Annotated in this window: 46 protein-coding genes, 1 tRNA gene, 1 other RNA gene and 1 riboswitch; of the genes, 26 read left to right on the top strand and 22 right to left on the bottom strand. The window is 48.9% G+C overall.

All coding sequences use genetic code 11. The features are described 5' to 3' along the window. Positions 1-141 precede the first annotated feature (141 nt). From QNJ26_06745 to tilS, 4 genes are all read right to left on the bottom strand, one after another. Positions 142-912, bottom strand: a complete 771-nt coding sequence (locus QNJ26_06745) for a type III pantothenate kinase (GenBank protein MDJ0985223.1) — start codon at positions 910-912, stop codon at positions 142-144. A 233-nt stretch (positions 913-1145) separates the two neighbouring features. Next, the gene (folP, locus tag QNJ26_06740; protein ID MDJ0985222.1) at positions 1146-2078 is read right to left on the bottom strand and encodes a dihydropteroate synthase; all 933 of its coding nucleotides are present in this window, start codon (positions 2076-2078) and stop codon (positions 1146-1148) included. Further along, positions 2035-3894, bottom strand: a complete 1860-nt coding sequence (gene ftsH / locus QNJ26_06735) for an ATP-dependent zinc metalloprotease FtsH (protein MDJ0985221.1) — start codon at positions 3892-3894, stop codon at positions 2035-2037. The genes folP and ftsH overlap by 44 nt, the downstream gene beginning before the upstream one ends. A gap of 160 nt (positions 3895-4054) precedes the next feature. Beyond that, positions 4055-5527, bottom strand: coding sequence for a tRNA lysidine(34) synthetase TilS (gene tilS, locus QNJ26_06730; protein MDJ0985220.1), 1473 nt, complete (start codon positions 5525-5527; stop codon positions 4055-4057). 488 nt (positions 5528-6015) lie between these two features. Between tilS and ffs the strand changes: the two genes are divergently transcribed. The 5 genes from ffs (at position 6016) to QNJ26_06705 (ending at position 10861) form a co-directional block, all read left to right on the top strand. Then, an RNA gene (ffs, locus tag QNJ26_06725) (signal recognition particle sRNA large type) lies at positions 6016-6264 on the top strand. Positions 6265-6528: 264 nt separating this feature from the next. Then, a complete protein-coding gene (gene grpE, locus QNJ26_06720; GenBank protein MDJ0985219.1) occupies positions 6529-7161 on the top strand; it encodes a nucleotide exchange factor GrpE in 633 nt (210 codons plus the stop codon). 70 nt (positions 7162-7231) lie between these two features. After that, a complete protein-coding gene (gene dnaK, locus QNJ26_06715; protein MDJ0985218.1) occupies positions 7232-9163 on the top strand; it encodes a molecular chaperone DnaK in 1932 nt (643 codons plus the stop codon). 515 nt (positions 9164-9678) lie between these two features. Next, entirely contained in the window at positions 9679-10275 is a 597-nt protein-coding gene (locus QNJ26_06710; GenBank protein ID MDJ0985217.1) for a DUF3786 domain-containing protein, read from the top strand. Positions 10276-10417: 142 nt separating this feature from the next. Then, on the top strand, positions 10418-10861 hold the full coding sequence (locus QNJ26_06705; protein MDJ0985216.1) for a universal stress protein: 444 nt from the start codon (positions 10418-10420) through the stop codon (positions 10859-10861). Positions 10862-10998: 137 nt separating this feature from the next. On the opposite strand, the gene QNJ26_06700 is transcribed toward QNJ26_06705, so the two are convergent. Further along, complete coding sequence (locus QNJ26_06700) at positions 10999-11463, bottom strand: ferritin family protein (GenBank protein ID MDJ0985215.1); 465 nt, start codon at positions 11461-11463, stop codon at positions 10999-11001. Between the two features lie 423 nt (positions 11464-11886). On the opposite strand from QNJ26_06700, the gene QNJ26_06695 reads away from it, so the two are divergent. From QNJ26_06695 to QNJ26_06640, 12 genes are all read left to right on the top strand, one after another. Beyond that, positions 11887-13734 (top strand): PAS domain S-box protein, encoded by a 1848-nt coding sequence (locus QNJ26_06695; GenBank protein ID MDJ0985214.1) that lies wholly within the window; start codon positions 11887-11889, stop codon positions 13732-13734. A 353-nt stretch (positions 13735-14087) separates the two neighbouring features. Continuing rightward, positions 14088-14660, top strand: coding sequence for a response regulator (locus tag QNJ26_06690; GenBank protein MDJ0985213.1), 573 nt, complete (start codon positions 14088-14090; stop codon positions 14658-14660). Between the two features lie 49 nt (positions 14661-14709). Next, entirely contained in the window at positions 14710-15585 is an 876-nt protein-coding gene (locus tag QNJ26_06685) for a methylenetetrahydrofolate reductase (GenBank protein ID MDJ0985212.1), read from the top strand. 126 nt (positions 15586-15711) lie between these two features. Next, positions 15712-18375, top strand: coding sequence for a molybdopterin-dependent oxidoreductase (locus tag QNJ26_06680; protein MDJ0985211.1), 2664 nt, complete (start codon positions 15712-15714; stop codon positions 18373-18375). Between the two features lie 144 nt (positions 18376-18519). Further along, the gene (gene nuoE, locus QNJ26_06675) at positions 18520-18993 is read left to right on the top strand and encodes an NADH-quinone oxidoreductase subunit NuoE (GenBank protein MDJ0985210.1); all 474 of its coding nucleotides are present in this window, start codon (positions 18520-18522) and stop codon (positions 18991-18993) included. Between the two features lie 68 nt (positions 18994-19061). Beyond that, positions 19062-22193, top strand: a complete 3132-nt coding sequence (locus QNJ26_06670) for an FAD-dependent oxidoreductase (GenBank protein ID MDJ0985209.1) — start codon at positions 19062-19064, stop codon at positions 22191-22193. Continuing rightward, positions 22190-22843 (top strand): methylenetetrahydrofolate reductase C-terminal domain-containing protein, encoded by a 654-nt coding sequence (locus QNJ26_06665; protein MDJ0985208.1) that lies wholly within the window; start codon positions 22190-22192, stop codon positions 22841-22843. The genes QNJ26_06670 and QNJ26_06665 overlap by 4 nt, the downstream gene beginning before the upstream one ends. A gap of 90 nt (positions 22844-22933) precedes the next feature. Further along, entirely contained in the window at positions 22934-23821 is an 888-nt protein-coding gene (locus QNJ26_06660) for a methylenetetrahydrofolate reductase (protein ID MDJ0985207.1), read from the top strand. A 287-nt stretch (positions 23822-24108) separates the two neighbouring features. After that, positions 24109-25086, top strand: a complete 978-nt coding sequence (locus QNJ26_06655; GenBank protein ID MDJ0985206.1) for an ABC transporter substrate-binding protein — start codon at positions 24109-24111, stop codon at positions 25084-25086. 293 nt (positions 25087-25379) lie between these two features. Then, the gene (locus QNJ26_06650; GenBank protein MDJ0985205.1) at positions 25380-26159 is read left to right on the top strand and encodes an ABC transporter ATP-binding protein; all 780 of its coding nucleotides are present in this window, start codon (positions 25380-25382) and stop codon (positions 26157-26159) included. Beyond that, a complete protein-coding gene (locus QNJ26_06645) occupies positions 26156-26911 on the top strand; it encodes an ABC transporter permease (protein ID MDJ0985204.1) in 756 nt (251 codons plus the stop codon). Before QNJ26_06650 ends, QNJ26_06645 begins: the two co-directional genes overlap by 4 nt. A 17-nt stretch (positions 26912-26928) precedes the next feature. Continuing rightward, entirely contained in the window at positions 26929-27831 is a 903-nt protein-coding gene (locus QNJ26_06640; protein ID MDJ0985203.1) for a 1,4-dihydroxy-2-naphthoate polyprenyltransferase, read from the top strand. Between the two features lie 355 nt (positions 27832-28186). On the opposite strand, the gene QNJ26_06635 is transcribed toward QNJ26_06640, so the two are convergent. The 8 genes from QNJ26_06635 to ugpB form a co-directional block, all read right to left on the bottom strand. Further along, positions 28187-29425 (bottom strand): hypothetical protein, encoded by a 1239-nt coding sequence (locus QNJ26_06635; protein ID MDJ0985202.1) that lies wholly within the window; start codon positions 29423-29425, stop codon positions 28187-28189. A 234-nt stretch (positions 29426-29659) separates the two neighbouring features. Continuing rightward, a complete protein-coding gene (gene glpB, locus QNJ26_06630) occupies positions 29660-30943 on the bottom strand; it encodes a glycerol-3-phosphate dehydrogenase subunit GlpB (protein MDJ0985201.1) in 1284 nt (427 codons plus the stop codon). 271 nt (positions 30944-31214) lie between these two features. Beyond that, positions 31215-32765, bottom strand: a complete 1551-nt coding sequence (gene glpA / locus QNJ26_06625) for an anaerobic glycerol-3-phosphate dehydrogenase subunit GlpA (GenBank protein ID MDJ0985200.1) — start codon at positions 32763-32765, stop codon at positions 31215-31217. Between the two features lie 7 nt (positions 32766-32772). Further along, positions 32773-33996 carry a hypothetical protein gene (locus QNJ26_06620; GenBank protein MDJ0985199.1) on the bottom strand — a complete coding sequence of 408 codons (1224 nt, stop codon included), beginning with the start codon at positions 33994-33996 and terminating at the stop codon, positions 32773-32775. Between the two features lie 19 nt (positions 33997-34015). Continuing rightward, positions 34016-35098: a sn-glycerol-3-phosphate import ATP-binding protein UgpC gene (locus QNJ26_06615; GenBank protein ID MDJ0985198.1), complete on the bottom strand. Its 1083-nt coding sequence runs from the start codon at positions 35096-35098 to the stop codon at positions 34016-34018. A gap of 10 nt (positions 35099-35108) precedes the next feature. After that, the gene (gene ugpE / locus QNJ26_06610; GenBank protein ID MDJ0985197.1) at positions 35109-35951 is read right to left on the bottom strand and encodes a sn-glycerol-3-phosphate ABC transporter permease UgpE; all 843 of its coding nucleotides are present in this window, start codon (positions 35949-35951) and stop codon (positions 35109-35111) included. Between the two features lie 11 nt (positions 35952-35962). After that, a complete protein-coding gene (gene ugpA / locus QNJ26_06605) occupies positions 35963-36844 on the bottom strand; it encodes a sn-glycerol-3-phosphate ABC transporter permease UgpA (GenBank protein ID MDJ0985196.1) in 882 nt (293 codons plus the stop codon). 122 nt (positions 36845-36966) lie between these two features. Next, the gene (gene ugpB, locus QNJ26_06600; GenBank protein MDJ0985195.1) at positions 36967-38286 is read right to left on the bottom strand and encodes a sn-glycerol-3-phosphate ABC transporter substrate-binding protein UgpB; all 1320 of its coding nucleotides are present in this window, start codon (positions 38284-38286) and stop codon (positions 36967-36969) included. A gap of 592 nt (positions 38287-38878) precedes the next feature. Here ugpB and QNJ26_06595 point away from each other — a divergent pair. Beyond that, the gene (locus QNJ26_06595; protein MDJ0985194.1) at positions 38879-39913 is read left to right on the top strand and encodes a glycerophosphodiester phosphodiesterase; all 1035 of its coding nucleotides are present in this window, start codon (positions 38879-38881) and stop codon (positions 39911-39913) included. A gap of 102 nt (positions 39914-40015) precedes the next feature. Here the strand turns inward: QNJ26_06595 and QNJ26_06590 are convergent, their stop codons facing one another. From QNJ26_06590 to QNJ26_06580, 3 genes are all read right to left on the bottom strand, one after another. Beyond that, complete coding sequence (locus QNJ26_06590) at positions 40016-41098, bottom strand: ABC transporter ATP-binding protein (protein ID MDJ0985193.1); 1083 nt, start codon at positions 41096-41098, stop codon at positions 40016-40018. 80 nt (positions 41099-41178) lie between these two features. Next, a complete protein-coding gene (locus QNJ26_06585) occupies positions 41179-42855 on the bottom strand; it encodes an iron ABC transporter permease (protein MDJ0985192.1) in 1677 nt (558 codons plus the stop codon). Positions 42856-43002: 147 nt separating this feature from the next. Further along, entirely contained in the window at positions 43003-44448 is a 1446-nt protein-coding gene (locus tag QNJ26_06580) for an extracellular solute-binding protein (protein MDJ0985191.1), read from the bottom strand. Positions 44449-44977: 529 nt separating this feature from the next. Between QNJ26_06580 and QNJ26_06575 the strand changes: the two genes are divergently transcribed. The 3 genes from QNJ26_06575 to QNJ26_06565 all read left to right on the top strand — a co-directional run bounded on the left by QNJ26_06575 (position 44978) and on the right by QNJ26_06565 (position 47262). Beyond that, positions 44978-45565: a thioredoxin domain-containing protein gene (locus QNJ26_06575; GenBank protein MDJ0985190.1), complete on the top strand. Its 588-nt coding sequence runs from the start codon at positions 44978-44980 to the stop codon at positions 45563-45565. 70 nt (positions 45566-45635) lie between these two features. Continuing rightward, positions 45636-46547: a hypothetical protein gene (locus tag QNJ26_06570; GenBank protein MDJ0985189.1), complete on the top strand. Its 912-nt coding sequence runs from the start codon at positions 45636-45638 to the stop codon at positions 46545-46547. A gap of 10 nt (positions 46548-46557) precedes the next feature. Beyond that, positions 46558-47262, top strand: a complete 705-nt coding sequence (locus tag QNJ26_06565; protein MDJ0985188.1) for an outer membrane lipoprotein carrier protein LolA — start codon at positions 46558-46560, stop codon at positions 47260-47262. 162 nt (positions 47263-47424) lie between these two features. Here QNJ26_06565 and QNJ26_06560 read toward each other — a convergent pair whose 3' ends face one another. The 3 genes from QNJ26_06560 to radA all read right to left on the bottom strand — a co-directional run bounded on the left by QNJ26_06560 (position 47425) and on the right by radA (position 50462). After that, on the bottom strand, positions 47425-48168 hold the full coding sequence (locus QNJ26_06560) for a YebC/PmpR family DNA-binding transcriptional regulator (GenBank protein ID MDJ0985187.1): 744 nt from the start codon (positions 48166-48168) through the stop codon (positions 47425-47427). A 75-nt stretch (positions 48169-48243) separates the two neighbouring features. Continuing rightward, on the bottom strand, positions 48244-48888 hold the full coding sequence (locus QNJ26_06555) for an RlmE family RNA methyltransferase (GenBank protein ID MDJ0985186.1): 645 nt from the start codon (positions 48886-48888) through the stop codon (positions 48244-48246). A gap of 206 nt (positions 48889-49094) precedes the next feature. Then, positions 49095-50462, bottom strand: a complete 1368-nt coding sequence (gene radA / locus QNJ26_06550; GenBank protein MDJ0985185.1) for a DNA repair protein RadA — start codon at positions 50460-50462, stop codon at positions 49095-49097. A 229-nt stretch (positions 50463-50691) separates the two neighbouring features. On the opposite strand from radA, the gene QNJ26_06545 reads away from it, so the two are divergent. The 3 genes from QNJ26_06545 (at position 50692) to QNJ26_06535 (ending at position 51946) form a co-directional block, all read left to right on the top strand. Next, positions 50692-51564 carry a lytic murein transglycosylase gene (locus QNJ26_06545; protein MDJ0985184.1) on the top strand — a complete coding sequence of 291 codons (873 nt, stop codon included), beginning with the start codon at positions 50692-50694 and terminating at the stop codon, positions 51562-51564. Between the two features lie 27 nt (positions 51565-51591). Next, positions 51592-51804 carry a PLDc N-terminal domain-containing protein gene (locus tag QNJ26_06540; GenBank protein ID MDJ0985183.1) on the top strand — a complete coding sequence of 71 codons (213 nt, stop codon included), beginning with the start codon at positions 51592-51594 and terminating at the stop codon, positions 51802-51804. A gap of 67 nt (positions 51805-51871) precedes the next feature. After that, a tRNA-Glu gene (locus QNJ26_06535) sits at positions 51872-51946 on the top strand. A gap of 97 nt (positions 51947-52043) precedes the next feature. On the opposite strand, the gene QNJ26_06530 is transcribed toward QNJ26_06535, so the two are convergent. The 3 genes from QNJ26_06530 to QNJ26_06520 are packed head-to-tail and all read right to left on the bottom strand — an operon-like array spanning position 52044 to position 53641. Next, positions 52044-52967, bottom strand: a complete 924-nt coding sequence (locus QNJ26_06530; GenBank protein MDJ0985182.1) for a site-specific integrase — start codon at positions 52965-52967, stop codon at positions 52044-52046. 6 nt (positions 52968-52973) lie between these two features. Beyond that, positions 52974-53240: a hypothetical protein gene (locus QNJ26_06525; GenBank protein MDJ0985181.1), complete on the bottom strand. Its 267-nt coding sequence runs from the start codon at positions 53238-53240 to the stop codon at positions 52974-52976. A gap of 14 nt (positions 53241-53254) precedes the next feature. Next, complete coding sequence (locus tag QNJ26_06520; GenBank protein ID MDJ0985180.1) at positions 53255-53641, bottom strand: hypothetical protein; 387 nt, start codon at positions 53639-53641, stop codon at positions 53255-53257. 221 nt (positions 53642-53862) lie between these two features. Next, positions 53863-53960, bottom strand: a riboswitch (SAM riboswitch). 409 nt (positions 53961-54369) lie between these two features. Here QNJ26_06520 and QNJ26_06515 point away from each other — a divergent pair. Together QNJ26_06515 and QNJ26_06510 are read left to right on the top strand one after the other, a co-directional pair. Next, entirely contained in the window at positions 54370-56598 is a 2229-nt protein-coding gene (locus QNJ26_06515; protein ID MDJ0985179.1) for a cation:dicarboxylase symporter family transporter, read from the top strand. Positions 56599-56860: 262 nt separating this feature from the next. Further along, positions 56861-57469, top strand: a complete 609-nt coding sequence (locus tag QNJ26_06510; protein MDJ0985178.1) for a MarC family protein — start codon at positions 56861-56863, stop codon at positions 57467-57469. Positions 57470-57671: the final 202 nt, after the last annotated feature.

Below are 57671 nucleotides of genomic sequence, written 5' to 3'. Positions count from 1 at the left end.
GCCGTTGGCGGTTCAGGTGTCAGGCCTTCGGTGGCCAGTTTTGAGCCCCTGCAACTCCGGAGCCCCACAGATCAAATGTTTTAGTTGGTTTCCGGTTTCAGTCTTATGTTCCCTGACACCTGAACACTGACACCTGAAACCTTAACGTGATGCTTGATTTGCTATGACCTTCAAGCCTGCCAGGGTCAGTGCCGGTTCGACCACTTCAATGGTTTCGGAAACATTGAATAACAGCTCGGCCAGACCGCCGGTGGCAATAACCTTGGGTTCCGTGCCCATTTCCTGTTGCATGCGTTTTACGATTCCATCCACCAGACCCGCATAGCCGAATATAATGCCGGATTGAATACTGCCGATCGTGTCTTTGCCAATGACAGCTTCAGGCGGCGTAAAAAGTTCCACCCGTGGTAGCTTGGAAGCTTTTAAAAACAGGGCTTCTGAGGCAATACCAATCCCTGGACAGATGGCCCCGCCAAGATATTCACCCTTTTCAGAAATGGCGTCAAAGGTTGTGGCGGTACCAAAATCGACCACGATCAGACTTTGGCGGTATCGATGATAGGCGGCCACGGCATTAACAATACGGTCGGCGCCAACCTCCCCCGGATTTTTCAATAAAATGGGCATACCGGCGCAATTTTTGGCATCCACCCATGTAGGTGGATGGCCGATATACTTGCGACAGAAGGCATCCAAAATGGTGACCATCGGTGGGACCACACACGAGATAATGGTTTGTTCGATATCACTCACTTTGATGTTGTCAGACGTGAACAGGCTGTTAATCAACACATTGAACTCATCCTCGGTGGTGTTGCGTTCAGTATGGATGCGCCAATCGTTCCGCAGTTGGTCGTCTTGATAAACACCCAGAACCGTGTGGGTATTGCCGACATCTATTACCAGGAGCATTTCGTTAACCTCTTTTTGTGTGTTCAGGTGTCAGGTGTCAGATGCTCAAGTACATATCGAAAACCGAGAACTTTCTGGTTTGACTCAATAAAGTAGCCGTCACCGCAGTAAGGCAGCCTTTCGGGCCATTGACTGACACCCGACACCCGACACCTGAAACCTTAATATTTTTATTCGCTGGGGCGCAGCATGGTAAATAATAGGTCACTTAGGTGGTATATAGCACGTAAGGCCTAATCTTCCTGCGCGGCCCGCATCGCATCTATAATCTGAATGGTGGCTCGGGTGTTGGCGACATCGTGAACCCGCACGATATGTGCACCGCATAAGATCGCCGCTGCCACTGTAGCCTGGGTACCGGTTTCAACGATCGGCAAATCCGGAGAAAGATCATCGCTGTGCTCGTCTTTTAGCAATTTGCGAATAAAGGTTTTGCGAGAAGGCCCCACCATAATCGGCGCGTCCAGGGCGGTAAAGGATGACAACTGCCGGATGAGCAAAAGATTATGCGAAACGGTTTTGCCGAAACCAATTCCCGGATCGATGATGATGTTTGATTTTGAAATACCCTGCTGTTCAGCCCTCACGATCGCATCCTTTAAAAAATCTGATATTTCACCGATCAAATCTGTATAGGAGGGAGATAACTGCATGGTTTTGGGGCTGCCCAACATGTGCATGACCACCAATGGGGCACCAAACTCGGCGGCCACCGCCCCCAAATCCGGATCGAAGCGCAGTGCGGAGATGTCGTTGATAATCGATGCCCCGGCGTTGATTGCCTGCCGGGCGACTTCGGCCTTCATGGTATCAATGGATATCGGGATGGAAATTTTAGAGGCCAATTGTTCAATGACCGGGATCACCCTTTCGATTTCCTCATCGACTGGAACCGGATCAGCAAAGGGCCGGGTTGATTCCCCTCCGATATCCAATATGTCGGCGCCGTCAGCTGCCAGTTTCAGCCCCTGAGTGACGGCGGCTTCATGGGATAGGAATTTACCACCATCGGAAAATGAGTCTGGCGTCACATTCACCACACCCATAATTTGTGTTTGACGGCCAAATTCCATTTCGAAACCGGCCCATGTTAGCTGATATGTTTTGGGAAACGCCGGCATATCAGGGTGGATCGGCGGCGGATTCGGTGGTGGTTTCTTGATCATCCAGGGGTCTTGAAGGAAGCTCGATGCCAGGCCGCAACTCCTGAATTAGCTCATCCAACTCTTTTCCCATAACGGTTTCCTTTTCAAGCAGCACTTCTGCCAGCTTGTGAAGGATATCCAGGTTTTCGTTTAAAACCGTTTTGGCTCGTTCATAGGAGTTTTTGATCAAATTATTGATTTCATCATCAATTTTTTGAGCTGTCGCTTCGGAGTAATCTCTGTGCTGGGCAATCTCACGACCCAGAAATACCTGTTCTTCACCTTTGGCATACGATAGCGGACCGAGGTTGTCGCTCATGCCCCAGCTTCTGATCATCTGCTGGGCAAGATCAGTTGCCTTTTTGATATCATTGGCAGCACCAGTGCTGATGCGATTGAAAACAATTTCCTCCGCCACTCTTCCGCCGAAGGCAACTGCCAGCTCCATTTGGAGCTGATCCTTATACTTAAAATCCCGTTCATCGGGTAAAAACCAGGTAACGCCGGCAGCACGGCCGCGCGGTATGATGGTGATTTTGTTGACGGGATCGGTCTCAGGCAGAAAACGAGCCACCAGCGCATGGCCGCCCTCATGGTAAGCGGTCACCTTGCGGTCTTCTTCTTTAATCACTTTGGATTTGCGCTCAAGGCCCATGTAGACTTTGTCTTTGGCATCTTCAAAATCGACCATGCCAATTTTTTCCTTGTTGCGCTTGGCTGCCAGCAACGCGGCCTCATTGACCAGGTTTTCAAGATCGGCACCTGAGAATCCGGGGGTACCCTTGGCCAGAATGACCACATTCACATCCTTGTCTATGGGTGTTTTTTGCATGTGCACGCGCAATATTTTTTCACGGCCCCGAATATCGGGCATTGATACAACCACCTGCCGGTCAAAGCGACCGGGGCGCAGCAATGCCGGGTCCAGGACATCGGGCCGGTTGGTGGCCGAAATTAGAATCACGCCTTCATTGGATTCAAATCCATCCATTTCGACCAGCAGCTGATTCAGGGTTTGTTCTCTTTCGTCGTGGCCGCCGCCCAGTCCGGCACCGCGGTGACGACCGACCGCATCAATTTCATCAATAAAAATGATGCAGGGCGCATTCTTTTTGCCCTGTGTGAACAAATCCCTGACACGGGAGGCACCAACCCCGACAAACATTTCGACAAAATCAGAGCCGCTGATACTAAAAAACGGCACCCCGGCTTCACCCGCAATGGCTCTCGCCAGAAGGGTTTTGCCGCAGCCCGGAGGACCGACCAGAAGGACACCTTTGGGAATGCGCCCACCCAGTCGTGTGAATTTTTTAGGGTCTCTGAGAAATTCGACGATCTCAATCAATTCTTCCTTGGCTTCATCGATCCCGGCGACATCCTCAAAAGTTACTCTTTCGGACTGATCGGACATCAAACGCGCACGACTTTTTCCAAAGGACAGCGCCTTTCCGCCGCCGGCCTGCATCTGGCGCATGAAAAAAATCCAAACACCAATTAACACAATCATCGGAAACCAGGAAACCAATACCGACATGTACCAAGGATTTTCAGATGGGGGCTTAGCGCTGATAGTAACGCCTTTCTGACGCAGGATATTAATTAACTCGCCATCTTCTGGCGCAAACACTTTGATTCGTTCGCCGTCGACACTGGTCACAAACAGCTCTTGGCCCTGGATAACCACTTGTGCAATGCGCTCCTCATTTACCATTGCCAAGAATTCGGTATAACTGATATTGTTTTCAGCCAGATGTTGCTTGCTGAACAGGTTATACAGCATTACCATCATCAAAGTGATGACCAGCCATAGCGCCAAATTTTTATAAAATGGGTTCAAAGACGATTACCTCCTCAAAATCTTTAAATTGAGACCTGCAAGAAACCTTCCTAACAACAGTATCCTTTACCTGGATTCAAATTTCAAGTATCAAATGTCGTCCGGCACCAAAGATGCAAGCAGAGCTCCAAACTACAGTGAAATTAATCATCATCGCGCCTTAGGCAAGCAAAAGTTCGGCTTTGAGCACGTAACGAGTGCGCGTATCGATTTTAGCTGCATTATCCAGTCGATAACCCACCACCCAGATAATTTTATTGCGGCTCAGGACGATTGGGCATTTCATGCGTTCAGTTCTTGAAATTTTATGGTCAATAAAAAATTTTTTCAGCTTTTGGCGTCCACTGACGCCCAATGGTGAGAATCGATCGCCGGGACGGAAATTACGAATCACCAGCGGAAAGCTGAGTTTATCTCTGTCGAAAAAAGCGATTTGCGGATCAGTTTGACGCCAGTCTGCAATTTGCTTAATCGGCATTTCACTGAATTGGATCTGCAGACCCGCTTCTTTAATCGAAATTACACCGGGGTCCGGTAGCTCATACAGATAATCAGGCACTTCTGAAGCCAGACGCCCGCTGTGAGGGCGAGACCGCCGATGCTGAGATTCAGATATCAGCAGTCGGTCACCATCCCGCCAGACACAGATACCATCCGGAAGGTCTACAGCCCCCGCCGGTGGCCCCTGTTGAACCAGTTTCAATACCGCTTCAATATGGTTGAATGCAATTCGCCTGAGGTTGCCTTTGACTTGCAAGACGGCCTTGCGGATGAGGCGTCTTTGAACAGCGGTCGGTTTGGAGGTTAAACCGGTTCGGCTTAGCCCGAGCCTGCCCGGTTGCTCAAAGACAAGCGCATCTGTAAAAAACTTCTGGACGTGATTCTCAAGCCACTCTTCTTCGGCAGACAAAATGGTGGCAAGCCGGTTGAGCGATTCAACACATTTTGGATTATATTTATCCTGGAGTTCGGGGATCAAGCGGGTTCGGATTTTATTGCGCAAAAATCGCAAATCCCGATTCGACGAATCCACAACATAGTCTAAACCGCGGGCAGCCAGATAATCTAAAATGTCAATGCGCCGCAAGTTGATCAAGGGTCTGATGATGCGATCAGGTCTTACGGCCGGCATTCCTGCTAAACCCAGAGGGCCGCTGCCACGCAGCATAGCCATCAAAACCTGTTCGGCGTTATCATCCACATGATGCCCAAGCGCAATTTTGTCGCACCGCTGTTGCTCGGCGGTATGATGGTAAAATCGATAGCGCAGTCGTCGGGCTGCCTCCTCAATGGAGAGGTGGTGCTTTTTTCGGTAGCGCTGCACATCTTGTGTTTCTGCATAAAGCGGGATTTCTAAATTTTTGGCCAAAGAGACCACAAACGCTTGATCACGATCGGCTTCACTCGGCCGAAGGCCATGATTCAGGTGGGCGATCGCTAATCTTAGCGTATACTTCGGCGCCAGGGAATGCAAAATATGGATTAGAGCTACTGAATCCGGGCCACCTGACACACCGGCCAGAACAGTATCACCGGATTGAATCATGGAATGAATGCGGATGGTTTGATCAACCGATCGAATGAGCTTTTTTTCGATGGTGGAAAAGGATGATACAGGGTGTTTTGTTGCCATAAATGGTTAACCTGATTTTTGCAAGCAACGTCAACATTCAAATAGTCGACAAATGCCTGATACCTTTCATTTATCTATTGCAGGGACCCCGATAAGTCAATGCAAAACGCTGTTCGCCACGTTCGGGTTGCGAGTTTCGCGTTGCGGGAGGTGAGCCGCCAGCGGTTAGTGCCAGCAGCAAGCAGCCAGCGCCCAGAAGCCTGTTGCCAACGGCGAATGTTCAGCACCAAATCTGAACTTGTTTATTCAAAAAAAACGAGCGCTTGTCGAGGTTGCCGCAGCTACAAGGCAGATGGCGTTCCGCAATAGTATACGATGCGGGACGACATCTAACACAGTAGATGCGGTAAGATCGGCAAGCCCGAAGGGTTTTAGATTTTGAAAAAATAAAACGATAACATTCCTAAAAAAAACAGAAAACCATTTTAAAATATAAAACGCTCGTTTTTTTGTTGAAAAAACCTGTTTATACCGTATGCTAAAGTTGGTTGTGCTAGGCGGGGAGCTAGCGGTGCCCTTTTCCCGAAATCCGCTTATGCGGGGCTGAATTCCCTCTTGAGGGTCTTACAAATGGAAAGCCGTAGCGCATTTTGATCGGGCGCCACGCAACAAACGGTCACGAACCTCGTCAGGTCCGGAAGGAAGCAGCGATAAGTGATGCAGTTTGTGTCGTGGACCGATTCCGGTCATATCGATGCTTTACCATTTCCATAAAAGATTCGACAGCGGGTGCACAACCATTTTTTTAGGTCGCAAGGTGAACCGCACTGCGATCCAGCACGGTTTGCTTGCGACTGTAACCACCTGTATTAAATTAGTTATCAAACGGCACCCAGGTAAGCTGCAAAATTTAACCCAAAAGGCGTAGAAAACGCGCTAATCCTCACTTAAACAAGGTCGCATAAAACCTGACCAAGGCCTTCTTGACATCGTTTTAAAGTGTCTTATTTTCCAATCGACATATTTCAATTTGCTAAAAATTCAGGAGAAAACGCCGGCTTATGTCAGAAAAAAAGAAAATTAAAATCAATGTTGAACCGGACGAAACAGCAAAACAAAATGAGACGGAAAATTCAGATTCCATTGATAATGATCCAGAAGATATCCAATCCGAGACAGCCGAAAATGAGAGTGTCGAGCCGACCGATCCCCTGAAGGAATTAGAGGCCAAACTGGCCGACAAAGAAGAAGAGTCCAAAGAAATGCATGAACGGTTGCTAAGGGTTTCGGCTGATTTTGAGAATTACAAGAAACGATCCGACCGCGAGATGGCGGATTTTCGCAAATATGCCAATCAATCCCTGCTCAAGGAAATGCTTACCGTCGTCGACAACTTAGAGCTGGCCATCAACTCAGCAAAAGAAGAAAAAAATGCGGATAAAAAACTAATCGAGGGGTTGAACCTTACGCGGAATGAAATGCTGCGGGTATTTGAGAAATTCAATGTCAAACCCATAAAGGCGCGCGGTGAAACATTTGATCCTGCGTTTCACGAGGCAGTAATGCGGGAAGAAACCGATGATTATCCAGAAAACACCGTGTTGAGTGAATTTCAAAAGGGGTATCTGATTCACGATCGGCTTCTCAGACCTGCTATGGTGGTGGTTGCCGCACCGAAAAGCAACGATAGTTAGCGTAATTATCATTTACGCTTAAATATAATTCAAACAATAAAGATTTGGAAAGTTAGGGAGGTAATGGAAAATGTCTAAGGTTATTGGAATTGATCTCGGCACCACAAATTCATGTGTTGCGGTGATGGAAGGCAGTGATGCCAAAGTCATCACCAACCCGGAAGGCGGTCGAACAACGCCTTCGATCGTCGCCATTTCAGAAAGCGACGAGCGCCTGGTGGGCCAGATCGCAAAGCGGCAGGCAATCACGAATCCGGAAAATACGGTTTTCGGGGTTAAACGTCTAATCGGTCGTAAGTATGCTTCACCGGAAGTACAAAGCGATGTAAAAATTCTGCCTTACAAGATTGAACAAGCTTCCAACGGCGATATCCGCATCAACATCAAGGGAAAACAGTATAGTCCAGCAGAGATCTCCTCTTTTGTTTTGGCTGATATCAAACACTCGGCCGAAGAATATCTGGGAGAAAAAGTGACCGACGCGGTCATCACGGTACCGGCATATTTTGATGATAGCCAGCGACAGTCTACCAAAGATGCGGGCAAGATTGCAGGACTGAATGTACTGAGGATCATCAACGAGCCTACTGCCGCATCGCTGGCCTACGGGCTGGATAAAAAGGGCGAAGAAAAAATCGCCGTATTCGACCTGGGCGGTGGTACATTTGACATCTCCATCCTTGAAATTGGGGAAGGTGTTTTCGAAGTAAAAGCGACCAATGGCGACACCCATTTGGGTGGTGAAGACTTCGATTTACGCTTGATTGATTATCTGGCTGACGAATTTAAAAAGGATCAGGGCATTGATCTTCGCAGCGACAAAATGGCCCTGCAGCGCCTCAAAGAAGCTGCTGAAAAGGCAAAAATGGAGCTGTCAACCTCCATGGAAACGGATGTGAATCTGCCTTTTATTACTGCTGATGCCAGCGGTCCCAAGCATTTAAACATTAAACTCACTCGCGCCAAGCTCGAAGCACTGGTCAACGACTTATTAGACAAGCTGGAGCAGCCCTGCCGAACGGCTCTGAAAGATTCCGGCCTGAGCCCCAAGGATATCAACGAAGTGATCCTGGTCGGCGGTATGACCCGTATGCCCGCAGTGCAGGAGCGTGTAAAAAAGATATTCGAAAAAGAGCCCCACAAAGGTGTGAATCCCGATGAAGTCGTGGCATTGGGTGCTGCCATCCAGGGCGGTGTGCTCAAAGGCGATGTCAAAGACGTGCTTCTGTTAGATGTTACACCGCTTTCGCTGGGAATTGAAACCTTGGGCGGTGTCCTGACCCGTTTGATTGATAAGAATACCACTATCCCGACCAAAAAAAGTCAGATATTCTCGACCGCAGCCGACAATCAGCCGGCAGTTTCCATTCACGTGCTGCAGGGTGAACGCGAAATGGCCGCCAATAACAAGACCCTGGGCCGCTTCGAACTGGTCGGCATTCCACCGGCTCCCAGGGGCATCCCTCAAATCGAGGTTACCTTTGACATTGATGCCAACGGTATTGTGAATGTCTCGGCAAAAGACCAGGCTACCGGCAAAGAACAATCCATCCAGATAACGGCATCTTCCGGTCTGTCGCAGGAAGAGATAGACAAATTGGTTAAAGATGCCGAAATGCATGCCGAAGAAGATAAGGCCAAAAGAGATTTGGTTGAAGCGCGCAACTCGGCTGACGCGTTGATTTATTCGACTGAAAAATCAATCAGCGAACTGGGCGATAAAGTTGACAGTGAAACCAAAACCAATGTTGAAGCATCCATTACGGAGCTGCGCAAGGTCATGGAAGGAGAGGATGCTGCTGAAATAAAACGGGTCAGCGACGAACTTACCAAGGCGTCCCACAAACTGGCCGAGGCCATGTATCAGCAAGCGTCGCAAAGCGAACAGCAAGCCGGTGCCGGCGCTGAAGCTGGCGATCAGGCTGCCGGAGACACTGGTGCGACGGATGAAGATGTCGTCGATGCTGATTTTGAAGAGGTCAAAGAAGAAGACAAAAAGTAAACCATTTTCATTTGGCACTTTTAAACCCGCGGAAGCTGACTTCCGCGGGTTTTTTCTAGCTTGGTTGCTATAGTTAAGAAAGGTGGCCAGCAATTCCTGCAAGGATTATATTTTTTAAATTTAAGTTCACCGCCCGCTACGCTCGAGTCGCAGAGGACGCAAAGTTGGTGTATTTTTTCCTTTGCCGCTGAGAGGACGGCAAAGGAAAAGCCTTCAGCAGCTGCGCTGCAGACACCCACATTATATTAGAATTTGTTTAAGTAATTAAGGAAGTGGCAATATTCGAAGCTGGGATAGGTTAAAGATTTTAGCTTTTCGGCCTCTCACCGAAAAGCTAAAAAAATATAAACTCTGCGATCTCTGCGCCTTTGCGGTGAAATGAAAATCGAGTATACCTTTTCAGCTGCTGTGAGCTTGACAGGCGATTCATTTGGCGGTAGGGGCTATAGCCAGAAAAACGACTGAACCGCAAGCAACAAACGAAAACCGTCAAGGGGCTAAAGGCGGTCCCCAAGATGAGCAACTACGAACAGATCATTAAAAACAATCTCCAGCATCTTTACAGCAATTTACCACAGGATCTTGCCGACAGATTACCGGCCAGCCGGATTGACAATGATTATAAATTCCAGGCCTTTGGGGAAAACTGCCGCATATCGCCGCAAGATATCCAATTAGGAGATAAGGCGGAATTTGGTCCTGCGGGAATCGTGATATCCTTATATGCACTGCAGGCCTCTGAGGTTGCTTGTCAACTGGCCCCGTTTAGAGCATTTCGGGAAATGCCTGACAGCATGCCGTATGTGGGGGCTTTTGCGTCGAATACCGAACGGCTTCTCGTCGACCATATCGATAAAATCGAACAGGCAGCGAATCGGATCACTCAGCAATTCAATGGCTCACAGGGGACCCATGCAGATGCCGGTGATTTTTCATTTACCGTTTATCCGTTGCCTAAGATTGCTTTAAATTACATCTTTTATTGTGCTGATGATGATTTTCCGGCGGCAGTGACCTGTCTTTATTCTTATAATGCGTCCGATTTTTTACCAACAGATGCACTGGCCGATACCGGTGAATATACGTCAAGAAAAATCATCGAACTCATTTAGCGCATTATCGACGAGGCTGAACGGCCCCTGATAGATTATACTGATTATCATTTTTCAGTGTTTACAAGCTGAATAAAATTCGTATTATAGATTAGTCATTTGATTGTTAACTGTTCGGACCGCAACTAAAGGAGGGATGCACATGGAAGTAACCAAAGTTCTCTGGCCGACAGATTTTTCGAGCAGCTCAGAAAAGGCATTGCCCTATGTAACCTCGTTGACCCAAAAATATCAGGCCGAGATCCATGTCCTGTATGTAATTGAGGATATTGCCCACCATGAATCCTGGTACGGTGATTTTGATCGCACGCATGTGGACAAATTGATGGAATTTGCCGAAAAATCAGGCACCAAAAGGCTGGAACAGGTCTGTGAAAAATATCTGGATGGCTGCCCGCTGTATATCAAGCATATCGCTATCGGTGACCCGGCGCAGGAGATTCTAAAACTGATCGAGAAAGAAAAGGTTGATATGGTGGTGATGGCCAGTCATGGGGAGAAAGGCAACTATCGTTTCGGCAGTGTGACAGAAAAGGTTGTTAAAAATTCTCCGGTTCCGGTAACCACAATTCCCATAGACGCGTAATCAAGGTTCAGCGTTCAAAGGTTCAAAGGTTGGATGGTGACCTTTAGAAAATCAGATCTTGAAAGTTATAAAATTTTAGGCGGCAGTTAAATGCAGTAACCCTGAACCTTGAACCTCTGAACCCGGAACCGATTGAATTACCCGCCCGATGTTTGCGGAAACGCCGTATTGGAATACAAATATTCCGCCTTTTCTTTGTGCTTCAACTCCTCGTTGGCCATTTTAAGCAGCATTTGGCGGGGCTCGCCTTCGGCATGCAAGTTGGCCAATTCGGTATAAAACTGATGGGATCTGGCTTCCCGATGGGAGGCCACCAGATAGACATCCTCAGGCTTGGAATCTTCACTAATCTCCGGTTCCTCAAGATATTCTGCAATTTTATAATCAACAACATCACTCATGCGCAGACCTTTATCGCCGAAATGACCATCGCGATAGCTGATCAGAAAGGCCTTGTGCTTCTTTTCTTCACCCGCCATAAATTCCAATGTGCTTTTAACACTCGCATCGTCAACCTTGGAATGAATGTCCATATAAAATTCATAGGCCTCCTCTTCCCGCTTTATGGCAATGTCAAGAATATCGGCAATCCTTTTTCCCATAACGCTACCTCCTCATTTCATTATTACAATTCGTCAAATATTCGCTTCAATGACAGTTTATCCTGGAAAAAACCAGTCAGCCTTTGGTCGCTAAATGGTCAGTAAACAGATGACAGACGACAGATATCAGAGGGCAGAAGACATTTATGTTGCATCATCTTGCTATTGCATTCATCCGTCATTTGTCTTCTGACTTCTGTCCTCTGAAAACCTGACACCTACTAAAGGCCAGTAGCAAGAAGCCAGGAACCAGAAAAGTATTACTGTATAAAATAGATACAAATCTATTGACGTCAACCAGGCTGAATATTGAAATGCCGAATGTTTTTATGACGGACCATACAACAGATTTCATCTCGACAAGCCGAGCTGAAACGTTTATGGTAAATTGACAGGCAACAATCTTTATGAAGGTCAGGACATATGGACAAAAGCATTAAAATGTCAACGGCAATTTTGGAGGCATTTGAAGACGGCATATATGTGATGAACCAGGACCTGGTGGTCGAATATATGAACAGCGCTATGATTGCCCAATTTGGTGACGGTACCGGTAAAAAATGCCACGATGTCATCAATCAAACGGATGAAAAATGTCCGTGGTGCGTTTCTGATGAGGTCTTTAAAGGCAAAAATATTAGCCGCGAAGTCTATGTCCCGCTGGTTGACAAAACCTATTTTATGACTGAGATCCCTTTCGAGAATGAAGACGGCACGTTATTGAAACTCAGTATTTATCGTGACATCACTGAAAGGAAAAGGCGCGAAGAAAAGCTGCGGGCTTCTGAGGCCGATTTTGCAAATCTGTTTGAGCATGTAGCCTGCGGTGTTTTCATCAGCAGCAAAGAAGGCAAATTTTTGAACGCCAACCATGCCCTTTTGGATATGCTCGGTTATGATAACAAAGATGAATTTTTAAATATCGATATCGCCAACGATCTTTATGTAAAACCGGAAGAGCGTCAGAAATTCAAAAAAATGATCGAACACGATGGTCGCGTGATCGATTGGGAAGTCGAATTTAAACGCAAAGATGGCAGCACGATCCCGGTGCTGCTCACCGGCCATGTTCGCTATGATCAGCAAGGAAATGTAATTGGATACGAAGGGCTCAATATCGATATTACCCAAAGAAAATTGATGGAACGTCAGCTCAAGGAAGCCCATGATTTTATCAATAAGATCATTCAAAGCTCACCCAATGCCATCACGGCAACGGATATGAAGGGCAATATTCTGATTTGGAACCGCGCGGCCGAGGAAAGCATCGGCTATAAGGCAACCGATGTGATCGGCAAGATGAATATCCAAAAGATATATCCGGATGAGATGGCCCGCAAAGTCATGCAGATGCTCAGAAGCCCGGAAAATGGCGGTGTTGGGCGCCTGAATGCATTCCCGATGGTCTATATGCGCCAGGATGGGGAAGTTATCGAAGGCAATCTGTCAGCCGCCATTATATACGATGCCAGCGGCAAGGAGATTGCAACGGTGGGCTCATTTGTTGACTTGAAAGAGCGCCTCGAAATGGAGCGCGCTTTGCGTAGAACCCAGGAGCAACTCCTGCAGTCGGAAAAACTGGCGGCTATGGGGCGCCTAACCTCTCAAATCGCACATGAATTGAACAACCCGTTGTATGGCATCATGAACACCCTTGAGCTGCTGAAAACCGAAATCTCCACCCAGAGCAAACGCCGCAAAGTTCTGGAGATGGCGCTGTCTGAAACCGTGAGGCTGAGTGAATTATTGCGCAAGATGCTGTCGTTTTCCAAGCCGGACCAGGAGGAGAAACAAGCAGTCGATGTGAACACCGTGCTTGATGAAATTTTGCTGCTGCATGAAAAACAATTGCAGGAGAACGATATCAAAATCAAAACCGATTTCGCACAGCAGCTTCCGAAAATCAAGGCTTCCAAAAACCAGCTGCGTCAGGTGTTTCTCAACTTAGTGGCCAATGCCCGGGATGCCATGCCCAAAGGCGGTACCCTGAATGTGGCGACTTCAGCAGACGCTGAGAATATTGACATTAAAATAGCCGATACCGGTGTCGGTATCAAAGAAGAGCACATCAAAAAGATTTTTGACAGCTTTTTTACCACCAAAGACAGCGTCAAAGGCGTGGGTCTGGGGTTATCGGTTTGCTATGGTTTCATCAAAGATCATGGCGGCGATGTTCAGGTCCAGAGCCAGGAAGGCTCGGGAACCACCTTTACAATCACCTTTCCCATCCTGCAGGAAACAGCAGCCGAACAAGAAGCCTCAGCACCATAACGTTTTCCTCACCGATTCGTATGCCTTGAAGCGATTTCTCAATAACCCCAATAGACCAAAATGAGATTTTCTTCTTGGAAGAGGCTTAAATTAGGTCAGCCAGTGCTAAAGACGCTATCCGAATAATAAAGAAGATTCCCCGCATATTAGATCAAAGTCGTACTTACTCGCCAAAAATTCTATAATTTCTATAAAAACTGAAATTTATCTGAATCGCAAACCAAATTATCGTTAAAAAATTGACCATTTTTTAAAAATATTTTCTAAAATTCACCGAAAAAGCTTGACAAAGCATAAAAACTATATTTATAGAAAAAACTATAATAAATAAAATAAGTGAAAGGAGCGATCATATGGAAGACGTATTAACAGTGTTTAAAGCAAGCCAGCTCTGTAATGTGTCTGCAAAAACCATTATCAACTGGATTGAATCCGGGCATATTAAGGCCTATAAGACCGTCGGCGGACATCGGCGCATCAACCGGTCAGATCTGGAATTTTTCATGAAAAAGCAGGGAATTCCGATTCCGGATCAGGAAGCCGATGGCTTAAAAAGAAAAATTCTGGTGGTCGATGATGATCCGATCATCGTCGAAACCATCGTGCAGGCACTCGAAGAGGACGAATTTGATTATGAAGTGATATCAGCATCCGATGGATTTGAAGCCGGGCTGCAGATCAATCACTTTGCCCCCCATCTGCTGATCCTGGATATCATGATGCCCGATATCAAAGGCTATGAGGTCTGTAAAAAAATTAAGGAAAATCCCGATACGACCAACACTAAAATCATCGTACTGTCCGCTTATCTGGATGAGGATAAGTTTAAAAAGATGAAACAGTACGGCGCGGATGCCTGTTTTTCCAAACCGTTCCCGCTGCCCCAACTCAAAGAAGAGGTGGCCCGCTTGCTCGAGCTGCATTAACCGCACAATAACAAAGGGGACGATCCGCAAAGCCAGCCAAGGAGGCACCATGAAATTAAAGGAAGCTTTGAAAAAAAAGCAATTTGTCGTGACCTCGGAAATTCAGGCGCCCATCGACCAGGAACCGGAAGATCTGGTCCGCAGCCTATCCAAAGTGCGCGGGCGGGTAGATGGTGTTTCACTGTCTGAAGTCGAATTTGAAGGGGTGGTCGGGGACACCATTAATACCTGCCAGCTGTTGGATCAAAATCAATTTGAGCCGATTTATCAAACCACCACCCGAGATAAAAACCGCATTCAATTGCAAAAAGATCTGGTTGACGCCCACGAAGCCGGGATCGATAACCTCCTGGTATTTACCGAGGATTATCGCATTACCGGCGACAGTTTGCAGGAAATGATGTTTTTCCATGTCGACGCCGGTAAATTGCAATCGGTACTGGAACACATCAAAAAGGGACAAACCGTTGAAGGCGATACCCTCAAATCCAAAGCTGATTTTCTGGTGGGATCAGGCGTGGAGTCGTCCTGGGGCAAAAATGTGCCCGATCTGGAAATGAAGGAAATGGAGGAGCTGACCAAAATGGGCACCGGATATTTCCTGACCACGCCTGTTTTTGATGTCGATCAATTTGCCAAGTTTTTGCGCCGGGTCGATACCTTTAACGTGCCGGTCATTGCCGAGGTCATGATCCTGCGCACCGCCGGCATGGGACGCTTTCTCAACCGGCATTTAAAATCCGGCCTGGTGCCGGAATGGATGATCCAGAAATTGGCCCAGGCACCGGACAAGCTCAAAGCCAGCACTGAAATTTTTGCTGATATTGTCACCGGCCTCAAAGATTTGTGCCAGGGCGTTCATATCATTACCATCGGCGGTGAAGAAAAGCTAAAAAATTATCTGGATGCAGCAAAATTAAAATAGGTTTATCCGTTTCCCGGTTGCCCGTTGTGCCCGTTATCGGCAATTGCATTTTTGATTGCCGGTTAACCGGCAAACGGGTTAATCCGCCGCAGGCGGACCAACCCACTAACAAAAGGAGTCAGCCGCTTGGACAACATCGTCTTAACCATCGACAATAAAAAGATTAGCTGTCCCCCCGGGACTTCTATTTTACAAGCTGCGACCCAAAAAGGCATTAAGATACCCCACCTCTGTTTTCATCCGGATCTGAAACCCTTTGGCGCCTGTCGGCTCTGTCTGGTGGAGGATCAAGAAAGTGGTCGCCTGATGGCTTCGTGTGTTACCCCCGTTGCAGCGGATATGAAACTTTTGTCCGATACACCGCGCATCCTGAGCCATCGCCGCAATATCGTCCGCTTGATGATTGCCGAACATCCGGAATCCTGCATAGTTTGCAGCAAGGGCAACCGCTGTCAACTACGATGGGTCGCCTCGCAGATGGGTATTGGCGAAACGGATCTGTATGCCATGCCCAACTACAAGCCTCTGGAGCAGGCCAATCCGTTTATTACCCGTGATTTGAGCAAATGTATTTTGTGCGGAAAATGCATCCGGGCAGATCATGAACTGGTGGTGGTCGGTGCCATTGATTATAATTTGAGAGGTTTTACATCTCGACCGGCAACGGTTCATGAACAGGGGCTTGAGCGCTCAAATTGCACCTTTTGCGGCACCTGCGTTTCCATGTGCCCCACCGGTGCACTGTCGGCCAAAAACAACCAATACGTCGGTAGCCCGACGCAGGAGTCGTTTTCAATTTGCAGTTTTTGCGGCGTGGGTTGCAGCCTGGCCATGGGGCAAACCGCCAACAAAGTCATCGACGTTAATCCGGCGCATTTGCCCGATAGTGTCAACAAGGCCACCCTATGTGTGCGCGGCCATTTTGCCCATGATTTTTTAAATTCGCGACGGCGCCTCATCGCTCCGATGATGCCCAAAAAAGGAGAAGATGATACCACCCAATTGGCCCCGGTTTCATGGGATGAAGCCCTGGATCAGGTGGCCAAACGGTTGCACCAAATAAAGGATGAAAGCGGACCGCAAAGCATTGCTTTCATGGGCTCTTCAAAGTGCAGTAATGAAGAAAATTATCTGTTTCAAAAAATAGCTCGGGTGCTGGTCGGCACCAACAATGTCGACAACGGCGGGTATGTTTCCGGGCAATTTTTAGCAAACATCGTAGATCAAAAAACCGGCGGTGGATGTCGCCCGACACCTTTCAGCGATTTGGAAAAAGCAGATGCCATCGTGGTCCTTGGGGCCGACCCCAACCACTCTCTTCCAGTGGTCAGCTACCATCTGAAGCGCACGGCTAAAAACGGCGTTCCGCTGATTGTGGTCGACCCGCGCAAAACCGAACTGGTTAGCTTTTCATCCTTATGGCTTCCCATCACACCCGGCACCGATCTGGAATTGATCAATGCCCTGGCCGCTTTGCTGCATGAAACCAATGACTACGATTCTGAGTTTATTGACCGCTACGCTGAAGGATTCAGTCTTTTTACCTATGCGTTGTCTTCGCTGGATATGAATAAAGTTTGCCGCTTGACTGGACTTAAGATGCAACAATTAAATGCCATGGCCGAATTGATTAAAGAAAAACGCATCGCATTTGTCATCGGTCATGGCATTTTGCAGCAACGTTATGGCACGCACGCCCTGGGCGCGATTCTCAATCTGTCATTGATGACCGGGAGTCTGGGCACACAGGGTGCCGGACTGTATCTGTTGGCCAGAGAGAGCAATCAGAACGGCGCCATGGATATGGGCACAGTGCCGGACCTGCTGCCCGGAAGATTGCCGATCGTTGAAAATGGCAACCGAAAAGCATGGGAAAAGAATTGGGATGTCAAGATTTCCCCGGATCCGGGCCTGAATATGGCGCGGATTATCGAGGCGGCTGAAAACGGCCAGCTCAAAGCCCTGTATATCATGGGTGAAAATCCGCTGCGGTCTCTACCACAGCCGCAACGTGTGAAAGCAGCGCTGAAAAAGTTAGAGCTCCTCGTTGTGCAGGATATTCTGGACAGTGAAATCGTCAAACTGGCAGATGTAGTTTTGCCCGCTGCCGCTACCAGCGAAAAGAACGGTTCCTTTACCAATTTGGAAGGCCGCATCCAAAATTTTTCAGCCGTGGTGCCTCCGCCCGGCAAGGCCAAGGCCGACTGGGAAATCCTGGATATGCTGGCGTCCCGTTTGGGAGCCCCTGAGGCGTATGGCACCCTCGAAAAAATCCGTGATGAGATCCGCCGTCTGGTACCTGCTTATGCCGAATTAAATGCTGGCGACACCGCCTGGGTGAAACCCGCCAGCCCAATGGCAGTTTTTGGGAACGCCGACACTTCCGAGAAGGTATCTTTTTCACCAGTGGTCTCAACAGCGGATGAACCCGCTGATGGGACTTATCCATTTACGGCCATATTGGGCTCTTTGCGCTATCACCTGGGCAGCGGCACCCGAACGAGCACCTCTGAGCGCATTCAAGATTTTGACCATGTCGGAAATGTGGCCCTTAACAGTTCGGATGCAGATCAACTGAAACTAAAAGATGGGGATACCGTAAAAATTGAGACCCAATGGGGTGAAATCCAACGCAAAATTGATTGCAGCAATCGCATCGAAACCGGCCAGCTTTTTGTTCCGCTGGCGGTCAATGCCAACGATGCCATGAATCTGATTGACTTAAGCGATCTGGCCGAACCGAATGCGGGCGGATGGAAAACATGCGCCGCTAAAATCACAAAGGCATAAGGCGTAAGGCCCAAGGCGCAAGGCATACGGCGCACGTCATGCAGAAGTTCAACCTTGAACCTTGAACCTGACTGTTACGAGCAACTCAACAAATAAATTGCTTAAAAATCAATTTAACTTACAACAGACAGATGGGGCACCCGTATGAAACCACCTGAGATCAATTGGGACCGGATTAACGAAATTATCGAAAAGCATAAAGGCGATAAATGGGGGCTTATTCCTCTGCTTCAGGAAGTGCAGGAACATACCGGATATATACCGCCTGAATCGATAGAGCCGATTGCCGAAGCCATGAATATGTACCCGTCTGAAGTCCAGGGTGTTATTACGTTTTATGCCGGATTTGCTTTGGAGCCCAAAGGAAAATATGTCCTCAGAGTATGCCGCGGCACCGCCTGTCACGTCAAAGGCAGCCGCAGCGTTTTGCGCCTGATGCAAAAAGAGCTGGATCTGAAAGAGGGTGAAACCAGTTCCGATTATCAATTCACCCTCGAAACGGTGGCCTGCTTGGGCGCCTGTTTTCTGGCGCCGACCATGATGATCAACCGGGATTATTTCGGCAAGCTTTCCCCAATCAAGGTCAGCAGCCTTTTGGGAGAGTATCAAAAAAAATAAAACCAGCCGTTTGCCACGCAAGCATTTGCGGTAGACGGAATATCTGAGCGAAAGGGAGATTCTGCCAAATGGAGAAGCTTTCATCCATCGGAAAGCTGGAGTGGCTCCGCAATAAAATCCAGTCCCGCAAAAAAGAAGGAACCATCGAAGTGCATGTGTGCATGACCGGCTGTCGGGCTTACGGCGCCGCCGGTGTGCTGGGGTCCTTAAAAGATGAAGTCAAAAGCCAAAAGATTTCGGATCGGGTGGAAATCCGTGCCACCGGCTGTCACGGTTTTTGTGCCAAGGCACCGGTGATTGCCATTGAGCCCATGGGGGTTCAATACCAAGAAGTGGAGCCGAATGATGCCGCCGAAATCGTCGCTCAGACTTTGAAACGCAGCCAGCTCATCGACCGCCTGGCCTATCACGAACCCAAGACGCATCAACCGGTCTATTACCGCAACCAGATCCCTTTTTACGCCAAACAGGAACGACGGGTTTTGGCCAACTGCGGCCGCATCGATCCAACCCGAGTCGAAGATTATATTGCCGATGGCGGCTATCAGGCCCTGGTCAAGGCGTTGTCGAAAATGTCGCCCGAACAGGTCGTCGAAGAGGTTCTGACTGCTAAACTCAGAGGCCGAGGCGGAGCGGGGTTTCCCACCGGACTCAAATGGAAATTCGCTCGACAGTCTGAAGGCCGGCCCAAGTATACCGTCTGCAACGCTGATGAGGGCGATCCCGGTGCATTCATGGATCGCGCCATTTTGGAAGGCGACCCGCATGCGGTGGTGGAAGGGATGCTCATCGGTGCCTATGCCATGGGCAGTGAATACGGCTACATCTATGTGCGCGAAGAGTATCCGATCGCCATCGATCATCTTAACATCGCCATCGACCAGGCCAATGAATTGGGGCTTTTGGGCGAAAACATTTTGGGCACCGGATTTAATTTTGATCTCTCTCTGCGCTTGGGTGCCGGGGCGTTCGTCTGCGGTGAAGAAACGGCCCTGATGGCCTCGATCGAAGGCAAACGCGGCATGCCCCGGGCCAGACCGCCTTTTCCGGCGCAGGCAGGTATTGATGCCAAACCGACGAATATCAACAATGTTGAAACCTGGGCCAACGTCCCGTTAATCATTAAAAACGGAGCGGATTGGTACGGCCAGGTGGGCACCGAAGAGAGCAAAGGCACCAAAATCTTCTCTCTGGCGGGCAAGGTCAACAACACCGGACTGGTGGAGGTGCCAATCGGATCCACCGTCAAAGACGTCATTTATGACATTGGCGGCGGCATACCAAAAGGTCGCGCGTTTAAGGCCGTTCAAATGGGCGGGCCGGCCGGCGGCTGTGTGCCACCTCAATTTTTAAGCCTTGAAATTGATTACGATACGGTCCAGCGCATCGGGGCCATCATGGGGTCGGGCGGTATGGTGGTCATGGATGAAAATAACTGCATGGTTGAAATCGCCCGCTTTTTCCTCAGCTTCACCCAGTCAGAATCCTGTGGTAAATGTGCACCCTGCCGTCTGGGCACCACCCAGCTGCTGGAAATTCTGACACGCATCACCCAGGGCAAGGGCCGTATGGAAGACATTGATACGATCCGGCAACTGGGAGAGACCTTGACTGAGGCATCCTTGTGCGGTCTGGGACAGGCCTGCTCCAAACCGGCCCTTTCGACCCTCAAATATTTTCTCAAAGAATTTGAAGACCACATCAAAGAACATCGCTGTGCCGGAGCAGTATGCGATTCGATGGTGATTTCCGCCTGTCAGCATGCCTGCCCGGCAGGCATTGATGTGCCCAATTATGTGGCGGCGATTGCTGATGGCGAATATGATAAATCGGTTGAGATCATTCGCGAGCGCAACCCGTTTCCGGCGGTTTGCGGGCGTATCTGTATCCATCCCTGCGAGTTCAAATGCCGGCGCGGAGAACTGGATCAGCCCGTAGCGATTCGGGCCCTTAAACGCGTGGCCTCTGACTGGTATTTCAAAAACATCGGCCCCCAAAGAGAGCCTTTTCCGGTAACCCGCGAGGAAAAAGTGGCCGTCGTCGGAGCGGGGCCGGCCGGCTTAACCTGCGCCTATTTTCTGGCAAAAATGGGATACCAGACCACCGTTTTTGAAGCCCAATCGGTGGCGGGCGGCATGCTGGGCATTGCGGTACCGGAGTTCAGGCTACCGCGCCAAGTGATCGAAGAAGAAATCCAATATATTCAAAACTGCGGTGTTGAAATCCGCTATAACGCACCCATTGATGCCAAACACACCTTTAATGACCTGCTAAATGAGGGCTACAGCGCGGTATTTATTGCCGCCGGAGCCCAGGCCAGCAAGCAAATCGGTATCCCCGGAGAAGAAGAAGGCCTCGAAGGCATTTACTATGGCCTTGATTTTTTAACCCAGGTCCGCATGGGCGAAAAGGTGCCGTTAAGCGGCAAAACGGTGATCATCGGCGGCGGTAATGTGGCCGTCGACGTCGCCCGGACCGCTTTAAGGACCGGCGCACAGGAGGCACAAATATTCTGCCTGGAGCCCCGTGATGAGATGCCGGCCTGGGAGCAAGATGTGGATGAGGCCATCGATGAGGGTATTGTCATCAACCCCGACCTGTCGCCAAGTAAAATCACCCACGAAAAGGGCAAGGTGACGGGCGTTGAGTTCACGCGCTGCATCTGCGTCTTTGACGATGAGGGCTGTTTTAATCCCACCTGTGATCTCGACGACACGCGCTTTGTGGATGCCGACAATGTCATTATCTCCATCGGCCAGGCCGCCGACATGTCGTTTCTTTCTGCCGACAGCCAGCTGGAGCGTGAACTCTGGGGCGCCCTGGTGGTGGACACCAACACACTGGCCACCAATGTGCCAGGTGTTTTTGCTGGTGGGGATTTTACCACTGGTCCGACCTTTGTGATTCGTGCAATTGCATCCGGCCGGCGGGCGGCTATTGCCATCGATAAATATCTGGGCGGTGACAAAAGTCGCGTGTATATCCCGGATGAAAAATCACCGCGGCATACGGGCACCAAACTGGCGCTTGAAAAAGAAGATATGGAGGACAAGCCCCGGGTGGAGGTCGAAGTCGAAAATGCCCAGGAACGGATAAGGGATTTTAGAGAAGTTGAAAAAGGATTTAGCGAAGAGGAGGCTTATCGCGAAGCCATCCGCTGCCTTCGATGCGATCTTGAAAAAGAGGAGAATGCGATATGATTCGATCCATAACGCAAAAAAAACCGGACAAAGAAATTGAACGCCTCTTGAAAGGACTTAACCGGATTTTCATTATTGGGTGCGGAACCTGTGTGACCCTTACCCGCACCGGCGGAGACCCGGAAGTGCGCGCCATGACAGAAGAGTTGTCCACAAAGGGTAAAATGGTTACCGGTCAAACAGTGGTACCGGTTGCTTGTGACAATCTAACCCGTGAGTTTCTGAGTGATTTTGGCGAGCAGATCAATCAGGCCGATGCTCTGCTGATCATGACTTGTGCCTTTGGCGTTCAAAGCATTGCCCGCCAGTTGCACAAGATGGTCATTCCAGCCCTGGATACCCTGTTCATCGGCAAAGAATCGGCGGTGGGATTGTTCGATGAGATCTGCACCCAGTGCGGTACCTGCATCATCGGCGAAACCGGTGGTATTTGCCCGGTGACCAACTGTCACAAGGGTTTAGTCAATGGTCCCTGCGGCGGTACCAATCACGGCAAATGCGAAATCGACGTTAACAAAGACTGTGTCTGGACTTTGATTTACAATCGTCTCAATGAACTGGGACGGCTCGAATCCATGCGAAAATACCAAAAACCGCGTAATCATCTGGGTGAGCCCAAGCCTGGGAAATTTGAGCTTCCAGAAGGATAAATCTGGTTAATGGTTTTTCGTTATTGGTTAACAGAGACAGAAAAAATTTAGCTGTATTTAAATGGATCTTAAATAGAAGGGGAGTTTGAGATGCCAACAAAATTTAAAGAAGCTTTGGATTCCGGTAAATTTGTGGTGACCAGTGAGGTTGCCCCGCCAAAGGGAACCAACCTTGAAAAATTCAAGCACCATATCGAATTGTTAAAAGACAAGGTCGACGCCATGAATGTCACCGATCATCAGAGCTCGGTGATGCGTTATCCGTCTCTGGGTGGCGCGATGCTGGTTCAAGAAATGGGCGGGGAGGTCATATTGCAGATGACCTGCCGGGATCGCAACCGGCTGGCATTACAGGCCGATCTTTTGTTTGCTTCCTCGCGCGGGATTCAAAATGTTCTTTGCCTTACCGGAGATTCGATCATTTTAGGGGATCATAAAGAAGCCAAGAGCGTTTTTGACATGGACTCCAGCCAGTTGTTGAAAACGGTGCGCCTCTTGGAGGCAGGCAAAGACCTTGGCGGCAACGATCTGGATGGCGGGGTTTCATTTTGTGCCGGTGCCATCGTAACACCTGAAGCAAACCCGCTTGAACCGCAACTAATCAAATTTGAAAAAAAGCTGGAGGCCGGCGCTGAGTTTATTCAAACCCAGGCGGTTTATGACCTGGATAAATTCAAAGAATTCATGGATTACGCGCGGCAGTTCAATACCAAGATCCTGGCCGGTGTTATTTTACTGACCTCGGCGCCTATGGCCCGGTTTATGAATAAAAATATCGCCGGGGTTTTTGTGCCGCAGGATCTGATTGATGAAATGGCATCCGCACCCAAAGGCCAGGCGCTGGCCAAAGGGATTGAAATTACCGGCCGCATGATTAAACGCATTCATGATGAAAATATGTGCGACGGCGTGCACATCATGGCCATCGGCAAGGAAGAGAAGGTGCCGGAGATTATGCAGACAGCAGGATTGATATAGTAAATCGTTCTCTAAAATACACCTAATTCATCTAAGCGGGTAAAAAACAATGGGTTGAGCCCGTTGCCCGCTTGTCCGCCTCTGGTGGGTTAGCCCGTTTGCCGGTTAAAAAGCGATTAGGTATGCATCTCAAATAAACGGGCACAATCCGCCTGTGGCGGACACATCCGGCCAACTTAAAAAAGGGTTTTAAAAACTCACCAGGAAATTCCCTACCCCGATTTTCTTTGCACCTTATTTCCATATTTGATATTGAGAGCCAAAATACGGTGAGCGACGGTGCCTTTATGATGCGAAAAATACAGTTCAAACGGGTGTTTGCCAGCGGTCTGTTGATCGGGCTGATGTTAATAGCAGGTTTTTCGATGGGGCTATGCGCGCAGGGGGATTCATCGGAAAATTCGCTCAAAATTGCCCTTTTGCCCATTTTGGATACATTTCCCTTTTACGTGGCTGAGGCGCAAGGTTATTTTGATCGCTACGGTGTTACGGTTACGGCCGTACCGGTGGGCAGCGGGTTGGAAAGAGACCAACTGATGCAGTCCGGTGCCGTGGACGGCATGCTCAACGAAATGGCCTCCACCGCAAGCTTCAATCGTGATCGTATTCAGGTTAAGATTATTTCAGCCGCCCGCAAAGCCTATCCGCACTATCCTCTCTTTCGGATATTGGCAGCTCCCGGCAGCAACATTGCCACCGCGGCCGACCTGAAAGACATCCCCATTGGAATTTCTAAAAACACGATCATCGAGTACGTCACCGATCGTTTGATGGTCGCCGGCGGTCTAATACCGGCGCAAATATCCAAAAAATCTGTTCCGGTGATACCGGAACGCTATCAACTGCTGATACAGGGGCAGCTGAAGGCGGCCACTTTGCCGGATCCGCTGGCTAAAAGCGCTCTTGAAGCCGGTGCCGGTGCTGTCATCGACGATTCGACACACCCGCAGTATAGTGTCAGTGTGTTGACCTTCCATCTGAATGCCGTCGAAAACAAGGCCGGCGCTGTGCGTCAATTTTTAAAGGCCTGGAATCGCGCCGCACAGGATATCAATGCGAACCCGGATTCTTTCCGCAACCTTTTGCTTCAAAAAATCCGGGTTCCCAAAAATATTCAGCAAACCTATCGTATTCCGCCCTTCCCGTTGCGGGAGGTCCCCAGTGCCGCGCAATGGGCAGACGTGATGGACTGGATGGTGTCCAAGGGGCTTTTAAAAACACCTATCCCATATAAGGATTCTGTTACAAGCAAATTTTTGCCCTAAATTTTGCATAAAAACTTTTTACATGAAAATTAATGAGAGATTAAAAATCATAATTACAGATAGCTTGACAAAGAGTTATTTAAAAAAAGTTACAGATACACTACAAATGATAAATATCATTATATCTCATTAATTTTCACCCTGAAGACAACGCGGCGAGCAAGAGGTTCCCATAGGTCCGCCTCAGGCGGATTATTAAGGGCGAAGCATAGTACACTATAGCTTCGCCCTTAAGTGCCTTGCCTATGGAAGCCTCTAACTCGTGTAAAATTAGGCAATATTAATAAAGCCCGATGATTAATATTAAAAATCTAACCTTTGCTTACAGCGGTCAGCCACCAATCTTTCAGGGATATGAACTCGAGATCGATCGCGGGGAAGCACTTTCCATTATCGGCCCTTCAGGTTGCGGCAAAACAACCCTTTTGTATTTACTGGCCGGCTTGCGCCACCCCCAAGCCGGCGATATTGTCATCGATCAAAAACCGATCAACCGCCCGCGACCGCGCAGTGGACTGGTGCTGCAGGATCACGGCTTATTGCCGTGGCAAACGGTCAGAGAAAATGCCCGTCTGGGGCTGACCATCTGGGGATTTTATGGATCTGACGGCCGGCACGCTCCGGTCGATGCAAAGATCAGCCCGCAGGAAGCTGATCGACGCGTAGACGATTGGCTCACAAAACTGGGGATCGAGAACCTGCGTGATCAATACCCGCTAAAGCTGTCCCGCGGCCAGCGTCAGCGAACAGCTATCGCCCGTACCCTGGCCATGCAGCCCGACCTACTGTTAATGGATGAACCCTTTTCAGCCTTAGATGCGCCCACCCGGGAAGACCTGCAACAGTTCATTATCGATCTGCACGCTGTTTCCGACCTAACCTATGTTATCGTAACCCATGATATCGAGGTCGCAGTGGTCATGGGAAAAAAAATCCTGGTGCTGGAAAAAGGCTGTAATCAAAAAGCCCAAATAATCGAGAATACCTGTGCCGGGCTCGCAGCCGGTCGCACACAGGATGAATTTCAGCAAACCTGCGAAGATGTCCGCCAATTACTGGGATCGCTGACATGAACAACCGCTTAAATAGTCGCGCCGTTCTCATCGGCCTGTTGATGTTTTTTGCCATCTGGCAGGTCTTGGCCTGGATAATCCATCGACCCATCCTGCCCTCTCCTTTGCAGGTCTTGCCGATTTTTGTGGGCTCGCTGTTTGGTGAGCTGGGGATTCACTTTTTGGCCAGTAGCGGCCGTGTTCTGGCAGCTATCGCGCTGGCTGTTGTCAGTGCAGTGCCCATCGGATTGGGCCTGGGGCAGATGCCCCAGATCGATCGCATCTTTGCGCCATTGATCGCGATTGTCTACCCCATTCCTAAAATCGTGTTTTTACCGGTCATCTATGTTTTGATGGGCATCACCGATATTTCTAAAATCTTTCTAATCGCTCTGATCATCTTTTTCCAGATACTGGTGGTGGTCAGAGATGAAGCCGCTAACCTGCATCCGGAATTGATCCTGTCAGTGCGCTCACTGGGTGCCGGCCGGCGGGCGCTCTTTCGCTATGTTTACTTTCCGGCCTCTTTGCCAGCGGTGCTGACCGCACTGCGTGTATCCGTTGGAACTGCCGTGGCGGTCCTGTTTATTGCCGAGCAGTCTTTAACCACTTATGGGTTGGGCTATTATATCGTCGTTGAAACCTATCAGGTGCTGCGCTATCCGGAAATGTACGCCGGCATCCTGGCCATGGGACTGCTGGGCCTGATCCTGTATCTGATCATTTATCATCTCGAGCTGAAAGTGAATCGATATCAGGCGGAAGCTCAATAATAAGCACCATATCCATAATGAACACGCCAAAAATCGAAAACCAAACAAAAACTCAGGCTTGGATACTGGCAGCCCGGCCCCGAACACTGCCAGCAGCAGTCGCGCCGGTATTGGTCGGCACTGCTTTGGCCATCGCTGATCAGCAATTTGCGTGGCTGCCAGCCGCAGCGGCCCTGGCGGTAGCTTTGCTGCTGCAAATCGGCGTTAATCTGGCAAACGATTACTTTGATTTTATCAAGGGCATCGATACCCAGGATCGCATCGGCCCGCCCCGGGTAACCCAAAGCGGCATGCTTCCAGCCAAACAGGTGAAAACCGGCATGCTGATGTGCATTATGGCGAGCATCCTCCCGGGTCTCTACCTGGCAAGTGTTGGTGGCTGGCCGGTTATTCTGATCGGATTGTTAAGTTTCGCGGCGGCCTTGGCTTACAGCGGTGGGCCCTATCCGCTGGCGTCCCACGGGCTTGGAGATCTTTTTGTCTTTGTTTTCTTTGGACTGGTGGCGGTATGCGGGACCTATTATGTCCAGGCGTTGCGCCTAACCCCGATGGTCTGGCTGATGGGCGCCATCCAGGGGCTGCTGATCACCGCCATCCTGGTCGTTAACAACCTCAGAGATATTCAAACCGACCGACACAGCGGAAAACGAACCCTGGCGGTCAGAATCGGTGAGCGTGGATCCAGGATTGAATACCTGCTGTTGCTGGCCGCTGCATACGCCATACCCATCATCCTGTGGCTGGGCGGTAGGAGTCCGGTCTGGGTGATCCTGCCGCTTTTTTCCTTGCCTCTGGCCATTTCTTTAACCCGCCGCATCTGGAACAGCACCGGGGGTCCTGAACTCAATCAAGCGCTGGCCAGCACGGCCAAACTGGCGCTGGTCTATAGCTTGCTGCTGTCCATTGGCATCATCCTCTAATTGGAAGCTATCTTAAAAATGCATCTAACCCGCCAGAGGCGGACAGGCGCCCAATGGTCCGCCAATCTTCGTGGCGGATTAAAAACCGATTCAAAATGTTCGAATACTAGTCCGCCGGAGGCGGACTCCACTTTTGAATCGGTTTTCGCCTTGCTTTGTTGAACACCTTAATGATTTAGAATCAGACGTGAAATCCCGCATTCATGCGGGAAGCGTGATCTACTATTTTTAAGATAGCCTCTACATATATTGAGCCTGCTGGCCGGTAAAAAATTAGAATCAAGCTTTTTTCGGATTTTAACATGCTTCATCCGTCGGTGGCGGGCTTAACCGGCAAACCTGAATGAAATGGATGCTAGTAATCCCAGGGGGGACCGTCAACCATCGACGGTTGTGGAGGACGAAGGGTATTGAGAATGTCTGGATCTTCATCAATTTGATTCAAAAAAAATGTATCTTCGCGCGAGATAAATTCTTCATCCAGATGTTGGCCCCAAAGAAGCAGCCCCCCTTTTAGGACGGTTCCGTTTTGATACTGCAGCGTTAACAGTTCCTGATCCTTTTGGGAAAAGATCAGGGTGGTGCCGCGGTGAGATGCGGCGCGGATAATCAGCGGTTTTGGGCCCAAATGACGCCATGACAATGCCAGATCCTTAAAAAATGATTTTCCGACACGGAAGACACCATGGCGCTCTGCCCAGGGTTTTGGCAATGAAAAGCGCAGGGGTATCTTGTCTCCGGCAGGTCCCACAATTTGCGGCCGGTTCTCCAGCGGATATCCTTCCGGCACCAGGATGATCAATCCGGACGGCGGACCAAAATATTTATCCGAAAGGGTTCTGAGCGGGATCCGTCTGCCTTTGATTTTACCCTCGTCAATCAAGCGATTGATCTGCATAATCGTTAGGTTGGCAAATACATAACTGCCCGGGTCGGTATGCGGATGCCAGCCATCCCAGGTCAGCTCATTTCTGGCGAAAAAAGTTTGCCGGCTGCCTTCATCGTAAAATACGCTGTGGGGAAATTTGACCAGGGCTGTAAACAGCCGATTGGCGGGAAATATATGAACATTGGGATATTTGGCCACCAGTTTTCGCAGGTGACGGTTGAGTTGCGCGTATTCCTCATAGCACAGTTTCTTGGGTCTGGGCTTGCTGTTTTCGAGGCGGTATTCTTTCGGTGGTTTGCCCCGGGTGCAGTCGATGAGATTTTCAAAAAATAGATCACCTAACAAAACGATGGGTCTGTAATTTTCTTTTTTGACATAAGCTTCATTGCCACCTGCGGAGCAATCATAAAGATCACTTTCACAGTCCAGTGCCAGACCGGCCACCAGATCATCGAGCACTTTTGTTTTGTCGTCGGTATATTCCAGAACTTTCATGTCGTGGTAAGTGACATCCATCGCCATTACCAACCGCGGGCGTCTGTGCCTATAATAATATTTAGCTGCTCTTTGGTAGGAAGCTGGAAAGTACCAGGGGAATACATGCCCGTCACTGCCCAGGCAAAGCTGATCGGCCACAACCTCAGAAGCTGAGCGCGCCATGAGTCCATGGGACACTGAGGCCCCAAGCCCCATAACAGGGCCCATTTCTGACAACTCCCGTGCCAAAGCAGGATCGGTCTCACAGTAGGTCGGCAATGGATCACCCCGGGCAACAGTTGCCGCAATCAAAAAAATCAGGCCAAAAACAGAATACAGATATTTTATGATGGCAAACCTCGTGTCGTTGAAATTGCCTTTTCGGGGCTGAAGGGTTGTCTTCTATCACAAATCCAGGCCGGTGGCCAAAGGAAAATGGTACGTCGCCTCTGTTCGATAGCGTTAGCGCAGCTTAAGCATCGAGTTCACCGCGCCGTATGCGGAGGCGATTGCCACTCCGGCACCACATTTCAAACGCTTCCAATCGTTGTGTGCCAGAATAGAACCGACCGCAAACAGATTATTAAAGGCCGGGCGCCCTGAATCATCCAGAGGACGAAAGTTGCGATCAACTTTCAGACCGGCCTGATTGATGAGGTGCCCCCGGGGATCGAGAAGGTCTCGACGATGCCAGTCGGCCCGGCTGGTTGGCTGGTAGACCGGTAAATTAAAAATGGATTCACGGATGTACGTTCGATTGGCGTGTAACCCCCCACCAATGAATCGGCCAGTGGCCAAAATGATACCGTTTGAGCGCACGGTACGCTCGACCGCATCGCGACCGATTTGGATTTGAAAATGACCATTGGTCGTGGGGTGCACATGCAGCGCCCGGGTCAACGAAAAATATTGGACCTCTTTCAAACGCAGCCCCTTTTCGAAAGCTTGGTTTAGGCGTATACCGGGGACCGAAGGCGGCATGGTCGGAATTTCAAAAATCGGAACACCAACTAAGGCCTCAAGATCGGACCTGATCTCAGCGGTACGATGCAGCCCCAAAATGGCTGGCAGCCCCAGAGCCTTTGATTTTTTGAGCAGCGGGCTTACCACGGCGGCCAGCTTTTCACGATTTTCAGGCAGCAGCAGGGCATTGGCCATACGTTCCGCATAGACCTCATTTAAATGCGCCATGCCCGGAAAGGAGATCCGCGCTGAGCGCAAATCAGGCCAGTCGGTCTTCAGGACGGTGGTAATCTGGCGGGCGCTGAAGCCCTTGAGGCCGCGAATATCGATGATTAAACAGGCCTGCTTTTTCTGCAGGGCCTTAACCCCGTTCCACATGGTGTGCGGCACTGCGTATGTCTGTTTCACAGTTCCCAGAGCCGTCAGAACACTGCTGTTATGTTTGAGGTGCCGTTGATAGACAAGACCGGCTGCTTTCAAATGGTCTAAAATTTCATCAAAGGCGGCTTTGATATCCTCTTTTTTTAAGCGCGCGTAAGGGTGGTCGGGCATATTCCTGATCAGTTTCTTTATAGCCGCCCAGGGATCGCGCCATAGTCGCTTCTCACCGGCCGGGTAAACCGCCAGCAGATCCAGCAAACCGCTCGCAAAAATGGTTTCCGCCGTATGCCCCATGTGGACCACCTGCAGGTCTCTGGCAGCCGCAAAATGGGCGGCCGCCATTCCGGCCAGCCCGCTGCCGATTACGCATAGGTCACATTCTATCGTTTTTGCATCAGTCATCCAAAGCTGTGCCTTTTAAGAAGGTCTAAAGTTACGATCAATGGCTACTGGTCGCTGGCTGCTGGCTGCTGGCTCTTTTTTTATGAAGCGGCGGTAGTGCCTATTATTTGATTAATTCCGCACCTATTAAAAAGCCGAGGACGAGGACGAGTAGGAGGACGAGTAGGATAAAGGGTATAAATTTTTGTCCTCGTCGTCGTCCTCGACCTCGTCCTCGATAAAACAAGCCATGCGCTACACGTAAAGCAGAATCTTCAACTTTGTAGCTTCGCTACAATTCGAGCCCAAACAACCCGCAATGCAAGGCTTCCATCAGTTCGGACTGCACCAGCTGTTTGTCCCAGAGCGTCGGATACTGCCCATGCCAGCGTTTGTTGAGAAATGCTCTAAGGTCGGCTAAATGCATACCCGACTTCAGCTGCCCCTGATCAGATAAATAAGCGGTCACGCGCACGCCGCAAAATGTGCCCTGACAGGCGCCTTTCCCGACTCGGCTGCGCAAAGCGATGGCCGTCAGGTCCGGTTCACCATTTTGCCTGCGAATGGATCCCACGATGGAATCCACCGCACTGGCGGGCACCATTTCACATTCACACAGCAAAAGATCTTGCGGGTCGTGCTTTTTCATCCATAATTTGGGGGCCAGCCCGGGTTGGGTCCACCTGGCGGGCAAGGTTTCCGGAAGGGGATCGGTTTTTGTCAGGCAGGGTCGGGTAACGCCCAGCCGGCTGCAGACCAGATCGGCTGTTTTTTCGGCCATCAGTCGATAAGTGGTCAATTTGCCTCCGGAAATCGTAACAAAATTATTCAGACCGTCTGCTCCATGATCGATGAGCGCAAATCCGCGACTGATGTCGCGATCATCGCCGGCCGACGCTGCCCCCACCAGTGGCCTGACGCCTGAGTAGGCGCGAATATATCGGACCGATTCCAGAGCCGGAATCATCTTAATCGCCTCACCCACCATTGCATCCACCTCTTCTATGGTAGGATAGACCTGATTCAGGTTGTCGATACGAATTGAAGTGGTCCCCAGAATAGACACCGTGCCGCCCGGCACCAGGATGTCTGCATTGGCAGACGCACGCAGACGATTGATCACCCGATCGGTTATTCTACTATGGGTAATCAGCAGGCTGCCTTTAGAACAGACCATGTCAATCTTCACACCGGCCAGGGCGGCAATTTCAGCGGCCCAGGCACCGGTGGCGTTGACTACCTGCTCTGCTATGACAACCAGCTTCTCACCGGTAACCGTGTCCTGCAAACGCGTCGCCTGAATGGTATTCTTCTTTTTCTGAAACCCGATAACTTTGGTAAATCGAAGCAAGGTGCAGCCCAGCTTCTGTGCATGGGCGATATTTTCCAACGAAAGTTTAAAGGGATCAATCGAGGCATCTTTAACCGCATAAGCTGCAATGAGTTTGTCGGTCAGAACCGGCTCCAGTTCGCGCACCTCCGTAACGTCCAATTCTTTTACAAAAATATCACTCTGGGCACACAGCTGCGGAAAATCCGCTACGTAATTCTCATCATCACCTTCCACGGCCACAAACAGTCCCCCAGTGTCTTCAATACAATGGGGCGCCATCTTTTTTAACAGCGCACCTTCTGCGCGGCATTCCCTGGCGCTGCCCTGATCAGATGAAACATAGCGCGCCCCACTGTGCAACAGGCCGTGATTGGCCCCGGAAGTTCCCGAATTGATATCATTTTGCTCGACCAGAATCGAATCAACACCACGCAGTGCCAGATCGCGGGCAAGTCCGGTGCCGGTCGCCCCCCCGCCGATTATTAAGACTTGCGTTTCAATTTTTCTCACTGTTGAATCACTCCGAATCTGCTTTACGCTCAAACAGAATCCTATTCATTTCCCGAATGAGATCTTCTTCCTTGCCAATCGCAATCATGGTGGCTGCCGCCAGCCGATGGCAGGCATCCGAAAATCCGCCCAGCCGATCGGTGGCTTCGGGCAGAAAAGTGTTCAGCGCCATGGCAGTGCCTTTTTTGATTTTTTCTTCCAGAGGCGCTGGTGCCCGCATGGAAATATTGACGGCCTGCAAGGGCAGATGACCATAGCGCGGAATCTCGTTGGGAATCAATTGAAATCCGGCGATGTATTTATCCGGGTCAAAAAAAGCGGCATTTTTATGGGTCTCACAAAACGCACCGATCATTTTACAGCCCATGGGCGCAAAACGATCCTGCACATGAAACCATTGGATATGCGATGTCTGCTGTAACGCACCCTGCTCTAACCGCAAAATTTCAGCCTCAAATGCCTTTTGATGTATCTGTTTGAATCGCGCCAGCATTTGATCCGCGATTGCGGTTTTTCCGTCAAGACAAACCCGAATGCCCATATCAGGTCCCTCATCAAGATAACCGGCTGCGCCCAGTATGTCCAGGTCGCGGGCCAGCGTCTCCAGCAAAGTGTCTTGATTTGAAGATTTCAGAAAATATTCCTCGCCGGCTTCATGTGTTTTTATTTTCAGCTTTTCCTGACGAACAGCTTCCAGAGCCGCTTTTCGATTCTCGCTTACCAGACGTCCATCAACATAAAAACCGTCACCCACTGCCCCGATGGCAGCAATATGCGCCAGGTCGACATTCGCCGGATCCAGTGTGCGGGCGAACAAATAACAGGTGGTTGACGCGCTGATATCACGATCGCCTTTTAAACCGAACAAATCCGGATCGAGATTATGAACTTGCGGATCGGTGGCAGGATGTGCCACATGATGATCGAGTATCAGGGTTAAATTGCGGCCTTTATTTAGATCGGAAATCAGGGGTGCGATACGACCGGCCAGATCGGTGAACACATATAACGCGCCTTTGCTTTCAAAGGCCTTTTCCAACAGCTGGGGATAGGGTTTTTCCAGGCATAGGCGCTGAATTTCAAATCCCTGGCGTTTAAAAGCCCGGGTCAGGATGGCGCCCGAACTGAGCCCATCGGCGTCATTATGGTGGAAAATATGAGCTTTTCTGGCAGGCCATTTCTGCACGGCATCGATGGCAACAGCCATGGCCTTGATGAGTGGTTGTGTCATAAAGTTAGGATGGCCTCTGTTAGTCCCCGATTCTTTTTCCGTTCTCCTTATCGAACAAATGTAATCTTTGCGGGGAAACACTCAAAAACAGGGAGCTGCCCTTTTTGTAATCATGTATATCCGGCAGGCGAAGGGTAAAAAGAGAGCTGCCTTTCCTCGATTTGCCATGCACCAGGGTATCGGCACCGAGGGTTTCCAGATGGTCCACCTGCATCTTGATGGTGCCGTCGCCCTCCTTTGCTATGCTGAAATGCTCGGGTCGGATACCCACGACGACCGCCTTGTCGCAATAATCAGGCTCTAAATGCGGAAAAATGGTTAAACAATCGGAGCCGGAAAGTTCAAGAGACTGCCCGTCGCGGCTGGTGCGCCCCTCAAAAAAATTCATGGCGGGTGAACCGATAAAGCCGCCCACAAAAAGGGTGGCCGGTCTTTCATATACCTCCAGCGGAGACCCAATTTGCTCTACATAGCCATTTTCCATGATAATTAAGCGATCCCCTAATGTCATGGCTTCGACCTGGTCATGGGTCACATATACACTGGTGATGCCCAGTGTTTCATGCAGGTTTCTCAGCTCCAGGCGCATCTGAACGCGCAGCTTGGCATCCAGGTTGCTCAACGGTTCATCAAACAAAAAGACCTTGGGCTCGCGCACGATGCAACGGCCCATTGCCACGCGCTGGCGCTGTCCCCCGGATAACTGGCGGGGTTTGCGATCCAGAAATTCTGTCAATTCTAGTATCTTGGCCGCCCGTTGAACCCGCTCTTCAATTTCCGCTTTGGGCATCCGCCGAATTTTGAGACCGTAGGCCATATTTTTGAAAACCGTCATGTGCGGATAAAGGGCATAATTTTGAAAAACCATGGCAATGTCGCGATCGGCGGGCTCGAGCTGGTTCACCACCTTACCGTTAATGGCAATATCACCCTTGGTAATCACTTCCAGCCCGGCAATCATGCGCAATACGGTGGACTTGCCACAGCCGGAAGGGCCTAAGATGACGATAAACTCACCATCATGAATATCACAGGAGATGCCGTGAATAACTTCATTCTGGCCAAAGGATTTATAAATATCTTTCAGACTGACATCCGCCATACACTTTCTCCTATTTTTCGGTTTCAGTCATACCGCGCACAAACTGTTTCTGCATAAAAATCACTACCAGCACCGGCGGGATCATGGCCAGCATGGTGGAAGCCATGATGATATGCCAATCGGCCTGGCCCTCACCGACATCGAGCATTCTTTTGATGCCAATCAGAAGCGTATAGTAACTCTCATCTCCGGTGACCAGTAGCGGCCACAGGTATTGATTCCAGCCGTAGATGAACAAAATAACAAACAACGCCGCAATAGATGTCCGCGACATGGGTAACAAAATATCAAAGAAAAACCGCATGGGTCCGCCGCCGTCAATACGGTGGGCCTCGCACAACTCATCGGGCACCGTCATGAAAAACTGGCGAAACAGGAAGGTGGCGGTGGCCGATGCGATGAGCGGAAAAATCAGACCGGAATACGAGTCCAGCATCTTCAAATCCGCCACCACCTTATGGGTGGGCAAAATGCGAACCTCCACCGGCAGCATTAAGGTGATAAAAATCATCCAGAAAAAAAACATGCGGAAGCGGAATCTGAAATAGACGATGGCAAAGGCGGACAGCAGGGATATAGATATTTTACCGATGGCAATCCCAAGTGCCATGATCAGGCTGTTGAGCATCATGGTGCCCACGGTAGCGCCGACTTCACCACTGCCGACGGTCAGGGCCTGGTGATAGTTTTCGATCAGGTGGCGACCGGGCAAAAATGGGAAGAATGAAGTGATCGTTTCCAGGCTGTGAGTGGAGGCCACAAAGGTCGTGTAGATCGGAAAGGCAATTATGAGACAGCCCAGGAGCAACAGTGCATGGGTCAAAAATGTAAGCCAGGGTCGATGCTCGACCATTGTTTACTCCTTTAATAATGAACTTTTCTTTCGATATAGCGAAACTGGATCACCGTCAGGGCAATCACAATGAACATCAAGATGACCGACTGAGCGGCTGAACCGCCCAAATCCAAACTTTCGAAGCTGTCGTGATAAATTTTAAAGACCATAATATTGGTGGCTTCATTGGGGCCGCCTTCGGTAATGGCGTGAATAACCCCAAAGGTATCGCAAAAGGCATATACCAAATTCATGACCAGCAAAAAGAAAAACGTCGGTGAAAGCAGCGGAAAGGCAATCGTCCAAAAGCGTTTGGCCGGAGACGCCCCGTCAATGGCGGCAGCCTCGATAAATGACTTGGGAATCGCCTGCAATCCGGCCAGAAAAAAAAGAAAATTGTAGGATATCTGACGCCAGGCGGCAGCGATGATCACCAGAACCATTGCCTGACCGCCGTTTAAGGTAAAATTCCAGTCAATCCCGATGGCCCTTAAAAAGAAGGAAATCATGCCGACGGTGGGATTAAACAGAAAGTACCACAAGACCGCCGCCGCCACCGGTGCGACCGCATAGGGCCAGATGATAAATGTTTTGTAAGCAGTGGCCGCACGAATGGCACGATCGGCCATGGCCGCTAAGAACAGGGCTGTCGACATGGCGATGACCGCCACCGAAAAACTAAAAACCATAGTGACCTTAATCGAGTTCAAATAAATAGGATCGGTGAAGATATACATAAAATTTTCTAAGCCCACAAAAACCGTTTTAAGCCCAAAAGGGTCTTCCCGTTGAACCGATTGATAAAGGGCCATGAACGCGGGCCAGATGAAAAAAACCAGCGTTATGATGATTTGCGGCGCAACCAGAATATACGGCAAGACTCTGTTTTTAAAGATGACGCGTTTTTCCATGAAAACCGATGTCCTCTGTAAAAATGGGGCAGGACCCATTTTGCGGTAAAATGGGCCCTGCTTGATGGTTTGGGTTTAGAACTGTGTCTTTGGATGCATGACGCTCACAGTTCTAAGTTCTGCTATTTGTAGGCTTTTTCGAATTGGCGTAATAGCTTATTACCTTTTCCCACCGCGTCGTTCAGGCCCTGCTCAGCGGTTTGCTTTTCGGCAAAAATAGCCTCGAGGGTGTCATACATAATGGCACGCATCTGCACAAAATTGCCGAAACGCAGCCCTTTCGAGTTTTCGGTTGGATTGTTCAGCGTCATCTGTATCAAAGCGGTTTCAGTGCCGGGATTCTTTTCGTAAAACCCCTGTTTCTTGGTCAGGTCATATGCCGCCAAAGTAATTGGCAGGTAGCCGGTGAATTGATGCCAATCCGCCTGAACTTCCGCTTTGGAAATATAATTAAAGAATGAGGCCACACCTTTGTATTCCTCGGCAGAGTGTCCCTGCATGACCCATAGGCTGGCGCCGCCGATGATGGTGTTCTGGGGTGCGCCGGCATCCGGCCAATAAGGCAGCATGCTGGTGCGGAAGGGGAATTTGCAGGTCTTTTTAAATCCGGCGTATCCGGCCGACGACTCCGTATACATGGCGACCTGTCCGGAAGAAAACAGGGCATTGCCTTTATTGCGCCTTCCGCCGTACACAAAGACTTTTTCTTTCTGCCAGTCGGCCAGCTTTTGAATATGTTTGGCATGCAGCGGGCTGTTGAAAACGAACTTTGTATCCATGCCACCAAAGCCGTTGGCTTTGGTCCCGATGGGCACATTATGCCAGGCGCTGAAGTTCTCGACATGGATCCAGGAGATCCAGGCGGTCGAGAACCCACCCGGATAGCCAGCGGCTACCAGTTTTCTTGAGTATTCGGCAACCTCGGGCCAGGTTTTGGGTGGTTTGTCCGGATTCAGACCGGCTTTTTTAAAGGCTTCCAGATTGTAATAAAGAACAGGCGTCGAGCTGTTAAAAGGCATAGACAGCATTTTGCCGTCCGGAGCGGTGTAATAACCGGTCACGGTCGACAGATAGACCTTGGGGTCAAATGGCAGCCCCGATTCCGCCATGACTTCATATACCGGTTTTATGGCACCTTTAGCAGCCATCATGCTCGCTGTACCAACTTCAAATACCTGTAAGATGTGCGGCGGGTTTTTGGAACGGAAGGCGGCAATTCCGGCATTCATAGTGTCGGTATAGTTCCCTTTATAAGTTGCCACCACCTTATACTGACTCTGGCTGGCATTATAATTGGCCACGATTTCCTGGACCTTTTCCCCCAGCCGGCCACCGTGTGCGAACCACCAGTTGATCGTGATCGGTTCTGCCAGAACAGTCGCCGGAAACACCACCAACGTTATCATGGCGCCGATAAAAATCAATTTGCGCAAATTAAGCATATAGTCCTCCTTTCCGAAATGAAAGTTAACGAAGTAGTTGACGATGATGACGGATTAAAATCCTTCCCCCACAGAAGGAAAACAAGTAACGCTTAAAAAACCAGAAAAAAGGAAAGCCCTAATAAACTTGACAATCTTGAATCTCATCCATTGGCTGCGCTAAAGTGACTTGCTTTTTGGCAAACATTCGAAATTCAATTGGATCGCTCGAAAGAAAGCGCGATCGTCATCTAAATCAACATTTATCGGGTTGTGCAGGAAAGTGAGAGTGAATGTCCTGTATGTCTTAGCGATATTACAGTAATTTATAATAAACAGATAATGCAACGCGTAGTCAAGAAAATCCTTTATAGTGGTTGTTAAAAACACGTTTCGATTTGCAAACGTTTTTTTCTACAACCACTTATACCGCAATTCCGTCATTTAGAAAATTATTATGGAAAGCGGTGTAAATAATCGTTTGCCGACCTGATTGAATCTATAGTATGGGTATGAGCGACATCCGAAGAGTGGCCGATCATGTAATCTGCTCAGATAACAGAGAAATGGGCTATTTGGGGCGACTGCTGGAAATGGTATAGGAAAGCAATCAATGAAAGATTTGAAATTCATCGTTTATCGTGCCTTGGCGATCGCAACAATAGGCGGTGGGCTGCTGATAATGGCAGCCTGCCAATCCACATCCAGCGACCTGGCGCCCGCAACCGTTGATACCACCAATAAACAAATTTTTGTGATTGGGCACCGAGGAGCTGCCGGACTCGCACCCGAAAATACATTGACGGCCTTTGCCCGGGCCTGTGAGCTTGGCGTTGATGCGGTCGAAATAGATGTGCTTGTGTCTGCTGATGATGAGGTGGTTGTATACCATGATTTCCGGCTAAAGCCGGAACTGACGCGCAAGCCTGATGGCCTGTGGCTGAATTCGGATTTACCTCCGGCCATTAGGGAGCTGCATCTCGCAGATCTTAAGGCCTATGATGTCGGTCGCTTGAAACCCGGCAGTCGCTATTCCCGGCGCTACCCCGAGCAGCAAGCCGCAGATGGTGAACGCATCCCGACCTTGCGCGAGGTCATCGGGCTGCACAAAAAACAATGTGCCCCGACAGCTCAGCTCTGGATAGAAATCAAAACATCTCCTGAAAAACCGGGTCTGACGCCCACACCCGAAGCCGTTAGCGAGAAGGTGGTCTCGATATTGCGTAGCGAAGGAGTTTCAGATCGGGCCCGCATCCTTTCATTTGACTGGCGTAATCTGGCACATGTGCAAAAAATCGCCCCCAACATCCCAACTGTTTATCTTTCCCTTGAAGGAGTGCGCTTAAACAATATCAAGCCCGGCCAACCCGGTGCCTCCCCTTGGATGGCCGGCCTGGATATCGATGACTTTTACGGATCAATTCCGCGCGCGATTCAGGCAGCCGGTGGACGCTATTGGGCCGCATATTACAAACATCTGACAACCGCGAATATTCAAACAGCCCATCAGCTGCGCCTCCAGGTTTTTGTGTGGACACCCGACAACCCGTCGGATATGAAGCGCCTGATTGAAATGGGCGTCGATGGTATTATTACCAATCGCCCCGATCGCTTGAGAGCCGTTCTGGACGCGTTTTCCTCCAATTGATGGTATACCCAAAGAGCCTTGATTGTTTGAGGGGCGGGGCGTTTTGCATTCAATCTATTGCAAGATGCTCAATCGATAAAATCTCTGATCGCTCAGTTTGAGTCACGTCAAGATCATACACTTCTGCGGGTTGAGATACAGAAAAATCTCCTGGCCTTCCTCCTGAGATAGATGATGGGGTGCCTGCACCCGGATCATGGTGTCATTAACGCTTACAAAAAAGAACAAAAAGTTGCCCAAATAGGCCTTGTGAACAATCTTGCCCTTAAACACATTATCTGCAGCCTGCGGCGGTTCCGTCAGCACGTCCACATCCTCTGGTCGTATCGATGCATACACGCTTGCGCCGGGTGCTGCCGTCGTGCTGTCCGGGGTGGTGCACACCATTTTGTCGCTGAATTTAGTTTTTACCGCAACTGCATTCTGGTTCTCCATAATGTCGATGACCTCACCGGACATAAAATTCATGGTGCCGATAAAATCGGCCACAAACCGATTGCTCGGTTTTTGATAGATTTCCTGGGGATTTCCGATCTGTACCACATTACCCGAATCCATGACGGCAATGCGATCCGAGATCACCATGGCTTCCGCCTGGTCATGGGTAACGTAAACGGCCGTGATGCCCATTCGTCGCACCAGACTTTTGATTTCAAATCTCAATTCTTCACGGAGCTTGGCATCCAGATTACTCAGCGGTTCGTCCAACAGCAATACCTTGGGATTGGTCACCAGTGCCCGCGCAAGGGCCACCCGCTGCTGCTGCCCGCCGCTCAGTTGAGCCGGATATCTGTCTTCCAGACCGGCCAACCCCACCAACTCCAACACCTGCTGGGCCTGTTTCCGCATCTCGGGCTTGGGTATCTTCTGAAGTTTTAAACCGTAAACAATATTGCTGAAAACTTTCATATGCGGCCAAACGGCGTAATTTTGGAACACCATGCCAATGCCCCTTTTTGATGACGGCACAAATCCCTGCGAAAGCATCGGTTGGCCATCGATGATGATATCACCTTCCTCCGGTTTTTCCAATCCGGCAATACAGCGCAGGGTGGTGGTTTTACCGCACCCGCTGGGACCCAACAGCGTCAGCATTTCGCCCTTGTCGATGTCAAGCTCAATCCGATTAACGGCCACCACATCCTTAAAACGCTTGAACAGATTCTGGATCTCGATGAATGCCATTCTATTTTTCTCCTAAAAAAGGTTCCGCGTTCTGGGTTCACCGTTCAGGGTTAGCTCTGAACCTCTGAACCTTTGAACCTTTATTGCTCCCCCGACCCCCAGGCCGCTTTGAGAACGCCACCGCCAATTTTTGATATAATCAACAACAGGATAAAGGTGATCACAATCATCAAAAAAGCCATAGCAGCGGCAATACCAAACTCCATGCCACGGTGCCAGTTTAAAAAGATCCCAATGGGCAGGGTTTCCCACCCGCCGCGATACAGGAATATGGCCGTCGAGATCTCCTGAAAGGCCATGATAAAAAACATCACCACGCCGACGAGGACGCCTTTGAGCAACAACGGTAATGATATATTAAAAAACGTTCTGAGCTTGCTGGCACCCGAAACTTCTGAGGCTTCCTCCAGTGAAGTATCCAGTTGCAGGTAAGACGAATGCGCCATTCGCAAAAAATACGGAAGCCGTCGTGCAAACAGGGCCAGGGGCATGATGATCCAATGGGTCGCCAGCGGGATTCCTTTCCAGAAGGCTAACAGATAGCTGACACCGATGGCGATCCCCGGAAACGCCAGCATCAGTGTAATCACAAAATCGAGCGCATCTCTGCCCGGCACACGGGTCCGCACAATCAAATAGGCGGCAGGAAGCCCGAAGGCAATTCCAAAAATCAGAGCGATGCCGCTAAAAACAAAGGAGTTTTTAATCAAACCCGGACTTTCCAGCAGGATGAGTCTGAAATTTTCAAGCGTCCAATAGGTGGGAAAGGCCTCAAACACCCATCTCCGGGAAAAGGCAGCCAGCCCCAAAACGATGGGAATCAGTAAAACGAGGATGGCAATCAAAACCATGTATACATAGGCGCCCGTTTTCATCAATGGACTCGGCTCTATGATTCGGCCTTCAGAGGTGGTCCCTTTGGACAGGCCGGTATACTTTCGGCGCTCAACCCACCAGCGCGCCAGCAAAAAGAGGCTGATGCAAATAACAGCTGAAACAACCACCGCCACAATGCCCATATATTTGCGGTGCACATCGGTAAAGTGATAGGCGATGTTGATATAAGAAACCGAGGGCAAATAGTCCACCTGCCCCAGAATCAGCGGTGTCAACCAGTCGGTAAAGGGCCACAGAAACACGAGCACCGCGCCGGCCATATAGCTGGGCGTGCACAGCGGCAAGGTGATGGTAAAAAAACGCCGCACACCGCTGGCACCTTCAACTTCCGCAGCTTCCTCAAAAGAGGGATCGATATTGGTAAAACCCGCAGAAAGGCCCAAAACGATAAAGGGCAGCATGTGCAAAGCCTGAATGAACACCAATCCGTGGCGCCCGTAAATGAAATTGATGGGCTCATCGATCAGCCCGAAATCCATAAGGAGCAGATTCAGGGTCCCATATTTACCAAAAAAGATAATAAAGGCAAACACCCCGGCAAAAGCCGGTAAGACAATCGGCAAAAGGATCAGGGCGGTGAAAATGGTTTTGCCCCGATGGCGGTAGCGCGCCAGGATATAAGCCAGGGGCACGCCGAACACAGTGGTGGTCACCAGCAGCAGCGTGCTCAGCAACAGGGTATTGCCAAAGGTTTTAAGGTAGTACGTGTCTTTGAAGAATTCGATATAGTTGTTGATGCCCCAACCGCCAGTGGCAGATATTTTAAAACTTTCCACCACCAGATACGACAGCGGGTAAAGCACGAAAAAGGCGATGATCATCCACAGGACTGCTGCCAGAGAGATGTTGCCGCGCGACATCTCACCTCCTTTCCCACCTGCTCAACGGCAAAAGGACAAGCGATGGCCCACCCTGTTCGATCTCCGCCAAGAACGGCAGAGCAACGAATGACAGGGCGGGCCTGTGCATCAAGCTTGGATCATTATGGGTTGCGTCACAAACGATCGCTACTTATGGCGTCTTTGCAGTGCAATAATAATGGCGACCACCGAAACCCCGAGGGCCAATGCCAGCAATAAGAGAATCTTAAATGGTATCTCCGGCTCAGCCGCAGCAGCGGGAGCTGGTGTGGCAGCAGGGGCCGCAGCGGCAACTACAGCTGCGGAGACCGCACGGGCTTCGGTTGCGGCCAGTCTGGCATCCGCGTATGCACCGTCTACCTCGAAGAGCTTGCGGGCTTCCTTAATTTTGGCCTCAGCTTGGGCCACATCTTTTTGCTTGGCCTTGGCCGCCTCAATTTCACCCTCAACTTCCTCGATCAAAAACAGACTGTTTTTGAGCTCGCTCCATTTGCGATAGATTTCCATCTCGTATTTCTTATTGACTTCGTCCCAGCGCTTGGTTGCCAGGTCCAGGTCATATTCGATGAAATCGACCTGCAAGTCCCAAAACGAGTCCACCCCCAGGGCCTTTTTGGCATGGGTGGCCATTTCGACACCTTCTTTTTCCCACTCAGAGAATTTAATATCGGTGCGGGCTGCAAAGTAACGGCCCTCCAGCACGTATTTCTGGCCTTCCATACTAAACAGCCAGTCCAGAAAAATTTTGCCGACCTCCTCGTTGGGCGCTCCCTTGAGCAACGCCACGGCCTCAGGAACCAGGATGGTTTTTTCAGGGAGTAAATCTTTTACCGGAAAACCGTCTTTGCGTGCCGCCATGGCGTTCATTTGCGGCTGCGCAATCCCCATGGGAACTTCACCACGAGCCGTCAATTGGGTAGTATCGGTGCTGCCGGTGGAAAAACGCGACAGCTGCGCGGCCAGCAATCTGAGATAACGCCAGGCCTCCTCTTCTCCAAACGCCTGCAGCAGAATCTCAATGGTTTCATGCATCGTACCGGATGCGTATGGCAGGGTGTGTACGACATTGCCCCGGTAGATGGGGTTGAGTAGATCGTGCCAGGTTTTGGGCGGCGGCAGCCTCAGCTTCTTCAAAACCTTTTCGTTGTATAGGTTGGTGACAATCCAGGGGGCAAAGCAGGTCCAATAATCTTCTGCATCCTTGACCTTCATACCGTGCCAGTCGGCGGGAACCTTATCCCAATCCTTGGGCCGGTACGGGACGATCAGGCCCTCTTGCTTTAACACCTCATGCGCCGGGGCACCGGCACCCAGGAAAATATCGGCATCCGGCTTGCCGGCCCACGCTCTGACCTTGTCCACGCAGACCGGCCATCCGCCCGGTCGAACAAATGTGATCTCCACGTCTTTGCCATAGGTCTTTTTATAGTATTCTTTGAAACCCTTGTTCAGACTGGCGGATAATTCCTTGTAAACCGGGCCGACCCATCCGATTTTGTCCGCCGCCTGTGCCTGCCTTGCAAGCGTCGGTACAAGCAGCACCCCCACAACAAAAACGGTTAAGATGGCTGCAGCCAGAATCTTTTTTCTCATCTTGTCCTCCTTTCTGCGGTTTTGTTGATATGTGTAGAATTCAAAATAGCGCAAGATTCCAATAATCGGAAATTGTTAATTGTGTATGAGCATTGAAAAATCGTTTTGCCTAAACATGTGTTGCTTGGTTGCACGCACTCTTTTATGTGGTTGGAAGCTGAAATTAAAATGGAGGAAATGCTGGGATCAGTAGGTAAATAATGAAAATGCAGGGTCGAGTCAAGAGCCAAATATGAGACCAGCGCCATAAAGAGTGCAAGCAGCAGATGGCGCTTATTTGGCCAGAATTTATATTGATCGGGCAAGAAAATGAGTCGCGGGTGTTGCCGGAGGGAATGCTGACTGTAACATCATGAATTTATTTCAATTTCAAACGGGAAATATCGGTTTTGCCCCTTCTGAATGATTAATTAGGACTTGCGCAATAATTCCAATGAGTTAAATTAGAAATTTATTGCGATGTCGTCCTTTACATAAATGACGGCGTCCTTATTTTAAAAAAATCCAAAAGCAAGTTGAGAGGAACGAGATGGATCAGGCCAATTTTCATATTGTTCATTGTGCGAATTGCGGGGCGGCCAACCGCATCCCGGCCGACAAAACCGGAGCAGCGGCCAAATGCGGTAAATGCCATACGGCCCTGCCGACTGAACAAAAAAAGACCGCGGCGGGCGAATCCACTAAGATGCGCTGCACGGAATGCGGAACCAAAAATAAAGTCCCGGCCGATAAATTGGATGCCGGCGCCAAATGCGGCAAGTGCGGCGCTGCGCTAAAAACTGAAGCGCTGAATGAGCCCCAGCCGGTGATGATTACCGACAGCAATTTTGAGGACAAAGTGATAAAATCGCCACTGCCGGTGCTGCTGTTTGCCTGGGCGCCCTGGTGCCCGACATGCGGGGCCGTCACACCCATCATCGATGAATTTGCAGCCCAGTCCAAAGGAAAGGTTCGGGTGGGTAAAGTCAACATTGACGCCAACCCCGGGCTGGCAAATAATTACAGCATTATGAGTGTGCCTTTTTTGTTTATATTTGATAATGGTCAGATGAAAGAAAGCATGCCCGGCGGGTTGCAGAAGCATGAGCTGATGATGAAACTAGCTCCGTATATCTAAAGAGAAATTACTTTTAACATAAATTTCGTGCTTTAAATTTTTCGTGTTTTCGTGAGTAATAGAAATTTAAATGAAATCGGCAAATAAACATAAGCAGATCGCAGATAAGATCATTGATCTTTTGCAGGATGGGTTGAGGATTAACGCGGATACGCAGCATTATATCGATTCAACCTTCTCACATCCGACCGTCAAAGAACTTGACGTGCTGCTGCAGGATGAGTCCAGCTGCGAAAGCGATTCTTTGATGGCGCTGCTCTTTTACCCGGATGAATCCGTGCAGCTGGAATTGGAAAACCTATTGGAGTACGTTCAGCTTCAAAAAGAGGATGAACGCGCAATCCGGGCGCAGGTCTGCAGCCAACCGTTTCAAGCCCGTTTTCGCTTTGGTGACGAGCGGGGTGCCCTGACATTGGCCGTTACCCCAGCCAATGTCGACGCATTTTTAGAACGCCTCAATCTCACACGGTTGCTGGATCCAAAAATCAGTGCAGCGATTGGGCAGCATGTACAGCCCACTCTTCAAGCCCGCTGCAAAGTCAAACTTCGCAACGCCAAACCGATTAAGTTGGCTGATAAAATCTCGTTTTTGGAATCGTTTTTTGAAAAAATGATACTGGAGGATGATGCATTTTTTGAGTATCTTGATTTTATTCTAAGCTTTCTGGGTGACCTTAATAATGAATCAGATATTTTTAAAACACTGATGACCTATAAGAAAATTTATTTTCATGGCTTGCAAAAAGCGGCTAAACTCGACAAGCAGCTGACAAAACACAATGTGGAAACGCTTTTGCTCAGCGGGACCCGGCTGGCCTTCATGGATAAAGCCGATGCTCGCAAAAAGATCCAGATGATTGATCGAATCAGCCTGGCGGTTTTTGGTAAAACCGACTTTTTTGATTTGATGCCCGCTGACAGCCAGTCGATTCATCTTGAGGGCCCAGGGGATATCGACCGGTTAATCAAGGAATTCAATTAGAGGAAGTGTTATGAAATTGACGATTAAAATTTTCTTGCCCTTTACAATGATCATGCTGGCATTCCTGTTGCTATTACTTTCAGGTGGGCAAATGCATCTTAAAGCCGAAGCCGTCGACAGCAACCTTACGGTAGACCAGATTCTGCAACAGGTCGAAAACAAATACGCCAATTCAAAATTCAGTGCCGATTTCATTCAAAAATCCACCATTAAGGCCATGGACATTACAGATCTGGCCAACGGCAGGGTGTATATCAAATACCCGGGGATGATGCGCTGGGAATACGAAATACCGGATAAACAAATCATTATCACCGATGCGGATAAGTTGTGGATCTATCGACCCGCCGACAATCAGGTCATGACCGGCAAAGCCCCCACCTTTTTTAGCGATGGCAAAGGCGCCAGTTTTCTGTCGGACATTCGTCTGATCCGGCAAAAATTCGATATCTCCCTGGAACAGGCTCCCCCGGAGGAACGAGACCTGTTTTACCATCTAAAACTGATACCGCGTGAGAAAACCCTCGATATCTCTGAAATTCGACTGTTGGTTTCCAGAAAAACCTTTAACGTGCTGCAGGTGATGACACTCAATTTTTATGGTGACGAGACCCGTATCGACCTGCTGAATTTTATTTTCGAAGGCCATCTGGATGATTCGCTGTTCAGCTTTGAAATTCCTAAGGGGGTGGATGTACTCCAGATCGATGAATAAGGTCGGTTAGCCGGTTGGCCAGTTGTGCCGGTTTAGCCCGTCAAAATACATAGAGATCTGATATAATTTCTTCCGGCTAACGGGCTCAACGGGCTCAACTTCTTTTAGGGGTGAGCATTATGAATTGAATCGCAACACAGCCCTCGGACAAAACATGGCGTTTTACAAAGAATTGACGATTTCTTCAGGGATATCTGCGTTGGTATACACCTTCTGGACATCGTCACAGTCATCTAAGGCTTCCATAAGCTTGACCATCTGCTCGGCCTCCTTGCCTTTTAAGTCGGTGGTGGATTGCGGCAGCATGGTTACTTCAGCAACCAGATAAGGAATAGATGCACTGTCAATAGCGGATTTAACGGTCTCAAAATCTTCTGGTGCTGTGATGACCTCAAAGTTACTATCGTCTTCACGAATGTCCTCGGCCCCAGCGTCCAAGGCGGCTTCCATCAAAGCTTCTTCATCCACGGCTTTATTTTCAACTGCGATATAACCCTTTTTATCGAACATCCAGGCCACACATCCGCTCTCACCCATATTGCCGCCGGCTTTGCTGAAGATATGACGGATATCGGCCACAGTTCGATTCTTATTGTCAGTCAGAGATTCAATCAGAACAGCCGCTCCTCCCGGGCCGTAACCTTCATAAATACTTTCTTCATAATTGACACCCTCTAATTCGCCGGTGCCCTTTTTGATGGCGCGCTCGATATTGTCCTTGGGCATGTTTTCGCTTTTAGCGGCCTGAATGGCCGTTCTAAGACGGGGATTGGCGTCCAGATCTCCGCCACCCATACGGGCGGCTACCGTAATTTCTTTGATCAACTTGGTAAAAATTTTTCCCCGTTTGGCATCCGTAGCAGCCTTTTTATGTTTGATGCTTGACCATTTGCTATGACCCGACATAGTTCCTCCTATAATTGACAAGCCAAAGCGCATCGGCACATAATTCAGTGGTGCCTGTGCTTATCCCCAATACCATCAATGCGAGGCGCGCCTGATTTTATCTTCATCTTCATTTTCAATCTTAGTATAGTATCCCCTGTAACCGATACCCAAGACGTAAATTTCCCTGCTTTCCTTGCGACTGCTATGAGGTTTGAAAATCCGATGATTGCGAAATCGTTCCTTAACGGATTCCAAAAATTCATTAAAATCTTCACCTTGGAAAATCTTGCAGACAAATGATCCGCCCGGTTTCAAGGCGAATTCGGTGATGTTCAGAGCAGCCTGACATAACTGAAACGACCGGGTGGCATCCAGCATTTTAGTGCCGGTGGTCGACGGTGCCATATCGCTTAGGATGACATCAAATTCGTTTATCAAATCCTGCTCATCCAGCCATTCCCAATCAATTTCCAAAACATCCATCACAAGGGTTTCGACATGCAAAGGCATTTTATGGGTAACCTCTTGGAGATCGAGTCCCAGCACCTTGCCCTGTTTGCCAATCAATTTGGCCGCATACAGTGACCATGAGCCCGGCGCGCATCCCAAATCGAGAATCCGGTCGCCTTTTTTGATAAGTCTATATTTTTTTTGGATTTCCTTTAATTTGTATACTGATCTGGCAGGATAATCTTCTTCTTTGGCCCGCTGCGAGTAGTCATCACTCCAATTCTGCATGTGTTTTGTTCCTCACTTCCTTGTTTCGATTTGCGGGTTAATTATCGGGAAAACATATTTTTTCAATCAGCCCTTTTTAAAAATTGAGTTGTTCGCCTTTTAAACGTTCATAAATTCTACCACGACGTTCACAAAGAACACGAAGTGAGAAAAATATTACGCTTATCTTCGGGTTCCTTCGTGCTCTTCGTAGAAAAAATCGCATATCAAAAAAGCATTTCCGCTGCTTCAGAAACCGTCTTTATCCCGCTCACTGTGATCCCGTCCATATGCCGTATTCGCTTCATGTTACCGTCCGGCACCAGACAGCGCTTAAATCCCATTTTTTTGGCCTCGGCCACCCGGGTATCGATCTGACCAACGGCTCGGACTTCACCGGTAAGACCCACCTCACCCAGCACCACCGTTGCACCTGAAATCGGTTTGTCCAAAAAGCTGGAAGCAATTGCTGATACAATCGCCATATCCACCGCTGGCTCGACCACCTTGACCCCGCCGGCTACATTCATAAAAATATCATATCCCATCAGATGCATGCCAAGCTGTTTTTCCATGACCGCAGCCAATAAGGCCACTCGATTGGGATCCAGCCCCAAGATGGTACGCCGCGGCGTGCCAAAGCTGGTGCTGCTGGCCAACGCCTGCAGTTCTACCAGTATCGGTCGCGTGCCTTCCAGGCTGGCGGTGACGGCAGATCCCGGCGCATTTGCCGGTCGTTCCGATAAAAAAACCGCCGATGGATTGGCTACCTCGTCCAGGCCCTGATCTCTCATTTCAAAGACACCGATTTCGTTGGTAGAACCAAATCGGTTTTTAACAGCCCGCAGGATGCGAAAAATATGATTGCGGTCCCCTTCAAAATACAAAACCGTATCCACCATATGTTCAAGAAGTTTGGGGCCGGCAATGGCGCCGTCTTTGGTCACATGGCCTACCAAAAAAACGGGAATACCGGTTTTTTTGGCCATTAGCATCAATCGTACCGCTGACTCCCGCACCTGGCTGACACTTCCTGGCGCTGACGTAAGTTCAGCATTGTACATGGTTTGAATCGAATCAATAACCACAACCTGCGGCGGCTCGGACGTTATGTTGGCCAGAATCAAATCCATATCGACCTCGGAAACGACCAGGAGCCCGGGTGACACCGTTCCTAAACGCTGGCTGCGCAAGCGTATCTGCTGCTGAGATTCCTCACCGGATACATACAGCACCTTAAGGCCCTGGTTGGCCAGCCCGTATAGCGCCTGCAGCATCAGGGTTGATTTGCCGATGCCGGGATCGCCACCGACCAAAATCAACGTTCCCGGCACCAAACCGCCGCCCAGGGTACGGTCGAGTTCCTGCATACGGGTCAACAGGCGGTTTTCCTTTTCCAGTTCAATCGAATCGATGGCCACAGGTTCCAGCTGAAGATTTGACCGCGAGCGTTTGACATCGTGCAGGGTCGCGGCTGTAGGGCGTTCCTCTATGATGGAGTCCCAGGTGCCGCAATCCGGACATTTGCCCATCCACTTAGGGGTCTGGTAACCGCAAGTCTGGCAGCAGTAGATGATTTTGGCGCTTTTTTTCACAATAGAAAAATACCACTAATTGTGATATATTTGATGAATCTATTGAACCCGTCTCAAAAATAGGTGATAAGGTCCAAGAGTCCGCCTCCAGCGGATTAGATGCATTTTTGAGATGGGATATAAATAACATGGGATCCCTTTGCAATCAAGCGGTGATATCCGTTGGAAGGGATATAAATTTCATTCTTTGGAGGTTTCAGCGGTGTTTTATAGGATACGAAATGGTTTTATGAGGAACCCAAAATGGATCGTTCTGACAGCCGGTCTGCTGGTCGCCGGCGCTATTTTTCTCACTACTAGCGGGGCGGCCGTCGAAACCCAAACGCAGCCGTTTATGTCCGTTCAAAAGCGATTGATCGCTGATGGCTTTGAGCCGCTGAAAATCAAGCAGCTTTACAGCAGAACACAGGTGTCCTTCGAAGCCGATGGTGTCATCCTGCTGTTTACCTATAAAGAAGCGCAGGTCAATTATGGCCAATTTACCAATAAGTGGTCCATTCGCAAAGCCAATCAATACCTTCAGGAAAATAATGCTGATCTGACGCGTATCGAAAAAGAATACGGAGTGGATAAAAAGGTGATTACCGCGATTTTGCTGGTTGAGACTGGGCTGGGCGCTTCGGTGGGCACCCGCTCAGCCTTAAATACACTTTCCACCATGGCGGCGTTGAAGGACCCGATAGTGCGAAACAAGTTGTGGGATTTGATCCCGGAGTCAAAAAAAATATCACGAAAAAAGTATGAACAAAAAGCCTCCTCAAGATCCAATTGGGCTTATAAAGAGCTCAAAGCCTTTTTAGAATATACCAGTCGGGAGGGATTTGATCCGGTCTCCATTCCGGGCTCGTTTGCCGGTGCAGTGGGCATTGCCCAGTTTATGCCCACCAGCATTTTAGCTTACGGTAAAGACGGTAACGAGGACGGTATGGTCGATATGCTCAACCACGCTGACTCGATGGCCAGCATCGCCAACTTTCTCAAAAGCCACGGCTGGCGTCCCAAGCAAAGCCGCAAAAAAGCCGAAAAAATTATCTATCATTACAACCACAGCAAATACTACGTAAATACCATATTAAAAATTTCCGGCAAATTAAAAGCTTAATAAATTGATGTTGCATGAGAAAATAGCATGAGTCTGAAACTGCTCGGCATATTTTTGGCTCTCTGTATCCCCTTTTTTATTGCCACCGTATGGGCCATCGTCGATGTTGCCCAAAAAGATTTTGGCACCACCGGCAAAAAGGCACAGTGGTGGATCATCGCTTCGGTACCGTTTATCGGATTCATTATTTATTTGATATTCGGATTTCGCAAGGGCAAAAAACAGGCGTCCGGCGTTTGATGGGCCGGCGTCCGTAAATAACGTTTGACAAAATAATACTTATTTTAATATTTTAAGCTAAACTAAGGGTCCCATCGTCTAGTGGTTAGGACGCCGGCCTCTCACGCCGGTAACGGGGGTTCGAATCCCCCTGGGATCACCAAAAATATCAAGAGGTTGCTATTTATTTGCGGCCTCTTTTTTTATTTTTTGGCATCCAGGGTGCGTATAGGGTGCAAGCAGGTGCAAAAAAAATGGCCCTATATTGCCAGTTTATTCTTATCCGAAGTCTTTTTTGGGTCCTTAAAATATGAATCATCCAGTTCGTCAACCTCTGACTTTTTCTTGCCTGGCATCCAATGATAATATATCTTCATTGTAAAGGTTTCTGAAAAGTGCCCAAGCTGGTTTGATACGTCTGCAATGTTGTCATTCTTTGAAATCCTTATAGTGGCATATGTATGACGAAGATCGTGAATTCTTATTTTTCTGAGTTTAGCCATTTTCAGTGCTTTCCAAAACACCCGCTTCCGCCAGTTGTTTAATGCGATAAAGCCGCCTTTTGTATCTGTAAACACATATTTTGGATTATCCCCAAGGCCCAACTTCATACCCTTTGCTTTGGATCTTGTAAGATGTTTCATGAGGGCCTCAGTAAGCTGTAGACTCATGTCAACACGGCGGCTCCTCTTTCCTTTAAGGGTCGTTATTTTTCCCCGTGAAAGCGATCTTTGCAGATTGATAAATCGGCTGTTAAAATCAATGTCCCCCCATTGCAGTCCCAAAGCTTCGCCGATTCGTACACCAGTTCTCGCCAGCAAAAGAAACAATGGGTAGTGCTCTGGGAAGTGCTCATTAACAGCATTTAATAACACTCTTAACTCTTCCCTTGTTAAAGGATCGGGATCACCTTTTTTCTCATTACCTTCTGCTACTTTGCGAGCTTCCACGGCATCGGTTATCTTTTTCATAAACTGCCTACCCAGATTCAGGGCTGCGTTTTCAGAAATCGCCTTATCATCTATCGCGATTCCTAACACACCAGAAATGACATTTTTCATATGGGTTACTGTGCTTGCTGCATAACCAGCATTGACTTTGGTGAAAAGAAAATCCTTTATTTTGCCTTCTGTCACATCATTGGCCTTTATAGTCCCAAATACCGGTAATACGTGTTTATCCAAAATAGCTTAATAATCGCTTGCGGTAGATTCCTTGCATGTGGCTGGTACCGTGTTGTTAATCCAGGAGTCAGCGTAACACTTGAATGAGCGCACTTGCTTATCATCTTTAAATCCAAACTTGCCGAGCTGCAACTTAGCTCGAATCTCACTGGCTACTTTTTCAGCAGCTTGCTTATCACCCACCTTTCTCGAAGTCCTTTTTCCGTTATGTGATATGAATACCCACCAAGGCTTTCCCCTGCCTTTGGTCTTTTGTCTAACTGTTACGCCCATGATCCCCCCCTTTTTTATCCTGTAATTATTACAATATCATCAATAATTATTAATCTTGATTTGTAAGTATCTAACCATGTATCGATGGTTATCGATTCATCATACTCATTTTTCCACTCTGCTGGTGGTACTAAATCCTCTGATTCAAAGTGATCAATCCATTCTGGCTCGACAAATATCTGATCGTTGGTTTTTATTTCATAAAAAAATCTGTTTAAGTCGTATCTTACTTTTCTTAACCAAACCGTTTTCCCAAGATATGGAAGAACAAGCTCGTTCGGTGATGGTATCCATAGTCGATCTTTCGGCGGATTACCCCAATATTTTGCATCAGGACACACCTTTTCCATCTGTTTCTGAGTTTTGATTTTTGCCTTGATATATTTATAGTTTTTGCTCATAGACTTTGTCTCCATATCTGCCTAAATAAAAAACCCAGCCGCTAAATGCAGCAGGGTTTCTTGGCATTTTAGCAACGTTGTTTTTATGGTGGGCGTGCAAGCAGCCTCAAATCTACCCACTTGATCTAATCTTCAATTTTTATACGCTCAGATGGCGGAGATCTTGTTTTAAAACAAAAAAACCTCCCGAAGGGAGGCTTAAACTTTACGTTTCTCATGTCGCCTCATGGATCCCATACGGGCTGGCATTGGCACCTTATCGTAGACAGGTTGCCGGGCGATCAATGGGCCAGATCCCTCACGCCGCTCATCATGATTTTATAATAAAAATTATATCAAAGAATCATGTATTTGTCAATTGACTCATCTATATAAATAGTTGTATATATTTGACATATTGATTGGTTATATGGTTTTCAACCCGCTTTTATTACCTTTAAGTCTGCAAGTTAAAGCTTTCATATAGAAATCTTCAATTTCTCTAATTTTCGGATAGAGGCACGAAATCTAAAATTTTGTCCTTTGCAAAATAGTGAAGATTTGCTTATGCAATATACAGAAGAATGTTTCGCAAACTATGGCAATTACTTTACGTATCGGATTCAAGTCCTGATTTTAGTAACAACATTTGCATTAATAAATTCAACTCTTAATTTATCGGAACAGTACATAAATTTTGGGTAAATAGGCAAAATCAAAAAGCTAATCATCGAACTGGATTAAAAAGAGTGACTGAAGAAAAAAGTGAACCAGCAAAAAACCCGTCTAAGAAATTCCGGTTGAGTTCATCCGGAAAAATTTATCTTGGCCTCTTTCTTGGCGCAGCATGCGGTCTTTTTTTCGGCGAAATGGTGAGCTGGCTTCAGGTTGTCGGCGATATTTTCATCAAACTCCTACAGATCACGGTGATCCCCTACATTTCATTGTCCTTGATTACGGGGATCGGTGGATTGAATTACAAGGAAGTCATGGCGCACGCCGTCAAAGGCGGAGGTATCTTCCTTTTAATTTCGGCCATCACCCTTGTCATCGTCATGCTGATACCGCTTTCCTTTCCTGAATGGCCCTCGGCTTCGTTTTTCAGCACCCAACAGGTTGAAGAGCCGCCAACGATAGACTTCCTGCGGCTGTTTATCCCGTCTAACCCCTTTCATGCTTATGCTTTTGCCCTTGTACCGGCGATTGTAGTTTTCAGTATCCTGGCCGGCATCGCTCTCATCGGAATCCCTAATAACGCAGCCCTGCTTGAACCGCTCAAGGTGTTCCATACGGCAATGATGAAAATCACAGGTATCGTTGGCAAGCTGGCACCTATAGGGGTATTCGCACTCATTGCCAGTGCCGCCGGAACGTTCGTAATCGAAGACCTGACGCGTTTGCAGGTTTACATTATCGTTTATGCTCTGATTGCGCTGGTTCTCAGCCTGCTGATCCTGCCGGGCATCATCACGGTCTTTACACCGTTTAAATATAAACACATCCGCAAAGCGCTACGCACCCCTATGATCACAGCCTTTGCCACGGGCAGTTCGCTCATTGTTCTGCCAATGCTGATCCAACAGTGCAAGCAGCTCATCGCCGATTATTCACTCCGGGCGGTCTTGGACCAGGACGAAGCCGACGCTTCGGTCGAAGTCCTAATCCCATCCTTCTACACCTTTCCGAGCCCTGCAGGGTTGCTCTCAATCGCATTCGTCCTTTTCGCCGGGTGGTATATCGGATCGGATGTTTCAGTGGCTGACTATCCTCTCTTAGTCCTGGTTGGTGTTCCCAGCCTGTTTGGCGGCACCCTATTGACGATTCCGTCTCTTTTGGATCTATTAAGGCTCCCAAATGATTTATTCCAGGTATTTGTATCGATCGATGTGATTATCGTGCGCTTCGGGACATTAATAGCGGCTATGCACTACGCCACTATCGCACTGATCGGGACCATGGCCTTGGTCGGCCATATTCGGCTGCGTTGGTTTCGTCTGCTAAGGGTCGCCTTCATCGGTACAGCCCTGATCGTGCCGATTCTATTTGGAGTGCGCACATTCTACAGTACCGTGGTCGTTGCTCCCTATACGATGGCGGACATGCTGAAAAGCCTGAATTTCCTCGGCACCCCGCAGCCAGCCAAGCTTTACGCGGAAGTGCCGGAAGAACTCATGCTTGCCGGCGAAGAACCGGCCAGCCTTGCGCAGATCGAGAACCGCGGTGTCTTGCGAGTTTGCTACCAACCCGACGAGTATCCTTCGGCATTCGTCAACAACACGGACCCTATGCAACTTGTCGGTTTTGATGTCGAGATGGCACACGGATTTGCCGAAATGCTACAGTTGCCGTTAGAGTTCCTGCCAGCAGAAACGGAAGGCGCTGCGATAACGCTCCTCAATCGCGGTGTCTGCGATGTCTACATGCGCACCCTGCCGGTCAATCCGCGCCGATCCCAGGAATTTGGGTTGACGTCACCCGTCTACCGGTCTTCGCTGGGACTGATCGTGCGGGATTATCGGCGCCACGAATTCTATAGATGGGAAGATTTCAACAAACATGGTGATTCACTTCGACTGGGCGTTGAAGATACGCCGGGATACGTGGAGCGCCTCAGCCTATTTACCGGCGCCACCATCGTTCCGATCCAAGATATGGAACAGAAGTTAAGGTTGCTCGAATCCGGTGCGGAGGACATCGATGCGATAGCCGACATGGCCGAGGAAGGTGCAGCGCTGACCATCCTCTACCCCAACTTTAGTACTGTGGTCCCAAGGCCACCCGTCTTTTTGCCTGTGTCGTATGCTGTAGCCCGTGGCAACAGTGATTTGTTGCTTGCCCTCAACAGCTGGCTTCTAATGAAAAAGGAGGAGGGCGTCATTGAAGCACTTTACAGGCACTGGATGTTGGGAGGGGCGGCAAAAGCAGAAAAATTACCGCGCTGGTCAGTGATCCGGAACGCACTGGGTTGGGTGGAATAGACAGCCACGGCTTGTTTCACGAGTTTGCATTAACCAATTTTGTCCACGGTATTGTCCATTCGACCCTTTTTCTTGCGTACATCGTCATGGTGTTTGATTAGTCCCGTATGAGTCAAGAAATCGCCAAGGCTGTAGGTCAATATTTGAAATGCACCTATTTCCATTTTTACGAATTATCCATGACTTTGAATAAGGATATATGCTATAGGTGGCGATTTCCAGATCCTTATAATCACTTGTTCGTCTGTATAAAGAGGTATCAATGAATGATCTTATCGCAACATTCATCTTCTTTTTTGCTGTGATCGACCCTATTGGAACGGTTCCGGTGTTTATTGCCGTCACCAGCCGATATGAAGATAAAATCAAAAGACAAATTGCAGTTAAAGCGACACTTATATCTGCGATTGTGCTCTTATTTTTCGTTATCGGAGGAGAGATTGTCCTCACGGCCATAGACATACCGCTTTCCGCGTTCCAGATAGCCGGGGGAATCGTACTATTCCTGTTTGCACTCACCATGATTTTTGGAGAAAGCAAACCAGAAGAAGAAGTCAAGATGATTAAAAGCGGAAAAGAAACGGCAATCTTTCCACTCGCTGTTCCTTCTATTGCAAGTCCGGGCGCGATGCTGGCGGCTGTATTGCTGACCGAAAATAATCGGTACAACCTTTTAGAACAGGCGCAAACCACCGTGATTATGCTCTCTGTGTTACTGGTCGTGTTGGTTTTTATGCTCGCAGCGAGTTGGGTTCATCGCTTAATTGGAAACAGTGGGGCGAGCATTATCAGCCGAGTAATGGGGTTGATCCTTGCATCCGTCGCAGTCACAAGCGTTTTGGCTGGAATTAAAGAATATTTTGCACTTTGAAAACTTCTGTGGACAACTTTCTTTGTCTAAAATAATTACAGCACATGTTATTTGTTGATACCAACAAAGTACAAGTATCAAAAGGCCAAAATTTCTGCGATATTCAATTTAAATCAGGTGTGACAATCTTCTAATCCAGTTTCTTCCCAAATTATATATTAATTAGACTGCGAAACCCACACTTTGCCTGAATTGTGGATTG

Source organism: Desulfobacterales bacterium (assembly GCA_030066985.1).
Lineage (GTDB): Bacteria > Desulfobacterota > Desulfobacteria > Desulfobacterales > JAHEIW01 > JAHEIW01.
The sequence above is the reverse complement of the archived record's forward strand: the minus strand, read 5'-3'. Positions and strand labels throughout refer to the sequence as shown.

Excerpts from the sequence above, each read along its gene's own strand:
- QNJ26_06745 (MDJ0985223.1), bottom strand. The coding sequence starts at position 912 with ATGCTCCTGGTAATAGATGTCGGCAATACCCACACGGTTCTGGGTGTT.
- folP (MDJ0985222.1), bottom strand. The coding sequence starts at position 2,078 with ATGATCAAGAAACCACCACCGAATCCGCCGCCGATCCACCCTGATATG.
- tilS (MDJ0985220.1), bottom strand. The coding sequence starts at position 5,527 with ATGGCAACAAAACACCCTGTATCATCCTTTTCCACCATCGAAAAAAAG.
- grpE (MDJ0985219.1), top strand. The coding sequence starts at position 6,529 with ATGTCAGAAAAAAAGAAAATTAAAATCAATGTTGAACCGGACGAAACA.
- dnaK (MDJ0985218.1), top strand. The coding sequence starts at position 7,232 with ATGTCTAAGGTTATTGGAATTGATCTCGGCACCACAAATTCATGTGTT.
- QNJ26_06710 (MDJ0985217.1), top strand. The coding sequence starts at position 9,679 with ATGAGCAACTACGAACAGATCATTAAAAACAATCTCCAGCATCTTTAC.
- QNJ26_06705 (MDJ0985216.1), top strand. The coding sequence starts at position 10,418 with ATGGAAGTAACCAAAGTTCTCTGGCCGACAGATTTTTCGAGCAGCTCA.
- QNJ26_06700 (MDJ0985215.1), bottom strand. The coding sequence starts at position 11,463 with ATGGGAAAAAGGATTGCCGATATTCTTGACATTGCCATAAAGCGGGAA.
- QNJ26_06695 (MDJ0985214.1), top strand. The coding sequence starts at position 11,887 with ATGGACAAAAGCATTAAAATGTCAACGGCAATTTTGGAGGCATTTGAA.
- QNJ26_06690 (MDJ0985213.1), top strand. The coding sequence starts at position 14,088 with ATGGAAGACGTATTAACAGTGTTTAAAGCAAGCCAGCTCTGTAATGTG.
- QNJ26_06685 (MDJ0985212.1), top strand. The coding sequence starts at position 14,710 with ATGAAATTAAAGGAAGCTTTGAAAAAAAAGCAATTTGTCGTGACCTCG.
- nuoE (MDJ0985210.1), top strand. The coding sequence starts at position 18,520 with ATGAAACCACCTGAGATCAATTGGGACCGGATTAACGAAATTATCGAA.
- QNJ26_06670 (MDJ0985209.1), top strand. The coding sequence starts at position 19,062 with ATGGAGAAGCTTTCATCCATCGGAAAGCTGGAGTGGCTCCGCAATAAA.
- QNJ26_06665 (MDJ0985208.1), top strand. The coding sequence starts at position 22,190 with ATGATTCGATCCATAACGCAAAAAAAACCGGACAAAGAAATTGAACGC.
- QNJ26_06660 (MDJ0985207.1), top strand. The coding sequence starts at position 22,934 with ATGCCAACAAAATTTAAAGAAGCTTTGGATTCCGGTAAATTTGTGGTG.
- QNJ26_06655 (MDJ0985206.1), top strand. The coding sequence starts at position 24,109 with ATGATGCGAAAAATACAGTTCAAACGGGTGTTTGCCAGCGGTCTGTTG.
- QNJ26_06650 (MDJ0985205.1), top strand. The coding sequence starts at position 25,380 with ATGATTAATATTAAAAATCTAACCTTTGCTTACAGCGGTCAGCCACCA.
- QNJ26_06645 (MDJ0985204.1), top strand. The coding sequence starts at position 26,156 with ATGAACAACCGCTTAAATAGTCGCGCCGTTCTCATCGGCCTGTTGATG.
- QNJ26_06640 (MDJ0985203.1), top strand. The coding sequence starts at position 26,929 with ATGAACACGCCAAAAATCGAAAACCAAACAAAAACTCAGGCTTGGATA.
- QNJ26_06635 (MDJ0985202.1), bottom strand. The coding sequence starts at position 29,425 with ATGGGCCCTGTTATGGGGCTTGGGGCCTCAGTGTCCCATGGACTCATG.
- glpB (MDJ0985201.1), bottom strand. The coding sequence starts at position 30,943 with ATGACTGATGCAAAAACGATAGAATGTGACCTATGCGTAATCGGCAGC.
- QNJ26_06620 (MDJ0985199.1), bottom strand. The coding sequence starts at position 33,996 with ATGACACAACCACTCATCAAGGCCATGGCTGTTGCCATCGATGCCGTG.
- QNJ26_06615 (MDJ0985198.1), bottom strand. The coding sequence starts at position 35,098 with ATGGCGGATGTCAGTCTGAAAGATATTTATAAATCCTTTGGCCAGAAT.
- ugpE (MDJ0985197.1), bottom strand. The coding sequence starts at position 35,951 with ATGGTCGAGCATCGACCCTGGCTTACATTTTTGACCCATGCACTGTTG.
- ugpA (MDJ0985196.1), bottom strand. The coding sequence starts at position 36,844 with ATGGAAAAACGCGTCATCTTTAAAAACAGAGTCTTGCCGTATATTCTG.
- ugpB (MDJ0985195.1), bottom strand. The coding sequence starts at position 38,286 with ATGCTTAATTTGCGCAAATTGATTTTTATCGGCGCCATGATAACGTTG.
- QNJ26_06595 (MDJ0985194.1), top strand. The coding sequence starts at position 38,879 with ATGAAAGATTTGAAATTCATCGTTTATCGTGCCTTGGCGATCGCAACA.
- QNJ26_06590 (MDJ0985193.1), bottom strand. The coding sequence starts at position 41,098 with ATGGCATTCATCGAGATCCAGAATCTGTTCAAGCGTTTTAAGGATGTG.
- QNJ26_06585 (MDJ0985192.1), bottom strand. The coding sequence starts at position 42,855 with ATGTCGCGCGGCAACATCTCTCTGGCAGCAGTCCTGTGGATGATCATC.
- QNJ26_06580 (MDJ0985191.1), bottom strand. The coding sequence starts at position 44,448 with ATGAGAAAAAAGATTCTGGCTGCAGCCATCTTAACCGTTTTTGTTGTG.
- QNJ26_06575 (MDJ0985190.1), top strand. The coding sequence starts at position 44,978 with ATGGATCAGGCCAATTTTCATATTGTTCATTGTGCGAATTGCGGGGCG.
- QNJ26_06570 (MDJ0985189.1), top strand. The coding sequence starts at position 45,636 with ATGAAATCGGCAAATAAACATAAGCAGATCGCAGATAAGATCATTGAT.
- QNJ26_06565 (MDJ0985188.1), top strand. The coding sequence starts at position 46,558 with ATGAAATTGACGATTAAAATTTTCTTGCCCTTTACAATGATCATGCTG.
- QNJ26_06560 (MDJ0985187.1), bottom strand. The coding sequence starts at position 48,168 with ATGTCGGGTCATAGCAAATGGTCAAGCATCAAACATAAAAAGGCTGCT.
- QNJ26_06555 (MDJ0985186.1), bottom strand. The coding sequence starts at position 48,888 with ATGCAGAATTGGAGTGATGACTACTCGCAGCGGGCCAAAGAAGAAGAT.
- QNJ26_06545 (MDJ0985184.1), top strand. The coding sequence starts at position 50,692 with ATGAGGAACCCAAAATGGATCGTTCTGACAGCCGGTCTGCTGGTCGCC.
- QNJ26_06540 (MDJ0985183.1), top strand. The coding sequence starts at position 51,592 with ATGAGTCTGAAACTGCTCGGCATATTTTTGGCTCTCTGTATCCCCTTT.
- QNJ26_06525 (MDJ0985181.1), bottom strand. The coding sequence starts at position 53,240 with ATGGGCGTAACAGTTAGACAAAAGACCAAAGGCAGGGGAAAGCCTTGG.
- QNJ26_06520 (MDJ0985180.1), bottom strand. The coding sequence starts at position 53,641 with ATGAGCAAAAACTATAAATATATCAAGGCAAAAATCAAAACTCAGAAA.
- QNJ26_06510 (MDJ0985178.1), top strand. The coding sequence starts at position 56,861 with ATGAATGATCTTATCGCAACATTCATCTTCTTTTTTGCTGTGATCGAC.